The organism is Labrys sp. 22185 (genome assembly GCF_052045555.1).
GTDB classification, from domain to species: Bacteria; Pseudomonadota; Alphaproteobacteria; order Rhizobiales; family Labraceae; genus Labrys; species Labrys neptuniae.
This window is the reverse complement of the sequence record NZ_JBQEPH010000014.1, coordinates 1-55,833: the sequence shown is the minus strand read 5'-3', so window position 1 is coordinate 55,833 and position 55,833 is coordinate 1. Positions and strand designations below refer to the sequence as shown.

51 protein-coding genes, 1 tRNA gene and 2 pseudogenes (1 of these 54 only partly in view) are annotated in these 55,833 nt (G+C 64.2%); 33 read left to right on the top strand and 21 right to left on the bottom strand.

The window, feature by feature from the left end; translation table 11 throughout:
* The 7 genes and pseudogenes from ACTJKX_RS23810 to ACTJKX_RS23780 all read left to right on the top strand — a co-directional run.
* Positions 1–183, top strand: partial view of a TetR/AcrR family transcriptional regulator gene (locus ACTJKX_RS23810; RefSeq protein WP_440726727.1) — the 3' end only. It extends 357 nt beyond the left edge of the window; the window shows 183 of its 540 coding nt (coding positions 358–540); its start codon lies off the left edge, out of view; its stop codon occupies positions 181–183.
* A 246-nt stretch (positions 184–429) separates the two neighbouring features.
* Positions 430–747: an autoinducer binding domain-containing protein gene (locus tag ACTJKX_RS23805; protein ID WP_440726804.1), complete on the top strand. Its 318-nt coding sequence runs from the start codon at positions 430–432 to the stop codon at positions 745–747.
* Positions 744–824: pseudogene (locus ACTJKX_RS23800) on the top strand (helix-turn-helix transcriptional regulator); the annotation flags it as partial. The gene ACTJKX_RS23805 and the pseudogene ACTJKX_RS23800, both read left to right, overlap by 4 nt.
* Before the next feature lie 106 nt (positions 825–930).
* Positions 931–1,572 carry a methyltransferase gene (locus ACTJKX_RS23795; RefSeq protein WP_440726726.1) on the top strand — a complete coding sequence of 214 codons (642 nt, stop codon included), beginning with the start codon at positions 931–933 and terminating at the stop codon, positions 1,570–1,572.
* A gap of 284 nt (positions 1,573–1,856) precedes the next feature.
* Positions 1,857–2,327: a MucR family transcriptional regulator gene (locus ACTJKX_RS23790; protein ID WP_440726725.1), complete on the top strand. Its 471-nt coding sequence runs from the start codon at positions 1,857–1,859 to the stop codon at positions 2,325–2,327.
* 209 nt (positions 2,328–2,536) lie between these two features.
* The gene (locus tag ACTJKX_RS23785) at positions 2,537–2,788 is read left to right on the top strand and encodes a hypothetical protein (protein ID WP_440726724.1); all 252 of its coding nucleotides are present in this window, start codon (positions 2,537–2,539) and stop codon (positions 2,786–2,788) included.
* Positions 2,789–2,808: 20 nt separating this feature from the next.
* Positions 2,809–4,551 carry a recombinase family protein gene (locus ACTJKX_RS23780; RefSeq protein ID WP_440726723.1) on the top strand — a complete coding sequence of 581 codons (1,743 nt, stop codon included), beginning with the start codon at positions 2,809–2,811 and terminating at the stop codon, positions 4,549–4,551.
* Between the two features lie 23 nt (positions 4,552–4,574).
* Here the strand turns inward: ACTJKX_RS23780 and ACTJKX_RS23775 are convergent.
* A pseudogene (locus ACTJKX_RS23775) lies at positions 4,575–5,165 on the bottom strand (integrase core domain-containing protein); the annotation flags it as partial.
* Between the two features lie 425 nt (positions 5,166–5,590).
* Positions 5,591–5,680 (bottom strand) — tRNA-Ser (locus ACTJKX_RS23770).
* 255 nt (positions 5,681–5,935) lie between these two features.
* On the opposite strand from ACTJKX_RS23770, the gene ACTJKX_RS23765 reads away from it, so the two are divergent.
* From ACTJKX_RS23765 to ACTJKX_RS23755, 3 genes are all read left to right on the top strand, one after another.
* A complete protein-coding gene (locus ACTJKX_RS23765; protein ID WP_440726722.1) occupies positions 5,936–7,201 on the top strand; it encodes a sarcosine oxidase subunit beta family protein in 1,266 nt (421 codons plus the stop codon).
* A 213-nt stretch (positions 7,202–7,414) separates the two neighbouring features.
* On the top strand, positions 7,415–7,696 hold the full coding sequence (locus ACTJKX_RS23760; protein ID WP_371260382.1) for a sarcosine oxidase subunit delta: 282 nt from the start codon (positions 7,415–7,417) through the stop codon (positions 7,694–7,696).
* Positions 7,693–11,145: a 2Fe-2S iron-sulfur cluster-binding protein gene (locus ACTJKX_RS23755; RefSeq protein ID WP_440726721.1), complete on the top strand. Its 3,453-nt coding sequence runs from the start codon at positions 7,693–7,695 to the stop codon at positions 11,143–11,145. Before ACTJKX_RS23760 ends, ACTJKX_RS23755 begins: the two co-directional genes overlap by 4 nt.
* Positions 11,146–11,321: 176 nt before the next feature.
* Here ACTJKX_RS23755 and ACTJKX_RS23750 read toward each other — a convergent pair whose 3' ends face one another.
* On the bottom strand, positions 11,322–12,998 hold the full coding sequence (locus tag ACTJKX_RS23750) for a cation acetate symporter (protein ID WP_440726720.1): 1,677 nt from the start codon (positions 12,996–12,998) through the stop codon (positions 11,322–11,324).
* Positions 12,995–13,297, bottom strand: a complete 303-nt coding sequence (locus tag ACTJKX_RS23745) for a DUF485 domain-containing protein (protein ID WP_440726719.1) — start codon at positions 13,295–13,297, stop codon at positions 12,995–12,997. Before ACTJKX_RS23745 ends, ACTJKX_RS23750 begins: the two co-directional genes overlap by 4 nt.
* 325 nt (positions 13,298–13,622) lie before the next feature.
* Between ACTJKX_RS23745 and ACTJKX_RS23740 the strand changes: the two genes are divergently transcribed.
* From ACTJKX_RS23740 to ACTJKX_RS23730, 3 genes are all read left to right on the top strand, one after another.
* Complete coding sequence (locus ACTJKX_RS23740; protein ID WP_440726718.1) at positions 13,623–15,245, top strand: Na+/H+ antiporter; 1,623 nt, start codon at positions 13,623–13,625, stop codon at positions 15,243–15,245.
* 263 nt (positions 15,246–15,508) lie between these two features.
* A complete protein-coding gene (locus ACTJKX_RS23735; RefSeq protein WP_440726717.1) occupies positions 15,509–17,920 on the top strand; it encodes a GcvT family protein in 2,412 nt (803 codons plus the stop codon).
* Positions 17,917–19,458 carry a trimethylamine methyltransferase family protein gene (locus ACTJKX_RS23730; RefSeq protein WP_440726716.1) on the top strand — a complete coding sequence of 514 codons (1,542 nt, stop codon included), beginning with the start codon at positions 17,917–17,919 and terminating at the stop codon, positions 19,456–19,458. Before ACTJKX_RS23735 ends, ACTJKX_RS23730 begins: the two co-directional genes overlap by 4 nt.
* Positions 19,459–19,590: 132 nt before the next feature.
* Here the strand turns inward: ACTJKX_RS23730 and ACTJKX_RS23725 are convergent, their stop codons facing one another.
* The 4 genes from ACTJKX_RS23725 to ACTJKX_RS23710 form a co-directional block, all read right to left on the bottom strand.
* The gene (locus ACTJKX_RS23725) at positions 19,591–20,133 is read right to left on the bottom strand and encodes an AAA family ATPase (protein ID WP_440726715.1); all 543 of its coding nucleotides are present in this window, start codon (positions 20,131–20,133) and stop codon (positions 19,591–19,593) included.
* 111 nt (positions 20,134–20,244) lie between these two features.
* Positions 20,245–20,982: an MBL fold metallo-hydrolase gene (locus tag ACTJKX_RS23720; protein ID WP_440726714.1), complete on the bottom strand. Its 738-nt coding sequence runs from the start codon at positions 20,980–20,982 to the stop codon at positions 20,245–20,247.
* Positions 20,983–21,052: 70 nt separating this feature from the next.
* On the bottom strand, positions 21,053–21,730 hold the full coding sequence (locus ACTJKX_RS23715; protein WP_440726713.1) for an amino acid ABC transporter permease: 678 nt from the start codon (positions 21,728–21,730) through the stop codon (positions 21,053–21,055).
* Between the two features lie 9 nt (positions 21,731–21,739).
* The gene (locus ACTJKX_RS23710; protein WP_440726712.1) at positions 21,740–22,579 is read right to left on the bottom strand and encodes an ABC transporter substrate-binding protein; all 840 of its coding nucleotides are present in this window, start codon (positions 22,577–22,579) and stop codon (positions 21,740–21,742) included.
* Between the two features lie 133 nt (positions 22,580–22,712).
* Between ACTJKX_RS23710 and ACTJKX_RS23705 the strand changes: the two genes are divergently transcribed.
* The 6 genes from ACTJKX_RS23705 to ACTJKX_RS23680 all read left to right on the top strand — a co-directional run bounded on the left by ACTJKX_RS23705 (position 22,713) and on the right by ACTJKX_RS23680 (position 26,521).
* A complete protein-coding gene (locus ACTJKX_RS23705) occupies positions 22,713–23,624 on the top strand; it encodes a LysR substrate-binding domain-containing protein (protein WP_311932947.1) in 912 nt (303 codons plus the stop codon).
* 119 nt (positions 23,625–23,743) lie between these two features.
* Complete coding sequence (locus tag ACTJKX_RS23700; protein ID WP_311932948.1) at positions 23,744–24,349, top strand: YceI family protein; 606 nt, start codon at positions 23,744–23,746, stop codon at positions 24,347–24,349.
* Positions 24,350–24,363: 14 nt separating this feature from the next.
* On the top strand, positions 24,364–24,924 hold the full coding sequence (locus ACTJKX_RS23695; RefSeq protein ID WP_394314759.1) for a cytochrome b: 561 nt from the start codon (positions 24,364–24,366) through the stop codon (positions 24,922–24,924).
* 76 nt (positions 24,925–25,000) lie between these two features.
* Positions 25,001–25,660: a nitrile hydratase subunit beta gene (gene nthB, locus ACTJKX_RS23690; protein ID WP_440726711.1), complete on the top strand. Its 660-nt coding sequence runs from the start codon at positions 25,001–25,003 to the stop codon at positions 25,658–25,660.
* Positions 25,647–25,895: a nitrile hydratase accessory protein gene (locus ACTJKX_RS23685; protein ID WP_376717605.1), complete on the top strand. Its 249-nt coding sequence runs from the start codon at positions 25,647–25,649 to the stop codon at positions 25,893–25,895. Before nthB ends, ACTJKX_RS23685 begins: the two co-directional genes overlap by 14 nt.
* Complete coding sequence (locus tag ACTJKX_RS23680) at positions 25,892–26,521, top strand: DUF1287 domain-containing protein (RefSeq protein ID WP_367625338.1); 630 nt, start codon at positions 25,892–25,894, stop codon at positions 26,519–26,521. The genes ACTJKX_RS23685 and ACTJKX_RS23680 overlap by 4 nt, the downstream gene beginning before the upstream one ends.
* Positions 26,522–26,593: 72 nt before the next feature.
* Here ACTJKX_RS23680 and ACTJKX_RS23675 read toward each other — a convergent pair whose 3' ends face one another.
* The 5 genes from ACTJKX_RS23675 to ACTJKX_RS23655 all read right to left on the bottom strand — a co-directional run bounded on the left by ACTJKX_RS23675 (position 26,594) and on the right by ACTJKX_RS23655 (position 31,780).
* On the bottom strand, positions 26,594–26,935 hold the full coding sequence (locus tag ACTJKX_RS23675; RefSeq protein WP_440726710.1) for an endonuclease domain-containing protein: 342 nt from the start codon (positions 26,933–26,935) through the stop codon (positions 26,594–26,596).
* 105 nt (positions 26,936–27,040) lie between these two features.
* Complete coding sequence (locus tag ACTJKX_RS23670) at positions 27,041–28,477, bottom strand: homospermidine synthase (RefSeq protein ID WP_440726709.1); 1,437 nt, start codon at positions 28,475–28,477, stop codon at positions 27,041–27,043.
* Between the two features lie 134 nt (positions 28,478–28,611).
* Positions 28,612–29,178 (bottom strand): GNAT family N-acetyltransferase, encoded by a 567-nt coding sequence (locus tag ACTJKX_RS23665; protein WP_440726708.1) that lies wholly within the window; start codon positions 29,176–29,178, stop codon positions 28,612–28,614.
* Positions 29,179–29,346: 168 nt separating this feature from the next.
* The gene (locus ACTJKX_RS23660) at positions 29,347–30,477 is read right to left on the bottom strand and encodes a type III PLP-dependent enzyme (protein WP_440726707.1); all 1,131 of its coding nucleotides are present in this window, start codon (positions 30,475–30,477) and stop codon (positions 29,347–29,349) included.
* A gap of 670 nt (positions 30,478–31,147) precedes the next feature.
* On the bottom strand, positions 31,148–31,780 hold the full coding sequence (locus ACTJKX_RS23655) for a DUF2239 family protein (RefSeq protein WP_440726706.1): 633 nt from the start codon (positions 31,778–31,780) through the stop codon (positions 31,148–31,150).
* A gap of 187 nt (positions 31,781–31,967) precedes the next feature.
* On the opposite strand from ACTJKX_RS23655, the gene ACTJKX_RS23650 reads away from it, so the two are divergent.
* From ACTJKX_RS23650 to ACTJKX_RS23630, 5 genes are all read left to right on the top strand, one after another.
* Positions 31,968–32,456 carry a DUF305 domain-containing protein gene (locus tag ACTJKX_RS23650; protein WP_440726705.1) on the top strand — a complete coding sequence of 163 codons (489 nt, stop codon included), beginning with the start codon at positions 31,968–31,970 and terminating at the stop codon, positions 32,454–32,456.
* A gap of 11 nt (positions 32,457–32,467) precedes the next feature.
* The gene (locus tag ACTJKX_RS23645) at positions 32,468–33,922 is read left to right on the top strand and encodes a YncE family protein (protein WP_440726704.1); all 1,455 of its coding nucleotides are present in this window, start codon (positions 32,468–32,470) and stop codon (positions 33,920–33,922) included.
* A 66-nt stretch (positions 33,923–33,988) separates the two neighbouring features.
* Positions 33,989–34,516: an RNA polymerase sigma factor gene (locus ACTJKX_RS23640; protein WP_440726703.1), complete on the top strand. Its 528-nt coding sequence runs from the start codon at positions 33,989–33,991 to the stop codon at positions 34,514–34,516.
* The gene (locus tag ACTJKX_RS23635; RefSeq protein WP_440726702.1) at positions 34,513–35,289 is read left to right on the top strand and encodes an anti-sigma factor family protein; all 777 of its coding nucleotides are present in this window, start codon (positions 34,513–34,515) and stop codon (positions 35,287–35,289) included. Before ACTJKX_RS23640 ends, ACTJKX_RS23635 begins: the two co-directional genes overlap by 4 nt.
* A 188-nt stretch (positions 35,290–35,477) precedes the next feature.
* The gene (locus ACTJKX_RS23630) at positions 35,478–36,065 is read left to right on the top strand and encodes a GNAT family N-acetyltransferase (protein WP_311932968.1); all 588 of its coding nucleotides are present in this window, start codon (positions 35,478–35,480) and stop codon (positions 36,063–36,065) included.
* Positions 36,066–36,106: 41 nt separating this feature from the next.
* On the opposite strand, the gene ACTJKX_RS23625 is transcribed toward ACTJKX_RS23630, so the two are convergent.
* The 5 genes from ACTJKX_RS23625 to ACTJKX_RS23605 form a co-directional block, all read right to left on the bottom strand.
* Positions 36,107–36,793 carry a DUF1523 family protein gene (locus ACTJKX_RS23625; RefSeq protein ID WP_311932969.1) on the bottom strand — a complete coding sequence of 229 codons (687 nt, stop codon included), beginning with the start codon at positions 36,791–36,793 and terminating at the stop codon, positions 36,107–36,109.
* Between the two features lie 119 nt (positions 36,794–36,912).
* Complete coding sequence (locus tag ACTJKX_RS23620) at positions 36,913–38,247, bottom strand: DUF6638 family protein (RefSeq protein ID WP_440726701.1); 1,335 nt, start codon at positions 38,245–38,247, stop codon at positions 36,913–36,915.
* The gene (locus ACTJKX_RS23615; protein WP_440726700.1) at positions 38,244–40,196 is read right to left on the bottom strand and encodes an ATP-binding protein; all 1,953 of its coding nucleotides are present in this window, start codon (positions 40,194–40,196) and stop codon (positions 38,244–38,246) included. The genes ACTJKX_RS23620 and ACTJKX_RS23615 overlap by 4 nt, the downstream gene beginning before the upstream one ends.
* Before the next feature lie 216 nt (positions 40,197–40,412).
* The gene (locus ACTJKX_RS23610) at positions 40,413–41,573 is read right to left on the bottom strand and encodes a hypothetical protein (RefSeq protein WP_440726699.1); all 1,161 of its coding nucleotides are present in this window, start codon (positions 41,571–41,573) and stop codon (positions 40,413–40,415) included.
* A 148-nt stretch (positions 41,574–41,721) separates the two neighbouring features.
* Positions 41,722–42,801 (bottom strand): hypothetical protein, encoded by a 1,080-nt coding sequence (locus tag ACTJKX_RS23605; protein ID WP_367625347.1) that lies wholly within the window; start codon positions 42,799–42,801, stop codon positions 41,722–41,724.
* 674 nt (positions 42,802–43,475) lie between these two features.
* On the opposite strand from ACTJKX_RS23605, the gene ACTJKX_RS23600 reads away from it, so the two are divergent.
* Both ACTJKX_RS23600 and ACTJKX_RS23595 read left to right on the top strand, forming a co-directional pair.
* The gene (locus ACTJKX_RS23600; protein WP_394314773.1) at positions 43,476–44,528 is read left to right on the top strand and encodes a catalase family peroxidase; all 1,053 of its coding nucleotides are present in this window, start codon (positions 43,476–43,478) and stop codon (positions 44,526–44,528) included.
* Positions 44,525–45,064: a cytochrome b gene (locus ACTJKX_RS23595; RefSeq protein WP_440726698.1), complete on the top strand. Its 540-nt coding sequence runs from the start codon at positions 44,525–44,527 to the stop codon at positions 45,062–45,064. The genes ACTJKX_RS23600 and ACTJKX_RS23595 overlap by 4 nt, the downstream gene beginning before the upstream one ends.
* Positions 45,065–45,116: 52 nt before the next feature.
* Here the strand turns inward: ACTJKX_RS23595 and ACTJKX_RS23590 are convergent, their stop codons facing one another.
* The 3 genes from ACTJKX_RS23590 to ACTJKX_RS23580 all read right to left on the bottom strand — a co-directional run bounded on the left by ACTJKX_RS23590 (position 45,117) and on the right by ACTJKX_RS23580 (position 48,273).
* Complete coding sequence (locus ACTJKX_RS23590; protein ID WP_440726697.1) at positions 45,117–46,400, bottom strand: HlyC/CorC family transporter; 1,284 nt, start codon at positions 46,398–46,400, stop codon at positions 45,117–45,119.
* A 125-nt stretch (positions 46,401–46,525) separates the two neighbouring features.
* Positions 46,526–47,659: a 3-dehydroquinate synthase gene (gene aroB / locus ACTJKX_RS23585; RefSeq protein WP_440726696.1), complete on the bottom strand. Its 1,134-nt coding sequence runs from the start codon at positions 47,657–47,659 to the stop codon at positions 46,526–46,528.
* A complete protein-coding gene (locus ACTJKX_RS23580) occupies positions 47,656–48,273 on the bottom strand; it encodes a shikimate kinase (protein WP_311932983.1) in 618 nt (205 codons plus the stop codon). The genes aroB and ACTJKX_RS23580 overlap by 4 nt, the downstream gene beginning before the upstream one ends.
* Positions 48,274–48,406: 133 nt before the next feature.
* Here ACTJKX_RS23580 and ACTJKX_RS23575 point away from each other — a divergent pair, with 133 nt between their 5' ends.
* The 7 genes from ACTJKX_RS23575 (at position 48,407) to rfbB (ending at position 55,804) form a co-directional block, all read left to right on the top strand.
* Positions 48,407–48,571, top strand: a complete 165-nt coding sequence (locus ACTJKX_RS23575) for a histidine kinase (RefSeq protein WP_311932986.1) — start codon at positions 48,407–48,409, stop codon at positions 48,569–48,571.
* A gap of 120 nt (positions 48,572–48,691) precedes the next feature.
* Complete coding sequence (locus ACTJKX_RS23570; protein WP_440726695.1) at positions 48,692–49,363, top strand: methyltransferase family protein; 672 nt, start codon at positions 48,692–48,694, stop codon at positions 49,361–49,363.
* 136 nt (positions 49,364–49,499) lie between these two features.
* On the top strand, positions 49,500–51,557 hold the full coding sequence (locus ACTJKX_RS23565) for an FUSC family protein (protein ID WP_394314777.1): 2,058 nt from the start codon (positions 49,500–49,502) through the stop codon (positions 51,555–51,557).
* A gap of 77 nt (positions 51,558–51,634) precedes the next feature.
* Positions 51,635–52,330, top strand: coding sequence for an acid phosphatase (locus ACTJKX_RS23560; protein WP_440726694.1), 696 nt, complete (start codon positions 51,635–51,637; stop codon positions 52,328–52,330).
* Positions 52,331–52,389: 59 nt separating this feature from the next.
* Positions 52,390–53,328, top strand: a complete 939-nt coding sequence (locus ACTJKX_RS23555; protein WP_394314778.1) for a site-specific tyrosine recombinase XerD — start codon at positions 52,390–52,392, stop codon at positions 53,326–53,328.
* Between the two features lie 842 nt (positions 53,329–54,170).
* Positions 54,171–54,752, top strand: coding sequence for a dTDP-4-dehydrorhamnose 3,5-epimerase (rfbC, locus tag ACTJKX_RS23550; protein WP_440726799.1), 582 nt, complete (start codon positions 54,171–54,173; stop codon positions 54,750–54,752).
* Positions 54,752–55,804: a dTDP-glucose 4,6-dehydratase gene (gene rfbB / locus ACTJKX_RS23545; protein ID WP_440726798.1), complete on the top strand. Its 1,053-nt coding sequence runs from the start codon at positions 54,752–54,754 to the stop codon at positions 55,802–55,804. The genes rfbC and rfbB overlap by 1 nt, the downstream gene beginning before the upstream one ends.
* Positions 55,805–55,833: the final 29 nt, after the last annotated feature.

Below are 55,833 nucleotides of genomic sequence, written 5' to 3'. Positions count from 1 at the left end.
TTCCGTCGCTGTATCGAGGATCTTGCGCGCCGCGTCGGCGGCCCTGACGCGACCGCGCAAGCTCACCACATCATCGCCACACTCGAAGGCGCGATGATCCTCGCCCGCGCCTACGGCGACATCGGTGCGTTCGACCAGGCCACGTCCGCATTAATCTCGTCGGCAACGAAGCAGACGTCATAAACGCACGAACCTGTGCCCTCCTCCGATCAACGCTTAGTTGCGGGTTGACAGAGGTGCTTACGAATCTACCTATCTATCGATGGGTAGATCAGCGCATCCCTCCTACGACCGAGTCCTTCTGGAATAGCCTGTCGTTACGAGCCGAGGGTCCGCTTCTCGCTCTGTCAACGAGAAACTGCGGCGTCATCGACGGCCATTTCCAAACTCTTCTCGAGGCTTGTCGCAGGGGGAGGGACGACGCAAAAGATGACAGAGCACCTCGCCAAGACGTGGGATTTCATCGAACGCATGGAACAGGCGCAAGACGCGGCGGGCGTCCAGGAATGCCTTCTCGAGCTCGCACACTTGTTCGGCTTTACCGCGGTTTTCGGCGGCGTCGTTCCTGGGCCGCAAACGGCGCCAGCCGAGATCTCATCAAGTATCTTGGTCCAGCGGCTGCTGAACGAATGGAAGCGGCGCTACAACGGCAGGGGTTATGTTTTCCGCGACCCGATCGTTCAGCAGCTCCAATCGGCGCTACACCGTTCAGCTGGGATGACGCCTACGCCCGCTCCTCCGATTTGAGTGCCGTACGGCTGATCCGAGGTGAGGCGGCTGAGTTTGGCCTCGTGCACGGCCACGTCGTACCTGTTCCGACGCTTGACGGGAAGGTGACTGCGATCTCGTTTGGCGGCCAGGACCCCAAGTGCAGCAAGGAGGCACGGGACGCGCTCACATGTCGCGGCTGTAGGCGCGTTCTTCACGCCGATGGATCTGGCGGCCGATTTTGCTCGGGAGCCAGGGTGTGGTCGGGTCATCGATCTGTGCGCCGGGATCGGCGGCCTGGCCTATTGGGTTCAACAGCGCTCCAAATGTCGGGGCGAGGTGGAACTGACCTGCGTCGAGATCAATCCGCGCTTCGTCGAGATCGGGCGCAAGCTGTTGCCGGAAGCGCGATGGATTTGTGCCGACGTGCCCGATTGGCGAAACTGGTGGAAGGACGAGCTTGAGGGAGCCATGTTCGACTGGGCGATTGCCAATCCGCCCTTTGGCAAGTTGGCAACATCGGGCAATCGTCGCGGCCTCAAATCCTTCGAGTTCGCCGTGATCGATGTCGCCTCTCAGATTGCGGACAACGGCGTATTCCTCCTGCCGCAAGGCTCGTCGTCGTTCCGCTATTCCGGGCGTCCCTGCTTCGAGCGTCTGACCTCAGGAGCAGGCGTCGAGTTTGAGCAGCGAACGGGCCTGTTCATGGACTGTGGCATCGGCATCGACACCAGCATCTATCGCGATCAATGGCGTGGCGTCGCGCCCTTGTGCGAGATCGTCATCATGGAATTCGCAGAGTGGCGGGAACGTCGCCAGACGCGAGCCTTGGCTGACGGACACGGACAACTTGTCTTGCTCTAAGAGCACAGGCCGGCGTTCGGGACAGGTGAATGTAAATCGAATGTTCTCTATTCACCTGTTTTTGTCGTAATTTACGCAGAGGGCGTGAGCGATCGCGACATCACCTGCAAAGGCTCTAAATAATGCACAGGCAGCCATGATCATTCTTGAAGATGATCTTTACAGTTGCTGGAATTTGCCTGAGAATCTGAGCCAACGCAGCGAACGGGTCCACAATGCTGCGTTCATAACAAAAGACAGCACTCACTTCGACATCACCATGAAAAACAAAAAGGTGACTGAACATGCCTGAGGAAGACGCAAGTCTGGTCGACCTGACGGTCGACATCGTCTCGGCCTATGTTGCCAACAACCAGGTCGCCACTGCTTCCCTTGCGGATCTGATCCGCGCCGTGCATGGAAGCCTGACCGGTCTGAACAATCCCAAAGCGGTCGAGGCGGATGCCCCGCCCAAACCCGCCGTTCCGATCAAGAAATCCATCACCCCGGATTATCTGATCAGTCTGGAAGACGGGCGCAAACTCAAATCGCTGACCCGGTATCTTCGAACGGCTCATGGCCTGACGCCAGAGCAGTATCGGGAGAAGTGGGGGCTGCCTTCGGACTATCCCATGGTTGCGCCGAACTATTCGGCCACACGCTCGCGTCTGGCCAAGGAACTCGGCCTCGGCCAACAAGGCCGGAAGGCCAAAAGCGCTCCGCCCCCGCCGCCCCCTCCCGCACCCAGCAAGGGCAGGAAGAAAAAGGCCGCCTAGCAACCTCGACGCCGGACATCTCGATTTGCGAAGGGCTGGATGACCGAGATCAAGGTTCTCCAGCCTCGTTTCCGGCAGGTCTGGCGTAGGAGGCAAAACCGCAATTCTCAAGTGATTGCACGCCATGGCCCTACGCCATGAACTTCGTGCTTTCCTTCCTCGGTTGGAGGCATCTGATGGCAGGTCGATCCATTCTCGGGAGCGACCTGATGGCAGAAGAAACCAAGACAGGGCCGACACCATCGGCCCCGTCCAACGACAACACCGAACTCGCCGGCTCCAGCTATGCCGGCGAGGATGCCGATCCCGCAAAGCTGGATCACATCGTGCTTGATATCGCGCGGGTGATCGGCCGGCAACTGGCCCGGGAAGCGTTCGAGAAGCACCGGGCGGCCAATGACAATCGGCCTGGTCGCCGAGAGGAAAAGGGCAGGGGGAAGAAGGATGAGCCCCCACTATGAAAGAGAGAGGTTGATCCACCATGACCCGTGTCGCGCTCTATTCCCGCTATTCTTCCGACAGCCAGCGGGACGCCTCCATCGAAGACCAGGTTCGGTTATGCCGTGAGCAGGCCACGCGCGAGGGCTGGAACGTGACCGGGACCTATCAGGACGCGGCGATCTCCGGTTCCAGCACCATCTTGCGGCATGGCATCCAGCAATTGGTGCGCGATGCCCAGCGCGGCCAGTTCGAGATCGTGCTGGCCGAAGCGCTCGATCGCATCAGTCGCGACCAGGCCGATGTCGCCACTTTGTTCAAGCATCTCAAATTTGCTGGCGTCACCATCGTCACTCTGGCCGAGGGGGAGATCAGCGAGCTGCATGTCGGCCTCAAGGGCACCATGAATGCCTTGTTCCTGAAAGACCTTGCCCTCAAAACCCACCGCGGTCTGCGGGGCAGGGTGGAGAAGGGCAAGGCCGGGGGAGGGCTGTGCTACGGCTACAGGGTGGTGAAGAAGCTCGATGCCGAGGGCGAGCCCATTCGCGGTGACCGCGAGATCGTGCCGGAGGAAGCCAAGATCATCCGTCGTATTTTCCAGGAATTCGCGACGGGCAAGAGCCCGAAGGCCATTGCCGTCGATCTCAACAAGGAAGGCATTTCCGGCCCCCTCGGCCGGCACTGGGGTGACACCAGCGTAAGAGGGCATGTGATCCGGGGTACCGGCATCATCAACAATGAGCTCTATACTGGCGTACTGGTGTGGAACCGCCTGCGCTTCATTAAGGATCCAACAAGCGGCAAGCGCGTGTCGCGGATCAATCCGCCAGCCAAGTGGATCCGCACCGAGGTGCCACATCTGAGAATTGTCGACGACAAGCTCTGGCAGGCCGTGAAGGACAGACAGAAGGTCATCGCCAGCAAGTTCGAAGCCGTGACCATCGGCGTCCGAAGCGCCAGGGCCAAGAGGCTGCACACCATGAAGCGGCCGGTTTCTCTCCTTTCCGGCCTGCTCACCTGCGGCTGCTGTGGTGGACGCTATGGGCTGTTCACGAAAGAGCGCTATGCCTGCCTCAACCACCAGCGCCGGGGTACCTGCGACAATGGCAGGACCATCATGCAGGAGAAAATCGAGCAGCGCGTTCTCTCAGGCTTGAAGGAAAGGCTGGTCTCGGCCGATGCCGTAGCCGAGGCGGTCAAGGCCTATGCCCAGGAGACCAACCGGCTCAACCAGGAGCGCCGGGCGCAGAGTGAGCAGGACCGCAAGGCACTCGACAAGATCGAGCGTGCCATCGCCGGTATCATGGCGGCGATCGAGGATGGACTCTATCAGCCGACCATGAAGGCGAGGATGGAGGATCTGGAGCGGCAGAAGGCCGAGATCGCCCAACGCCTGGCGCAGGCACCGACCGACGTCCCCGACCTTCATCCCAACATCGCCAATCTCTACCGCAAGCGCGTCGAGCACTTCAGCCAAGCGCTCGCCGATGACGAGGGCGGGCGACAGGCGGCGGAGGCTCTTCGTTCGCTGATCGGCCAGATCGTGCTCACGCCGGGCGAGAAGCGCGGCGAGATCCATGCCGAGCTACGCGGCGAGCTGTTTGGCATACTCGAATTCGCCAATCCTGAACGAAATCAAAGGGTTGGTGATGTTATGATGAAAGCCGTTGCGGGCCCCCGCAACCAACGTTCTCGAATAAGCCCTGTCGCTAACCGCGCAGGGCTTTTTTGCGTTTGCGGCCCCCAGTGTCATGTTTGCGGCCCCCAGTGTCATGATGGCCGCTGACCTGCTCCCCTATTTGTCCGCGTCTATAGGTTAGCTCTGTTCATGTTGTGGTCCGTTGCGGACCGGGTTGCAAACTCGTTTGGGGTGAGCCCGCCGAGGCTCGTGTGTGGTCGGCCCAGATTGTAGTCAGTCCTCCCGTCCCCGATGATCTGACGAGCGTGGCGATAGCTGTTGAGGCATTCGTCCCACAGGCGCCCCTTGAAGGACTCCACGAAGCCATTCCGCATCGGCTTGCCCGGCACGATGTACCGCCATTCGACACCATTCTCCTGCTGCCATTCGAGCATGGGGTTCGAAGTGAGTTCGGTTCCGTTGTCGCTGATCACTATCGGCGGATAGCCGCAACGCTCGGCGATCGCATCCAACGCCCGCGCCATGCGCTCGCCGGAGATCGAGCCATCGACCTCGGTCGTCAGATATTCCCGGCTGAAGTCGTCGATGTCACACAGTATGCGGAAGCGGCGGCCATCGACCAATGTGCCAGAGACAAGGTCGAGGCTCCAGCGCTGGTCGACGGTCGCCACGCTTCCTCACCGTCGCCCGTTCCTCGCGTGGCGATGGAGCTTCCTCCAGCTAACCTCGACGCCCTCGCGCTTCAGACTAACCTCAAAGCGGTGACTTTCCAGGGGCAGCTTAATCTCATCGCCATGGCCTTTGCCCGACTCAAAGCCCGTCCGAGGGCGGCTGCCGCTCGAACTTTCGAACAACTCTGGAATGCAATCGGCGATATCTGCGATCACCGCAGCCCCAAAAATGCTGGAACTATCTCAACGCCGCCGGCTATGCGTCCGACTAAATGTCCGATGCGCTAGTAAGAAGCCCCCCAATCGCCCGTTCTCGAGAGGCGGACGTTGCATGCCAAGCGAACCACGACACGTAGCTCGGTAGAAAGTCGCATGAAAGGCAGTTGAGATCGACGGCGCACCGACTTCTCCGGCTTCGCCGCAGCCGGAGGTGCCTTACTGTAACGATTTGATTAAAAACATTTTCACACGGCCTGGATGACCTGCCGCGCTTGCCAAGTGCCATGAAGAAGGAATGGCGGAGAGGGAGGGATTTGAACCCCCGATGGAGTTGCCCCCATGCCGCATTTCGAGTGCGGTGCATTCAACCACTCTGCCACCTCTCCGCAGCTGGTCGGGGGCTTCATATAGATATGCGCCGCGCGGGGCAAGACCGGAATGGCGGAAAAATTGGGAGAAAGTTACGGATGGTGCTGCGGGAGACCGGGGCGGGATGGTCGGCCATCTCAACTTGGGCCCGGAGGGGCGGCAACAAAATCGCAGCCCATCTCGGTGTTTCGATTGCCAGCGGCAAGCGAGGTGCTTAAGTCGGGAGGGCGCCTGCGTCGGGCAGGCGCCCTCGCGGCATCACAGCGGAGCCCATGTCCGTCCTCTCTTCCGCCTATTCGGGATTTCGTCTCGCGTTCGAGGCGTTGCGCGGACATCGCGGCTGGGGGCCAGCCTGGCGCAAGGCGGCGCCCAAACCGGCCTATGACGTGGTGATCGTCGGCGGCGGCGGGCATGGCCTGGCCACGGCTTACTATCTCGCCAAGAATCACGGCATCACCAACGTCGCGGTGCTGGAGCGCGGCGGCATCGGGCTCGGCAATGTCGGGCGCAACACCACCATCATCCGCTCCAATTATTTCTCGCCCGAGAACATCCGCTTCTACGATTTCTCACTTCGGTTGTGGGAAGGGCTCGAGGCTGAGCTCAACTACAATGCCATGGTCTCCCAGCGCGGTGCGCTCAATCTCGTGCATGCGGACGGCCAGCGCGATCTGCTGGCCCGGCGCGCCAACCAGATGCTGCTCGAAGGCGTCGATGCCGAGCTGCTCGACAAGGAAGGCGTCAAGCGCTTGGTGCCGCTCATTGACGTCGACAATGGCCGCTTTCCCGTACTCGGCGGTTTCCTGCAGAGGCGGGGCGGCACGGTACGCCATGACGCTGTGGCCTGGGGCTATGCCCGTGCCGCCGACCGGCGCGGCGTCGACATCGTCGAGAATTGCGAGGTCACCGGCATCACGCGCGAGGGCGAGGCGATCAGCGGCGTCGAGACCAGCCGCGGCGGCATTCGCGCCGGCAAGGTGCTGTTCGCGGTGGCCGGGCATTCCTCGCTGCTGGCCGGCATGGCCGGTTTCCGCCTGCCGCTGGAGACCCATGTGCTGCAGGCCTTCGTCTCCGAGGCAGTCAAGCCGCTGATCGACTGCGTCGTCACCTATGGCGCCGGGCATTTCTATGTCAGCCAGTCGGACAAGGGCGGTCTGGTCTTCGGCGGCGCGCTCGACGGCTACAATTCCTATGCCAGGCGCGGTAGCCTGCCGATGGTGGAAGACGTGCTGGCGGCAGGCCTGACGCTGATGCCGGCCCTCGGGCGCCTGCGCGTGCTGCGCCAATGGGGCGGGGCGATGGACATGACCGCCGACGGCAATCCGATCATCTCGACGACGCCGGTGCCCAATCTCTACCTCAATGGCGGCTGGTGCTATGGCGGCTTCAAGGCGATCCCGGCCGGCGGCTTCACCACGGCCCATCTGGTGGCGACCGGCGCGCCGCACCCCCTGATCGCGCATTTCGGGCTGGAGCGCTTCCGGGAAGGGCGGGTGATCGACGAACGAGGCATCGGCCCCTATGCCTGGATGCATTGAGATGAGAAGCATCACCATGACGCCATGCTCGGGGAAGCATCGAGGAGTGACCGGCTCCGTCATCCCCGGCGCCACCGCAGGTGGCGGGAAGGGGATCCAAGGGCTGAGAAACACAATCCATGGCCCCTGGATCCCCTTCCCCTCGCTTCGCTCGGCCGGGGATGACGGGGCACGCATTTTCGCGTGTCTCCTAACCGCAAAGACCTTTCCGTCATGCTGAGAATTGCCTGTCCCCATTGCGGCCTGCGTGACGAGGTCGAATTCCGCTATCGCGGCGATGCCTCGGTGCGCCGGCCGGGCGAAGAGGCCGAGGCGCAAGCCTATTACGATTATGTCTATGAGCGCGCCAATCCGGCGGGCTGGCATCTGGAATGGTGGCAGCATGTGCATGGCTGCCGGCAGGTGCTGAAGGTGCTGCGCGATACGGTCAGCCACGAGATCCAGGCCGTGGTCAGCAGACATGACGAGATCCCCCTGCCGGAGCGTTCGGCATGAGCGGTCCCCATCGCCTCGCCGAGGGCGGGCAGGTCGATCGCAGCAAGCCGCTGTCCTTCCGCTTCGACGGCAAGATCCTGCATGGCTATCGCGGCGATACGCTCGCCTCGGCGCTCCTGGCCAATGGCGTGCGCATCGTCGGGCGCTCGTTCAAATATCACCGGCCGCGCGGCATCTTCACGGCCGGGCCCGAGGAGCCCTCGGCCCTGGTGGAACTGCGTCGGGGCGCCCGGCGCGAGCCCAATGTCGCCGCCACCACCATCGAGCTCTTCGAGGGGCTGGAGGCGGTGAGCCAGAACCGCTGGCCCTCGCTCGGCTTCGATCTCGGCGCGGTGAATGGCTGGCTTTCGCCCTTTCTGCCGGCAGGTTTCTACTACAAGACCTTCATGTGGCCGGCAGCCTGGTGGGAGAAGGTCTATGAACCGCTGATCCGCCGGGCGGCGGGGCTGGGGCGGGCGGCGCGCGAGCCCGATCCCGACAGCTACGACACCATGCATGCCCATTGCGACCTGCTGGTCGTCGGCTCGGGGCCGTCTGGGCTCGACAGCGCCCTGGCGGCGGGGCGGGCCGGCAAACGCGTGATCGTGCTGGAGCAGGATTTCGCCTTTGGCGGCTCGGCACTGCTCGACCCCGCTGCGCGTGAAGGCCTGACCGACAAGCTCGCCGAACTGGCGGCGCTTCCCGAGGTAATGCTGCTCAACCGCACCGGCGCCTACGGCCTCTATGACGGGCTTGTCGTCGGCGCCGTCGAGCGGGTAGCCGATCACCGCATCACGCCCGGGCAGCGCGAGGTGCGCCAGCGCCAGTGGATCATCCGCCCGGACAGGATCGTGCTCGCCACCGGCGCGCAGGAACGCCTGATCGCCTTTCCCGGCAATGATAGGCCGGGCGTGATGCTGGCTTCGGCGGCCGCCGCGTATGTCGCGCGGTTCGGCGTGGCGCCCGGCCGGCGGGCGGCCTTCTTCGTCAACAATGATCGCGCCTATGATGCGGTGAGGCAGCTTGCCCAGGCCTGCGTCGAGATCGCCGGCATCATCGACGTCAGACCTGATTCTGCCGCGGGCCGCGAGGCGGAACGAGCTGGCATCCCCGTCTGGTTTGGATCGCAGGTCTCCGCCACCGAGGGCGCGCCCCTGCATGTCCTGACCATCACGCCTGTCGCAGCCAGGCTGCGGCCGCAAATGCTGCTGGCCGATCTGCTCTGCGTCTCCGGTGGGCACGATCCCCGCCTGCAACTCGCCGGCCAGGCCCGACTGCCCTTCGAGTGGGACGACAAGGCCGTGGCCTTCTGCGCCAGGGGCAATGAGCGGATCGAGCTCGTGGGCGACGCCGCGGGAGCGGCGGGCGAGGGTACGCCGCCCCAGCCCTTCTGGGAGGCCAAGGTTTCGCGCGGCTCCGGCAAGGCCTTCGTCGATCTGCAGCATGACGTCACCGCCGACGACCTGCGGCTGGCGGTACGCGAAGGCTATGCGCATGTCGAGCATGCCAAGCGCTACACTGCGCTCGGCATGGCGACCGACCAGGGCAAGACCGGCGGCCTCGTCGGCAGTGCCATCCTGGCCGAAGCGAAGGGCGAGAGCATCGCCGAAACGGGCCTGCCGACCTTCCGGCCCTATGCCTCGCCGGTTTCCTTCGGTGCGCTTGCCGGCGCCGAGACGGGCGAGCATTTCCGCCCCAAGCGCCGGCTCGCTCTGCATGATTGGCATTCGCGGCAGGGGGCCGTCTTCGTCAAGCTCGGCCTCTGGCTGCGGCCCCTGGTCTATTCCCCCTCGCGCGATACCAGCTGGGCGCCGGTGCTGGCCGAAGCCAGGGCCGTGCGCGAAGCCGTCGGCGTCACCGATGCCTCCTCGCTCGGCAAGATCGACGTCCAGGGCCGCGATGCCGGCGCCTTTCTCGACCGTATCTATGCCAACACCTTCTCGTCCCTGCCGGTGGGACGGGCCCGTTACGGCCTGATGCTGCGCGAGGACGGCATCGTTCTCGACGACGGCACCACTTCGAGATTGGCCGAGGATCATTATTTCGTCACCACCACCACGGCCAATGCCGGGCCGGTGTTGGAGCATCTCGAATTCCATCACCAGGCCGTATGGCCCGATCTCGACGTCCAGATCACCAATGTCGCCGATCAATGGGCGACTTTCGCGGTAGCCGGCCCTAAGGCCCGGGCGGTGCTCGCCCGCATCACCGGCCAGGACCTCGACGATGCGGCCTTCCCCTTCATGGCCGTTGTCGAGGCGATGATTGCCGGGGTTTCCGGCCGGCTCTTCCGCATCTCCTTTTCGGGCGAACTCGCCTATGAGGTCAGCGTGCCCTCAGGCCATGCCGAGCCGGTGTGGGAAGCCATCCTCGCGGCCGGCAAGCCCTTCGGCATCAAGCCCTATGGGCTCGATGCCCTCAACCTGCTTCGGATCGAGAAGGGGCATGTCGCCGGCAGCGAGCTCAACGGCCAGACCACGGCCGCCGATCTCGGCCTTGGCCGCATGCTCAAGAAAAAGGGCGATTATGTCGGCCGCGTCCTGGCCGGCCGTCCCGGCCTGACCGAGGCTGGGCGCCTTGTGCTGATTGGCGTGAAGGTGGACGATCCCGGGCAGAAGCTGCGGGCCGGCGCCCATCTTACCGCCTCCGCCGAAGCCAAGAAGAGCCTGGGTTTCGTTACCGCCGCCTGCCCAACCACGCAGGGGAAGGGCTTCATCGGCCTTGCCCTGCTGCGCGGCGGCAAGGAACGGATCGGCCAGAGGCTGCATGCTGCCGATCCCGTGCGCGGTGAAGCCTGTGAGGTCACCATCGTCTCCCCGCATTTCGTCGATCCGGACAATCTCAGGGTGAAGGATGCCTCGCCGGTCGGGGTCGTCGAGCCGCTGGTCCTGCCGCGCTCCGTACCAGGTCATCACGCCTTGATCCCGGACCGCCCCTCCGATCGCGTCGCTGAGGTGCAACTGGCCGAGCGCAGCCCCGACATCGCCGAGATCAAGCTGCGGCGGGATGGCGAGGCGGGCTTGCGCCGGGCCCTCCAGGCGGAGTTCGAGCTGGATCTGCCGGAGCCCAGCCGATCGGCGGTCTCGGGGGCGCTGAAGGTGCTTTCGCTCGGCCCTGGCGACTGGCTGGTGCTGGACAAGCAGGGACGGCCGGGCAGCCTTGCCGTGAGCCTCAAACATGCTCTCGGCGAGAACGCCTCGGTGGTGGATCTTTCCTCGGCCTTCGGCGTGCTGCGCCTGTCGGGGCCTAAGGCGCGCAGCGCGCTGATGAAACTATGCCGGATCGACCTGCATCCGCGCGTGTTCGGGCCCGGCCATGTCGCACGCACCCTGATGGCGCAGATCCCGATCCTGCTGCACCAGGTCTCCGACGAGCCGGCCTATGACCTCTTCGCCCCCTCGACCCTGGCCCAGGCCTTCGCCGAGGTGCTGGTCGAGAGCGCGGCCGAATATGGCCTGAAGCTGGATTGAGAAAATACCCCTCATCCCCCCGCCGGGACCCAAGGCACTTCCATAGGAAGTGCCAGGTCCCGCAAGGGGAGAAGGAGCTTGGATAGCATAGCCGAGCCGAATGAAATCCCTTCTCCCCTTGCGGGAGAAGGTGGCGGCAGCCGGATGAGGGGTGCCTCAACCGGCCCAGTCCTGCCTCAATGCTTGCTCGCCGCCGTGGCGCCGATGCCGGTCTGCGACCGGACATACTGGTCGTCGAAGCCGGCCCGGTCCTCGGCGGCGCGCTGGCTGTTGTCGAGCTTGGAGAACAGCCAGATGCCGGCAAAGGCCAGCGCCATCGAGAACAGCGCCGGATTCTCGTAGGGGAACGGCGCCGAGCCCTTGGGATGGCCGAGCACGGCTTCCCACACGCCGGGCGAGAAGATGACGCCGAGCAAGGCGGAGATCAGGCCGAGATAGCCGCCTATCACCGCCCCGCGCGTGGTCATGCCGCGCCACATCATCGACATCAGCAGCACCGGGAAGTTGCAGGAAGCCGCGATGGCGAAGGCCAGGCCCACCATGAAGGCGACGTTGACGTTCTCGAAGGTGATGCCGAGCCCCATGGCGATCACGCCGAGCACGATGGTGGTGATCTTGGAGACGCGGATCTCGTCCTGCTCCTTGGCCTTGCCGCCCTTGATCACCGTGGCATAGAGGTCGTGGCTGATGGCCGAGGCGCCGGCGAGCGTCAGCCCCGACACCACCGCCAAGATGGTGGCGAAGGCGACGGCGGCGATGAAGCCGAGGAAGATGTCGCCGCCGACGGCGTCGGCCAGATGGATGGCGGGCATGTTGATGCCGCCCCGGATCGCCTCCAGGCCCTTGGCCGGATCGGTCAGGAAGGCCGGGTTGGTCGACACCAGAGTGATGGCACCGAAGCCGATGATGAAGGTGAGGATATAGAAATAACCGATGAAGCCGGTGGCGTAGAACACCGACTTGCGGGCTTCCTTGGCGTCGGCGACGGTGAAGAAGCGCATCAGGATATGCGGCAGGCCGGCCGTGCCGAACATCAAAGCGAGGCCGAGCGAGATGGCCGAGAGCGGGTTGGCGAGCGTGCCCGGCTGCATGATCGCCGCCCCCTTGGGATGGACCTCCACCGCCTTGGCGAACAGGGCCTCGGGGCTGAAATTGAAGGTGAGCAGCACCATCAGGGCCATGAAGGTGGCGCCGCCCAGCAGCAGGCAGGCCTTGATCAGCTGCACCCAGGTGGTGGCGACCATGCCGCCGAAGGTGACGTAGAGCATCATCAGGACGCCGACGATGATGACGGCGTAGCTGTATTGCAGGCCGAACAGGAGCTGGATCAGCTTGCCCGCGCCGACCATCTGCGCGATCAGGTAGAAGGCCACCGTCACCAGCGTGCCGAAGGCAGCGAGCACGCGGATCGGCGTCTGCTTGAAGCGGAAGGAGGCGACGTCGGCGAAGGTAAACTTGCCGAGATTGCGCAGGGGCTCGGCGATCAGGAAGGTGACGATAGGCCAGCCGACCAGCCAGCCGATCGAATAGATCAGGCCGTCATAGCCCTTCATGTAGACCAGGCCGGAAATGCCGAGGAAGGAGGCCGCCGACATGAAGTCGCCGGCGATGGCGAGGCCATTCTGGAAGCCGGTGATGCCGCCGCCCGCCGTGTAGAATTGCGAGGCCGATTTGGTGCGGTTGGCAGCCCAGGCCGTGATTCCCAGCGTAAGGAGCACGAACAGGCCGAACATGATGATGGCGTGCCAGTTGGTCGCCTGCTGCTGGACCGGTCCGGAGACGGCGTCGGCGAGGGCCTGGGTGGCGCAGAGCGCCGGCAGGAAGGCTGCGAGGATGAGAGTGCTGCGCTTCATCCGCGTGCCTCCTTGACGATTTCCTGGGTCAGCGTGTCGAATTCGGCATTGGCCTTACGGACATAGATGCCGGTGAGGATGAAGGCGGCGACGATGACGAGGACGCCAATCGGGATGCCGATGGTGGTGACGCCGGTGCCCAGATGCTGCCCGAGCACGCCCGGCAGATAGGCGACAACCAGGATGAAGCCGAAATAGATGACCATCATGATGGCCGAAAGCGTGAGGCTGAGCGTTCTTCGGCGCCGCACCAGCTCCTGATATTTCGGATTTTGCTCAATGGATTTGTAAGAAGACATTGTGTTTCCCCCGACGCCGCTCGACCGGCAAGGCAGCCCAAATGTTTTGCAGGTCCACCGTCGGGTTCAACCTAGGATTAAGCCAACATGTCGCGCAATGGACAATTGCGCCTATTCCCAATCCATTGAACGTCATGTGCTCGTTGTTGTGAGCTATTCCGACGATCGGGTTTCGGCCGCGCCGGATTCCTTAGGAAAGGCTCGCCCGGCCGGCGTGAATGCCGGATCCGACACGCCCTTGAGAACTGGTGAAAACTCGGACTGGTCAACAATATCTTAACAGGCGCTTCCTAGCTTGGCCGCGTCACGAGCGGATAAGGTGGGCATGGAGACGATCTCGGTCATTCTACTTTTATTGCTGGCGGTCGTCCTCAGCGGCGCGCTCGCGAGGATGCTGCCGATCGTCCTGCCTTTGCCTCTGGTCCAGATCGGCTTCGGCGCACTGATCGCGTCCTTCGCCAGTTTCAGGGTCGAACTCGACCCGCAGGTCTTCTTCCTGCTGTTCCTGCCGCCGCTGCTGTTCCTGGATGGCTGGCGCATTCCCAAGGACGGCCTGTTCCGCGACAAGGGCACGATCATCGAACTCGCCTTCGGCCTGGTGGTGTTCACCGTGATCGGCGTCGGCTTCTTCATTCACTGGATCATCCCGTCCGTGCCCCTAGCGGTGGCGTTCGCGCTCGCCGCCGTGCTGTCGCCGACCGATCCGATCGCGGTATCGGCTATCGCGGCCAGGGTGCCCATTCCCAAGCGGCTGATGCATGTGCTGGAAGGCGAGTCGCTGCTGAACGACGCTTCCGGCCTGGTCTGCATGCGTTTTGCTGTTGCCGCGGCCTTGACCGGCACCTTCTCCTTCACCAGTGCCCTCGGCACCTTCCTCTGGGTGGCGAGCGGCGGCATCGCCATCGGCATTGCCGTCACCTGGGGCGCGTCCCTCGCCAATCGCTGGGTGGCTCGCCGCTTCGGCGACGAGGCGGGCTCCCAGGTGCTGGTCAGCCTGCTCATCCCCTTCGCCGCCTATCTCCTCGCCGAAGAACTGCATTGCTCGGGCATCCTGGCGGCGGTCGCCGCCGGCATGACCATGAGCTATGTCGAGCGCCTCGGCCAGTCGCTGGTCGCTGCCCGCATGCGTGGCGGTGCCGTCTGGGACATGGTGCAGTTCGCGGCCAACGGCATCATCTTCGTGCTGCTGGGCGAGCAGATTCCGCAGATCGTCGCCGCCGCTGCCAGGAGCCATGGTGCGATCTGGATGATCGTCTATGTCCTCGCCATCACGCTGGCGCTGGCGATCCTGCGCTTTCTGTGGGTGTGGACCTCGCTGCGCTTCACCCTGTTTCGCGCCGCGCGCAAGGGCAAGGCGATCATGCTGCCAAGCTGGCGGCTGATTGCCGCCGCCTCGCTCGCCGGCGTACGCGGCGCCATCACCCTGGCCGGCGTGCTGACGCTGCCTTTGGCCCTCAGCGACGGCACGCCCTTCCCGGCGCGCGACCTCGCCATCTTCCTGGCAGCCGGGGTGATCGTGATGTCCCTGGTGGCGGCGAGTGTCGGCCTTCCCCGCCTGCTCAAGGGGCTGGAGCTGCCGCCCGAGCCTTCGCACCAGGAGGAGGAGGACGAGGCCCGCATCGCCGCGGCGGAGGCGGCGATCAAGGCGATCGAGCGGACCCAGCACGAATTGGGATTGGGGCGCAGCGATGCCGATCTCTATGTCGATGCCAGCGTGCGCATCATGGAGCTCTATCGCCAGCGCATCGACGGACATCTGCAGACCGGAGAGGAAGCCGAGCTGATGCGCCGCATCGACGAAATCGAGCGCCAGTTGCGCCTGGCAGGGCTCAGGGCCGAGCGCGACCAGATCTTCCAATATGCCCGGACCCGGCGGTTATCGGACGAGGTGGCCCGCAGATTGGTGCGCGAGCTCGATCTGCTCGAGGCCCGCTTTGCGACGGGCTGAATCCCTGGGATCGCAGGCTTCCAGCCTGCATCTTGGAGACGCTACGCCAGGGGCAGGGGAAGATGCAGGCTGGAAGCCTGCGATCCCAGGATGAATGTGTTTCCTTAGCCATCATTTGTTTTCTATTCTCACTTTTGGCCTGAAAAATCTGACAGGTTGACTCCCGTCATGTTTGTTTTGTCATCGATGCGTTTTCCCTACCATCGTCGCGAAGCGGGCTGATGTCGTGTATCAGGGACTCATGCTTTGAAAGGGTCCCGAGAATGAAGAGCGAAGTGCGTGCCGTGGTGATCGGCGGTGGCGTGGTGGGATGTTCCATCCTCTATCACCTGGCCAAGATCGGCTGGACGGACGTCGCCCTCATCGAGAAGAACGAGCTGACCTCGGGCTCGACCTGGCACGCCGCCGGCGGCATGCACACCTTCAATGGCGACGCCAACGTCTCCAAGCTGCAGAAATACACCATCGACCTCTATCGCGAGCTGGAGGCGCTGACGGGCCAGTCCTGCGGTATCCATGCCAATGGCGGCCTGATGCTCGCCGCCAATGAGGGCGAGATGGACTATCTGCGCCTGGTGGCCAGCCGGGCCCGCTATCTCGACATGGAAACCGAGATCATCCCGGTGGCCGAGGCCAAGCGCCGCAACGTGCTGATCGAGGAGAAATATTTCACCGGCGCGCTCTGGCGTTCGGATGGTGGCCATGTCGATCCCTGGGGCACCACCCACGCCTATGCCGCCGCGGCCCGCAAGCTCGGCGCCGAGATCCACCGCTTCACCCGTGTCACCGGCCTCAGCCAGCGCCCCGACGGTTCCTGGGACGTCGCCACCGACAAGGGCTCGATCCATGCCGAGCATGTGGTGAATGCCGGCGGCCTGTGGGCCCGTGAGGTCGGGCGCATGGTCGGTATCGAGTTGCCGGTGCTGGCGATGGAGCATCATTACATCGTCACCGAGGCCATCCCCGAGCTGGAAGGGTTGGACAAGGAGATCATCAACACCACCGATTTCTCCGGCGAGATCTATGTGCGCCAGGAGGGCAAGGGCGCACTGCTCGGCACCTATGAGCACAACTGCACGCCCTGGTCGGTCGACAAGACGCCCGACGACTTCGCCACCCAGTTGTTGCCCGATAATTTCGATCGCATTGCCCCCGAGCTCGAGGTCGGCTTCGAGCATTTCCCTGCCGTTGGGCGCGCCGGCATCAAGAAGTCGATCAACGGCCCCTTCACCTTCGCCCCCGACGGCAACCCGCTGGTCGGCCCGGTCAAGGGCCTGCCGAATTTCTGGGTCGCCTGCGCCGTGATGGCGGGCTTCAGCCAGGGCGGCGGCATCGGCCTCACCTTGTCACGCTGGATGGCCGAGGGCGATCCGGGCGCCGACATCATGGCCATGGACGTCGCGCGCTTCGGCGTATTCGCCACGCCCCGCTACACCAAGGCCAAGGTGATCGAGAATTATCGCCGCCGCTTCCGCCTCGCCTTTCCCAACGAGGAATTGCCGGATGCGCGCCCGCTGCGCCGCACCCCGATCTATGGCCGGCTGAAGAAGGCCGGCGCCGTGTTCGGCGCCAATTTCGGCCTGGAACACGCGCTCTGGTTCGCGCCCCCGGGCGTCGAGCCCACGGAGAATCCGACCTATCGCCGCTCCAACGCCTTCCCCCATGTCAAGGCTGAATGCCTGGCGGTGCGCGAGGCCGTCGGCCTCTACGAGACCTCCAACTACGGCAAATACGAGATCACCGGCGCCGGCGCACGCGCCTGGCTCGACAAGCTGCTCGCCTGCAAGCTGCCCCGGCCCGGCCGCATGGCGATCGCGCCGATGCTCAACCCGCAGGGACGCATCGTTGGCGACCTCTCCATCGCCTGCCTCGCCCAAGACCGCTACCTGCTGATCGGCTCGGGCTTCGCCGAGGCCTATCACATGCGCTGGTTCTGGCAGCAAAAGCCGCCCGAAAACGTGCATGTCCGCTCGGCCGCCTCGACCTTGACCGGTTTTTCCATCGCAGGGCCCAACGCCCGCACGCTGATGCAGCGCCTCGTGCGCGAGGATCTTTCGCCCGACGCCTTCAAGCTATTTGCGGTCAAGGAGACCGCCGTCGGCATGTCTCCGGTGATCTTCTCGCGCGCCGGTTTTACCGGCGAGCTCGGCTATGAAATCTGGACCACGCCCGATTTCCAGGCCACGCTCTATGACGAGATCGTCGAGGCGGGCGCGGATCTCGGGCTCAAGCTGTTCGGGGGCAGGGCGCTCTCTTCCCTGCGCCTCGAAAAGGGCTATGGCTCTTTCAACAAGGATTTCCGTCCCGACTACACGCCGGCCGAAACTGGGCTGGACCTCTTCATCGATTTCAGGAAGGAAGGCTTCACCGGCCGCGACGCCGCTTTGGCGGAACGCGAGCGCGGCCCCAGGCGCCGCCTCGCCGTCCTGGAGGTCGACACGGATACGGAAGTGATCGGCTACGAGCCGATCCTCAAGGACGGCAAGGTCGTCGGCCACGTCACTTCGGGCGGCTATGGCCACTATGTCGGCAAGAGCCTAGCCATCGGCTACGTCAAGAGTGAGTACCACGAGGACGGTGCCGCTTTCGCCATCGACATTTTCGGTGAGGACCGTCCGGCCATCCTGCGGGCGGCGCCCCTGCACGATCCCAATGGCGGGAGGTTGCGCGGATGAGCCGGGAAAACACCGGGTCCGAGCACGGCCGTGCTGGCCGCCGCGAGCGTGGGGCCCGCAACACCGGGGCGGCCACACCGCCGATGCCGCGGCTGACCAATCGCTTCGCGCCGGTCGACATCCTCTCGCCCGAGCAGGTCGAGCGCATCCTCGATGCCGCCTATGCCCTGCTCGAAACCGATGGCATGAAGATCCTCAGCCCGCGGGCGCGCCAGGCCTATGCCGCCCATGGTGCCCTGGTGGATGAGGCGACGCAGATGGTGCGCTTGGGGCGCGACCTCGTCGAGGCGATGCTGGCCAAGGCGCCCAGCCGCTTCGTGCTGCATGCGCGCAATCCCGAGCGGGACCTGCATGTCGGCGGCAATGTTGTCAATTTCGGCCCGGTCAACGGCGCACCCAACATTCGTGATCTCGAGCGCGGCCGGCGCTATGGTGATCTCGAGGCCTTTCGCGACATCCTCAAGATCACCAGCGGCCTCGGCCTCCTGCACTGGCAGGGCGGCGTGGTGGTGGAGCCGGTCGACATCGCCGTCCCCGTGCGGCATCTGGAGATGTACCGCGCCCATATCGAACTCTCGGACCTGGTCTGGGCGGCGCGCGGCGTCGGCGGCGTGCAGGCGCGCGATGCCCTGGCGCTTTCGGCGATCGAGCATGGCTGCAGCATCGAGGCCCTGGCCGAACGTCCGACCCTGATGACGGTGACCAACGTCAATTCGCCCCGCGTGGTCGACGAGGACATCCTCGACAGCATCATGATCATGGCCGAGCACGGCCAATGCGTGGTGATCACCCCCTTCACGCTGATGGGGGCGATGGCGCCGGTGACCCTGGCCGGTGCTTTGGTGCAGCAGACGGCCGAGGCCCTCTCGATCATAGCGCTCTGCCAGATGCTGAGGCCCGGCGCGCCCTGTGTGATGGGCGGCTTCACCTCCAATGTCGACATGAAGACGGGGTCTCCCGCCTTCGGCACGCCCGAATATGTCAACGCGGCCCTGGCGACCGCCCAGCTCGGCCGTCGCCTTGGCGTGCCGGTGCGCACCAGTGCCGTCAATGCCAGTCCGGCGCCGGATGCGCAGGCGACCTGGGAGACCAGCTTCTCGCTCTGGGCAGCGATCATGAGCCACAGCCACCTCATCAACCATGCGGCCGGCTGGCTCGAGGGCGGGCTGTCGGCTAGCCTGGAAAAGATCGTGATCGACGCCGAATTGCTGCGCGGCTGGGCCGAGATCCTCAAGCCCATCGAGTTCGGCGACGACGAGATCGCCCTCGACGCCATCCGCGGCGTGGCACCGGGCGGACATTTCTTCGGCTCGCCCCACACGCTCGCCCGCTACGAGAACGCCTTCTATCGCCCGGTGCTTTCCGACTGGTCCAATTTCGAAAACTGGCGCGATGCCGGCGAGCGCACCGCGACGGACCGGGCACTGGATGTCTGGAAGAAGACGCGCGATGCCCATGTCCCTCCGCCCCTCGATCCGGCCGTGCGTGAGGCAGTGGATGCTTATATCGCCAAGCGCAAGGAGGAGATCGGGGGGTGAGTCCAACGGTATCAAGACCGAACAAGCGATAGGTGCAGCACCGGTTTTCTGGGACCGCTGGCTTCCAGCCGGCTCTTCTTTCTTGACGAGTACAGTGGTTGCAAGAGCCGGCGGTCCCAGGAAGGGCGGCCCCTACAGATTCCAGGCTCGATAGAGCTCGTTGAGCGCCTTCGCTGTATGGCATTCGACGGCGGGCAGGCCGGATTTGCCGATGATTGCTGCATACTTGCCGCTGCTGTCACGAGTCTTGACCAGGATCCAGTGGATCATCTCCCATTTGAGGCTGTCCTGGGCGCCTTCCAGGTGGCCGGCCCGGCTGGAGCGATTCACCAGCGTGCGCTTGAGATAGCGATAGAAGCGCAGCCAGTGATGGGAGGTGATCAGGATCGCGCCCGTGGCCCGGGCGAAGCGCTGCGGCATCAGGCGCGAATAATTGCCCTCCATCACCCAGCGCTCTCCCATGATGGCAGTATCGTGCAGGGCCTTGAACTCGGCTTCCGGCCGGGGTTGCCAGTCGGTATGGGGCCGATGGTGGAGCTGGTCGAGATGCACGGCGGGAACCGCGAGTTTTCTGGAGAGGGCGACGGCGAGCGTCGACTTGCCGGCATTGGAAGGGCCGAGGACGACGATGCGCTCGCCGAGGCAGGCCAAATCTTTCACGGTCGTGGGCAGCATGGTGGCACCGATCATGAAAATTGAGGGCGAGCCCAATGCGCCAGGCGGGCTGGCTTGTCAATGCCGGATCGATCAAGGCAGCTTGCCGCGGCTTAATCGCATCTTTCTCGATCACCTCTCTCCATCGCCGTCCCGCAAATAGCCCCGGGCGATCGCCTGCATGGTGGCACGGTCCATGCTGGCGCCGTGGCCGCCATGGGCCACGGCGACGTCGAGTTGGGCGAGGCGCTCCATCGTCTGGCGATAGACTGTCCTGTCGGCGCCCGGCACGTCGTCGACGAGGCCGCCGCGATAGATCGCATCGCCGCTGAAGAACAGGCCGTCGTGCTCGTCCAGCAGGCCGATCGATCCGGGGGAATGGCCGGGCAGATGCAGCACGTGCAGCCGGGCATTGCCGAGATCGAGGCTGTCGCCTTCGGTCAGGAGCGTCGTCAGGGGAGCGGGAGTGAGGCTGAAATCGGCGGCCCGCCAAGCCGGCGCCGGCAGCTGCGTGACGGCTTCGTCGATGTCCCGGAACAACGCAGCAAGCGTCTCGCCGTCGCGCATCTCGGCGAAGGCAGCCTGTTCGGCGGCGTGACCGAAACGCCGCTCGAATTCATGAAAGGAGCCGACATGATCGACATGGCCGTGGCTCGCCACCGCCAGGACGGGCTTGCCCGGGGTAACATCGAGGGCGTCTCGCAATGAGGCCAGGCCCATGCCGAAGTCGAGCACCAGGTCGGCGTCGCGGCCCCTGAGATGGAAGATGTTGGCCTGGAAGAAGGAATGGACGAAAGGCTCCCACAGTCGGGTCAGGTCGGGCGCGAGGCGTTCCCTGGCAAACCAGGTGTCGGAAAGGGCCACGGTCATGCCGTTCCTCCAGGATGCGGGCGCGATGTCTTCGCACGGGGCAGTGCGATGGTAGCGGAAGGCAGGGCCATCAGCGACGGCCTCTTGCGAAGAGTGCCTCGGTTCGCATCTGGATGGCGGTCAGGATCGAGACCATGACGAGATAGTAGACCAGCGCCGCGCCATGCCACTCCATGAAGCGGAAGCTGGTGGCGATCGCATATTGGGTGACGGTCATCAGTTCCTTGAGCGAGATCACCGTGGCGAGCGAGGTCGTCTTCAGGAGCGTGATGAACTCGCTCATCAGGGCGGGCAGGGCGATGCGCATGGCCTGGGGCAGCGTGATCAGGACGAAGATCTGGCCGCGATGCAGGCCGAGCGCCGCCCCGGCTTCGCGCTGCCCCGGACCCACCGCCGCGAAGGCGCTGCGCAGGATCTCGGTGAGATAGGCGACCTGGATCAGGGTGAGTGCGATGAAGGCGGCCAGGAAGGGCGAGAACCAGCCCGCCCGAAATAGCGGAGAGAGCTGGGGCAGCCCGTTCCAGATGAACAGCAGCACCAGCAAAGCCGGCGTACCGCGCAGCAGCCAGACATAGCCGATGACGCTCCAGCGCAGCAGGCGTCGCGGCGAGGTGGCCAGGGAGGCCGTGCCCATGGCCGTCACCATCGAAACGGCCATCACGGCAAGCGACAGGGCGACGGTCAAAAGGGCGCCTTCGGCCAGGGGCCAGCCGAAGACGGCGTCGAGGAAAAGCTGGAAGTCGAACATTGCGCCGCTTCATCGAGCCGCAGCGCCATCGACCTCGACGGCCTCGGGCGACAGGTTCCACTTCTTCAGCATGTCCTGCATGCGGCCTTCGGCCTTCAAGGCTTCGAGGCCGGCGCGGACGGCCTTGCGGTCGCCGGCATCCTTGCGCAGGTAGATCGCGTAATATTCCTTATCCGGATAGGTGTAGGGCACCTGCAACCGGCCGGGCGTCTGGGCCATGCGATAGGCTGCCGTGGTGTCCAGCGTGATGGTGCCGGCGGCCCGGCCAACGAGGATCTGCTGGATGACGGCCGAGGCTGAAGGATAGGGCTGCAGCACGGCCTCGGGCCGGCCAGCCTTGGCGAAGGTGGCATTGAGGGCGGCAAGCGTCGGTTCGAAGGTGGTGCCCGCCTCGACGGCGACGGTCTTGCCGCTGAAATCCTCGGGCACCTTGGTCCCGCTGTCGCCGGCGGCCGTCACCATCACGGTGGAGGTCGTGAAATAACCGATGCCGTCATATTTCTGCAGCCGCTCGGGCCTGAGCGTGATGCCGCTCATGACGGCATCGCAACGCTGGGAATCGAGCGAGGGCAGGAGGCCCTTGAAGTCGCCGACGACATAGTCGGTCTTGGCGCCCCATTGCTGGGCCAGCGCCTCAGCGACGTCGATCTCGAAACCGACAAGGGCCTTGTCGCCGGGCTTTTCGTAGAATTCCATTGGCGGGAACTCGCCGGAGGTACAGACCTTGAAGGTGCCGTTCCTAGCGAAGGAGGGCACATCCGCCGCCCAGGCCGCCTCCGTGGAAACGCTGAGGAGGGCAGCAAACCCGCAGAAAGCGGTGCATGCAAAATGGGTCTTCGTCGAGCGCATGGATGCGTTCCCTTCGTGCCGTGGTTTCGGCTGTTCTGCTCTGGATCACCCGACTGTCCGGCACGCGATGCATGGAAACAAGCTAAATGTTCTGCTAGTTTTAGCGTGATTGAAACTAAACAATTAGGGGCGCATGCTTCCGCCACTTCATGCTTTCAAGGTCTTCGAGGTCGTGGCCCGGCTCGGTCATGTCGGGGCCGCTGCCGCCGAGTTGCATGTCACGCCGGGTGCCGTGAGCCAGCAGTTACGCTCGCTGCAACTCCATCTCGGCATGGATCTCTTCGCGAAGGTGGGGCGCCGGCTCGTGTTGACGGAGGCCGGCCTGACGCTGCAGCAATCCGTCGGGGTCGCCATGGCCGAGATCGGCGAGGGTGTGCGCAATCTTTCGGCGCAGCGGATCGACCGCCGGGCCGAGGTCGTGGTGAATCTCTGCATTCCACCCGTGCTGGGGACGACCTGGCTCGCGCCCCGTCTGTTCGCCTTCATGGCCGACCACCGCCACCTCAGGCTGAATGTTGCCACCGGCGTCGAATTCCATGCCATCGACTGGCGCAGGAGCGATGTCGCCATCGTCTATGGCAACCCGCCCTGGCCGGGCTTCTGGTGGCGCATGCTGCACGGCGTCTATCTGATGCCGGTCTGCAGCCCGCAATTGCTGCGTGGGCCTCATGCCATCCGCCACCCCGCCGACGTGCTGCATCACCGGCTGCTGCACGAGGACGATGGATCGGAGTGGCGCCGCTGGTTGGCGCAGGCCCGGGTAAAATATCCGGGCGCGGCCGACATCTATTTCGGCGACTTCGCTCTCATTCTCCAGGCGGCCCGGGACGGCCATGGCGTCGCCCTGGTCGACGACGTGATCTCGGCCCGCGATCTCGACGAAGGCCGGCTGGTCCAGCCGCTGACGCAGCGCGTGCCGGCGGCCAAGAATTATCATTGCATCTGCAGCGAGGAGACCCTCGCCAGGCCCGAGATCGGCGCTTTGGTCGACTGGTTGATCGATCAGGCCTCGCGCACGCCGGTGCCGCGGATCGGCCTGGGCTAGCAGCAAGTACTCGTTCACCCCGTTGTGATCGGCCCATCGTCCAGGATACGAATAAAATCCAGCACGGTGTGTTTTCCAGACGAACCCTTCTTCGCGACGGATCGAGACGGAACTGAGCCATGACCACCGCAAGTATGACCACAGCAAGACTGAAGAGGCTCTCCCTGGGAGCCATACCCCTGATCGCCTGCTTGCTCGGCGCCAGCCAGGCCGATTCCGCCCAGGCGCGCAACTGGCGCATCAATCCGGCCAGGACGTCCGTCGGCTTCGTCGTCGACGGCATCGGCTGGCCGCGTACCAAGGGGCGTTTCCACGATTTCGACGGCAGGATCTCGATCAATTTCGACAATCCGGCCGCCAGCCGCGTCAGCTTCAAGGTTGCGGCAAAATCGGTCGATGTCGGCTCGCCCTCCTTCAACGATTACCTGCGCACCGATGCCTTCTTCAACGTGGCGCAGTATCCGACCATCACCTTCACCTCCACCAGGGTCGAGAAGGTCGATGGCAGCCATGCCCGGGTCACAGGCGACCTCACCATCCGCGGGATCACCCGCCCGCTCACCATTGATGTCGCCCTGGACAAGCCGGCCGACAAGGCAAGCTCGCAGATCGGCTTCCGGGCGACGGGCGTGATCAAGCGGCTCGCCTTCAACATGAGTGCGGGCTTTCCGGCGATCAGCAACGATGTCGACCTGATCGTCACCACCGAGGCGCAGGCTCAGTGACGGGAGGCGTGGTGATGAAGGCGAGGCCTTCCCTCCGCCATCGCTGGAGCGCCACCGGGCAATTGCTGCACTGGTCCTGCGCTGCCCTCATCCTGTTCATGCTGGGGCTCGGCCTTGCCATGGTGGAATGGGTGGAGGACCAGGGCCAGCGCTTCGATCTCTATCAGCTGCATAAGAGCCTTGGCGCCCTGGTCTTCCTGTTGATGGCGCTGCGCGCCGCCTGGCGCCTCCTGGCCCGGGCGCCGGTCTTGCCGGAGAGCATGCCGCGTCATGAGCGCGTGCTGAGCAAGGTGGTGCATGTCGCCCTCTACGGGCTGATCTTCGCCATGCTCGTCACCGGCTATGTGATGATCTCAGCCTCGCCGCTGCCGCTGCCGATCCAGCTGCCGGGGGGAGGGCATGTTCCCAATCTCGTTGCTCCCGATTTCGAGCTTTCCGAGCAGATGAAGGCGCTGCACCATCGCTTCGCTTTCGTGCTGATCGCCCTTGTCCTCCTGCATGTGGCGGCGGCCCTCAAGCACTGGCTGTGGGATCGCGACGGCGTGCTGCAGAGCATGCTGCCGGGGCGGGGCTGAGGCTTCATTACTTTTGCAAAACAGGGCCGACTCCGCGTAAGACAAGCCCCTGTTCTTGCCTTGCCCGGAGTTATCAATGAACGGTGCGCAGGACCTTGGCGGCATGATGGGCTTCGGGCCGATCGCGCCGGAAAAGGACGAGCCTTTCTTCCATGCCGCCTGGGAGAAGCGGGCGATGGCGGTGACGCTGGCGATGGGCGCGACCGGCTCCTGGCCGCTCGATGCCGGGCGCTATGCGCGCGAGAGCCTGCCGCCGGCGGATTATATGTCCTCCTCCTATTACGAGATCTGGATCAAGGCCCTGATCAAGCTGATGCTGGCGAAAGCGCTGGTCAGCGAGGCCGAGCTTGCCGAGGGCCGGGCGATCGAACCGGCCAAGCCGCTCAAGCGCGTGATCAAGGCCGCCGAGGTGCCGGCTGCGCTCGCTGCCGGCACGCGCTGCGACCGCCCGGCGAGCCAGCCCGCGCGGTTTTCCGCCGGCGAGGCGGTACGGGCGCGCAACGAGCACAAGCTCACTCATACCAGGCTGCCGCGCTATGCGCGCGGGCATCTCGGTACCATTGTCGAAGCCCACGGCGTGTTCGTGCTGCCCGACAGCAACGCCCATGGCGAAGGCGAGAACCCCCAATGGCTCTACACGGTGCGCTTCGCCGGCACCGAACTCTGGGGCCCGCAGGCCGACCCGACGCTGACAGTGATGCTGGATCTGTGGGAGAGCTACCTTGACCCCGCTTGACGCCATTCCTTCCATTCCGCGCGATCGCGGTGAGCCCGTGTTCCGCGAACCCTGGGAGGCCCGCGCCTTCGCCCTCGCCGTTTCCCTCCATGAAAAAGGCGTGTTCACCTGGCCGGAATGGGCTGAGGCGCTGGGCCGCGAGATTGCCGCTGCGCCCGCCGACGACGGCTCGCATTATTACGAGCACTGGCTGTCGGCGCTTGAAAAACTGGTGGGAAGCAAGGGCCTGACATGAATGGAATAACGCGCCGAGGGATCCTGCAGCTTGGTTTCCTAGCCCTGGCTGCGGGTGCCGGCGGTGCGGCGAAGGCGCAGCCATCCGGTGCTGGGGAAGACTGGCGCAAGGCCCTGGTGGATGCGGCGCGCAGCCAGATCGGCGTCACCACCCTCTATGATCCTGCCTATAGGCGCATCGCCTATCCCGGCGGCGACGTGGCGCCCGAGCGGGGCGTGTGCACCGACGTGGTGGTGCGCGCCTATCGCAAGGCCTTCGCCCTCGATCTCCAGCGCCTCGTGCACGAGGACATGAAGGCCGGTTTCGCCGCCTACCCGAGAAACTGGGGCATGCGGGCGCCGGATCCCAATATCGACCACCGCCGCGTGCCCAACCTGATCGCCTTCTTCAAGCGCAAGGGCACAGTGCTGCCGGTGACCGCCGATCCGGCGGACTATTTGCCTGGCGACCTGGTCACCCAGATGCTGCCGGGCAATCTGCCGCATATCCTGATCGTCTCTTCGCAGGTCGCGGCGCCGACGCCGGGGCGCCGGCTGGCGATCCACAATATCGGGCAGGGGGCGCGGGAAGAGGACACGCTGTTCGCCTTCCCGCAGACCGGCCATTTTCGCTTCGCGCCGGCGTAGTGCACACTTTCCTTCTCCCCTTGCGGGAGAAGGTGCCCCGAAGGGGCGGATGAGGGGTGGACGTGCCCCATCCTAACAAGGCATTCCGGCTCGAGCGAGAATGGTATCCTGAATCACTGCGGGAGATTGCAGGATTTCGGCGTTCCAGAACCGGACGATGGTGTAACCCTGCGCTGCGAACCAAGCATCGCGGACCTGGTCGTGTGTGCTTTTGGCGTGCTGGGAGCCATCAGCCTCGACAATGAGGCGATACCGAAAGCAGGCGAAGTCGACGACATAGCGGCCGATCGGCACCTGGCGGCGGAACTTCAGATGAGCGAGCCGACGGCCGCGTAACAGACGCCAAAGCACGGTCTCGGCGTCGGTTTGATCGCCGCGCATTTTGCGGGCGAAGTCGCGTTGCTCAGGCTTCATGGTTTCGGCATCCAGAGGCCTGAGCAGTTTAGTGCTGGGAGGGGTTTCGTCCACCCCTCATCCGCCCTTCGGGCACCTTCTCCCTCAAGGGGAGAAGGTTTTTCGTCACCGCACCAGGATGTTGCGGAACTGCCAGGGATCGGAAGTGTCGATGTCCTCGGGGAAGAAGCCCGGGCGGCCGTCGAGCGGGGTCCAGTCGGTATAGTAGCCCTTGACCGGGCCGAGATAGGGCTTCTGCACTTCCAGGCAGCGGCGGAAGTCCATTTCGTCGGCTTCGACGATGCCGGCTTCCGGATTCTCCAGCGCCCAGACCATGCCGGCCAGCACGGCCGAGGTGACCTGCATGCCGGTGGCGTTCTGGTAGGGCGCGAGCTTGCGGGTCTCCTCGACCGTGAGCTGGGAGCCGTACCAGTAGGCATTCTTGCCGTGGCCGTAGAGCAGCACGCCGAGTTCGTCGGCACCGTCCTCGATTTCCTTTTCGTCGAGGATGACGAACTTGTCCTGCGCCTTGCCGGCGGCGCCGAACATCTCGTGCAGCGAGAGTACGGCATCGTTGGCCGGGTGATAGGCGTAGTGGCATGTCGGGCGGTAGACCGCCTCGCCATTCTCGCGCACCGTCAGATAGTCGGCGATCGAGATCGCCTCGTTATGGGTAACGAGGAAGCCATATTGCGGGCCCGGCGTCGGGCACCAGCTCATCACGCGGGTGTTGGCGCCGGGCTGCAGCAGGTAGATCGCCGCGCCACAGCCTTCCTTGTGGGTGCGGCCGGTCTCGGGCATCCAGGTCTCGTGCGTGCCCCAGCCCAGCTCGGCCGGCTGCAGGCCTTCGGAGATGAAGCCTTCCACCGACCAGGTGTTGACGAACACGCCGCGGGGCTTGGGATGCTTGGCGCGCTGGGTGTCGCGCTCGGCGATGTGGATGCCCTTAACACCGACCTTGTGGGCGAGCGCCGCCCATTCCTCGCGGGTCTTGGGATCGGCCGAACCATGGCCGGTCGCCTCGGCGACGTCAAGCAGGGCCTGCTTGACGAACCAGGAGACCATGCCGGGGTTGGCGCCGCAGCAGGAAACGGCCGTGGGGCCGCCGGGCGTGCGGCGCTTGGCAGCCAGCATGCTCTCGCGCAGGGCGTAGTTGGTGCGCGCTTCCGGGCCGGCGTTCTTGTCGAAATAGAAGCCGAGCCAGGGCTCGACCACCGTATCGATATAGAGCGCGCCGAGGGTGCGGGCGAATTCCATCAGGTCGACCGAACCGGTGTCGACCGAGAGATTGACGCAGAAGCCCTGGCCGCCGCCGGCGGTGAGCAAAGGCTGCAGCAGGCTCTTGTAGTTGTCCTTGGTAACGGCCTCCTGCACGAAACGAATGCCGTGCTCCTCGATGATCTTGCGGTCGGCATCGAGCGGATGCGGGTCGATGATGACCATGCGCTCCTTGTCATATTCGAAATGACGCTCGATCAGCGGCAGCACGCCGCGACCGATCGAACCGAAACCAATGATCACGACGGGGCCGGAAATCTTACCGTAGACAGGCCATTGAGCCATTCAATCCTCCAAAATGTGCAAGCCCCAGCGTTTAGGCGCTGGGACCCGCGGGTGCAAGTTTTGTCGCGTGAATGTGAAGCAGGGATGACACGATCCCTGGGACCGCCGGCTTCCAGCCGGCTCTTTTCATCGGCTTAGGCCGCGAAACGCAGGCCGGTGTCGTTGGCTGCCTGGGCGACGAGCGCCGCGAAGTCGGGTGCGGTTTCGAGCTCGCCGGTGGCGTTCACAAGGCCGGCCGCCCCCACCAGCCCGTCGGGCACCAGCTCCAGGCCGAGCAAGCGGTTGCGCTCCACCGGGCCGGGCAGCCAGAGGCGCTCGGTGAGGTCAGTCGAAAAGCCGAAGCGGCTATAATAGGGCGCATCGCCCACCAAGAGGATGGCTTTGTGGCCATATTCCTGGGCATAACCGATGCCGTGCCACATCAGGCGCGCGCCGAGGCCTTCGCTGCGATAGCGGGTATCGACCGCAAGCGGGCCCAGCAGCAGGGCCGCCCGGCCGGGGCCGGCGGAGACGTTCCACAGGCGCAGCGTGCCGATCAGGCTGCCATCATCGACGGCCGAGAAGGCCAGGCCCTTGGCCGGCAGGCGGCCTTCGCGCAGGCGCTCGCTGGTCTTGGCGAAACGGGACGGACCGAAGCAGGCGTCGAGCAGGGTCTCGCGCGCTTCGAGATGGGACGAGGATTCTTGGACAATACGGATCATGGCCGTGGCTCCTGGCAAAAGGAGAGCGACAGCCCTCGCACCGATGAAACGGCCGTACGGGACGATGAATGGAGCGCGGACATCACAGCGACATGCCTGCATGTCGCGATGTCCGCTCTTGGAAACGGGAGGCTTGAGAGAAGAGCGGACAGGATGTCCGCGCTCCGATCAAATCACCACGGAGGCCAGCGGCGGGAAGCCGTTGAAGCCGATGGTGGAATAGGTGGTGGTGTAGGCCCCGCAGGCCTCGATCAGCACCTTGTCGCCGATCGACAGGCTCACGGGAAGATCATAGGGGGTCTTCTCGTAGAGCACGTCGACGCTGTCGCAGGTCGGTCCGGCCAGGACGCAGGGCGCCTTGGCATCGCCGTCCCGCTCAGTGCGGATCGGGTAGCGGATGGCCTCGTCCATGGTCTCGGCGAGGCCATGGAACTTGCCGATGTCGAGATAGACCCAGCGGATCTCGTCCGTTTCGGCCTTCTTGGACACCAGCACCACCTCGGCCTCGATCATGCCGGCATCGCCGACCATGCCGCGGCCCGGCTCGATGATGGTCTCGGGCAACTGGTTGCCGAAATGGGTGCGCAGCGCGTTGAAGATCGCCTCGCCATAGGCCGGCACGCCCGGCATGGCGCGCAGATACTTGGCCGGGAAGCCGCCACCCATGTTCACCATCGACAGCGTGATGCCACGCTCGGCCATCTCGCGGAAGATGCCGGCAGCGGTGGCCAGGGCGCTGTCCCAGGCCTGCACATTGCCCTGCTGCGAGCCGACATGGAACGACACGCCATAGGCGGCGAGGCCGAGGACCTGGGCCTGCTCGAGCACGTCGGGCGCCATGGACGGCGCGCAGCCGAACTTCTTCGACAGCGGCCATTCGGCGCCGGCGCCGTCGCACAGGATGCGGCAGAACACGCGCGAACCGGGAGCGACGCGGGCGATCTTCTCGACCTCGGCCACGCAGTCGACGGCGAACAAGCGCACGCCGAGCTCGAAGGCGCGGGCGATGTCACGCTCCTTCTTGATGGTGTTGCCGAAGGAGACGCGATCGGCACCGGCGCCGGTGGCGAGCACCTGCTCGATCTCGACCACGGAAGCGCAGTCGAAGCTGGAGCCGAGGCCGGCCAGCAGGTTGAGGATCTCGGGGGCCGGGTTGGCCTTGACGGCGTAGAAGACGCGGGTGTCGGGGAGGGCATGCGCGAATGCCGAATAATTCCGCTCCACCACGTCGAGATCGACGACGAGCCGGGGGCCGTCGGCGGGGGTACGTCGGAGGTAGTCGAGGATGCGGTCGGTCATGGCGGGTCTCCCCAAAATCCAAAGGGTGTCACGGATCGGTGCGACGTCACCGCCGCCGCGGGGTGGAGCCGCGGACGTTCGATGCTGACGCGCCGCCCACCGCCGGAAAGGCCGGATGCCTCGCCGCGACGGGATGCAAATCGCCACGCAACGGATCAAGCCGCTGCATGGTTCGAAACTGCCTTGGATTGGATCGGGATACCCGGTCCGCACGCCTGGCAAAGAGAAACAAGCCTCTTCAGTCGCTGGATATGGAAACCAGCCGAGACCAAAAAAGCCCGCTTCGTCGTTGCTTCAAGCTGCGTCCCCCGCGGAGTACGGGGTTCACCGGTCGCCTCCGGCTGCCGATCGTTGTTCGGGATTCGATGATTTCGGCACGTCATGCCTGATCACCTCAAGGGACCACTGCCGCGATCCCTAGTCCATCCCTGGCGACCGTCCAGCCTCTTGTCTGGATGTCCACCGACCGACACGCGGCCACAGGCACGTGCGAAATTGGGCAAGCCGGGAAATAGGAAGAATGGACGTCATATGCAAGAAAAATTTTCGCCCGGGCCGAAATTTTTCTGCGCTGCAAAAACTGAAAATTCACGTGGCCGGCAAAGGAGTTATGCCGGGGCACCCGCTCACGCGCCAGCCAGGGGCGCTGAAGCGGGGCCATGGGCCGGTTTCAGGCGCGAAGACCGCCATTTGCGGACGGGTAACGGACATGCCCGTTGCCGCTGCCCTGCGCTGTGGCGGTGTTGGTCGTGAAGGCGGCTTCGGCCAGCTTGTGTGCATGCCTGCTGACGTCGTCAGGCCAGTCGGCGATCATGGCAGCGAATTTTTCGTCATCGCCGGCGAACAGGGCGCGAATCGCTTCCTCGTAATGCGGCTCGTTGCCGGCCATGGCGCTCATGAAGCGATAGGCGGCCTCGCGCGCCTCGCGCAGCCGGTCTGTCGCCTCGGAGGCATGGCGCGCTTCGTCCACCAGGCGGCGCAGGGCCACGGAGGCCCCACCCGGCTGCGAGGCCAGCCAATCCCAATGACGCGGCAGCAGGGTGATCTCACGGGCGACGACGCCGAGCTTCGGACGCCCCGGCCCGCGCGGCAGCGGCTCGATCAGGGCATAGCGATTGCGGATGTCCTCCGGGCTGCCGCGCAGGTCGAGATCGACAGGTCGGCCGGTGGTATCCTCGAACACCTGCACGGGCGAAGCCTCGCCGGCATCCTGGGCCTGGCGGATGGCCAGTGCAACGGTAATGGCATCGCCCTCGGCCAGACATCTGCGCCCGGCAAAGGCGATGAGGGCAAGATGGGTCATGATCCCTGATCCTGTTGGACGCGCAAGATAGGCCCGGGTGGAATTCATGTCAATATTATCCGGGTGAATATGGATCTCAGCTACTGGAAATGAGACTGCAGAGAAAATGTCTGCAAGCGGTGGAATAAACGCCGCCTCCGGTTGTCCACCCATCCGAAGGGGTTCGAAACATCACGGGACAGCAAAAATGATCGTTCAGCGCAGGGCCGCCCTCGTCGGGCTGGCCTGGATCCTGGCAGCCGGCTCCGTGCCGGCTGTCGCCGACGACACGGCGCATCACGGACACGAGGCCATGCCGGCCTCCGCCGAGACGCCGTTCCTCCAGGAAAACGATGCGGCCATGTCGAAGATGATGAGCGCGATGGCGGTCAAGCCGACCGGCAATGTCGATCGCGACTTCACCGAGATGATGATCCCCCATCACCAGGGGGCGATCGACATGGCGCAGACCTATCTGCGTTATGGCCGCAACGAGCAGCTCAGGCGCATCGCCCAGGAAATCATCGTCGAGCAGCAGCAGGAAATCGCCGCCATGCGGCTGGCGCTCGGGGACCCGCCGCCGGCTCCGGCTGCGGCGCCCACGCAGACCAGCCCCGCCGTTGACCTCTCCCTCAATCCACCCGCCGACGCCAGTTCCCCGCCTCCCCCCATGTCGATGACGGGAACGGACAAATGAAGGACTCATGCATGCATCGCATTCTCTTCGCTCTCGGCCTTCTTGCAGGCACCATGCTGGCACTGGCCGTCGCTTCCGCGGGACAGATACCCGGCCCTGCATCGGCGGCGGATATCCCGATCAGTCACAAGGATCGCCTTTATGCGGCCGAGCAGTTCTCGAACACCGTCTCGGTGAGCGATCCCGTCGACAACAGGCTGCTGGGCGTCATCCGGCTCGGTGATCCCCAGCCGGGCAATCTCAGCCCGCTCTACAAGGGCCAGGTGCTGGTCCATGGCATGGGGTTCTCGCCCGACCACAAGACACTGGCCGTGGTTTCGATCGGCTCCAATTCCGTGACCTTCATCGACACGGCGACCAATGCGGTCAAGCACACCACCTATGTCGGGCGTTCCCCGCATGAAGCCTTCTTCACGCCTGATGGGCGCGAAGTCTGGGTGACGGTGCGGGGCGAGGACTATGTCTCCGTCATCGATGCCGACAGCTTCGAGGAAAAGCTCCGGATCAAGGTTCCGGGTGGCCCCGGCATGCAGATCTTCTCGCCGGACGGCAAATACGGCTATGTCTGCTCCTCGTTCAATCCGCAGACCGTGGTCATTTCCCTCGCCGACCACAAGATCGTCGGAAGCGTCAAGCAGGCCAGCCCCTTCTGCCCGAACATCGCCGCTTCGGCCGATGGCAAGCAGGTGTGGTTCACCCTCAAGGACATCGGCAAGACGCAGGTCTTCAAGGCCGAACCTCCCTTCGATCTCGTCAAGACGCTGGATACCGGCCCGATCACCAATCACGTCAACCTCGTGGTCAACAAGAAAGGCAGCTTCGCCTATGTCACCGTCGGCGGGTCGAACGAGGTGAAGGTGTTCCGCACCGATGATTTCAAGGAGGTCGCGACCATTCCGGTCGGCAATCTGCCGCACGGCATCTGGCCCTCGGGCGATGGCAGCCGGGTCTATGTCGGGCTCGAGAATGCCGACCAGTTTGCCGTCATCGACACCTTGACCAACCAGGTGATCGCCACCATTCCGATCGGGCAGGCGCCCCAGGCCGTCGCCTATGTCCCCAATGCCGTGCCCGAGGGCGATGGCCTGCAGAACCTGATGCCGCTCGGCGCCGCCGGCGAGGCCGCCCATCTCAAGCTCGCGCCCAGAGGTGCCGGTAGCAAGACCGCTGCGACCAGCGTATCCTTGTTCGATCAGGGCCTGACCCAGATTCTCCAGGCGGCGGTCAGTGGCCTCGAACCGAAGAAGCCCTATGTCCTTGCGCTGTCGAGTCGGGCGGATGGGGGCGGGGCGCTGCAGCCGCTCTCGACCTTCACCACGAATCCGGCTGGTTCCGCCATCGTCAACGCCGTCGGACCGATACGCCAGATCGTCGAATCCAGGCATGAGGACGAAAGGCGTTTTCTCGTGGTTGCAACCTCCACCGAGGGAAAAGCCGGTGACGTGGTCCAGGTTCAGGTTCAATGAGTAGCGGGTGCGCTCGCCTCGGCCATGCCGGTGGGCGCGCCATCGAGCGGAAGCAGTGTCAAGGCCATGAGTGATCTGCAACGGCTCGTCGAGCCGATGATCCCCGCTCTGCGACGGTATGCCCGCGCCTTGCTGCGGGACACCGTCGCTGCCGATGACCTGGTTCAGGATTGCCTGGAACGGGTGGTCGCCCATTGGCAGCAGCGGCGCGGCAGGGATCCGCGCACCTGGGCTTTTGCCATCCTGCACAATCTCGCCGTCAACCGTATGCGGCAGAAGGCGCGGCGCGGCGACCATCTGCCGTTCGAGGCTGTCGAGGAGGGCGTCCTTGCCCGCCGGCCGGCCCAGGAAGACGCCTTGGTTCAGGCCGAACTCGTCTCGGCACTGGCGCAGCTTCCGGACGACCAGCGCAGCCTGCTCCTCCTGGTCAGCGTGGAGGATCTTTCCTATGCCCAGGTTTCCGAGATATTGGCGATCCCGATCGGAACCGTGATGTCGAGGCTCTCGCGTGCCCGCGAGCGCCTGCGGCAACTTCTTGAAAACTCTGATCGATCTGCCACCAGGCGCGGTGGCCATCTGCGGAGCGTGAAATGATCGACAAGCCGATTTCCGAGGATGATCTCCACGCCTATATCGATGGCGCTCTGGACGAGGCCCGCCGCGCGGAGATCGCCTCCTATCTCGAGGCACATCCCGAGATTGCGGCCCGCTTCGGATCCTATGCCGATGATCGCTCCGGCTTGCGATCCGCCTTCGCCGCGATCGCGGAAGAACCCATTCCGACCAGGCTCAACCTGGCCCATATGATCGATCGGCAGCGGCGGCCACGCATTTCCAGATTGTGGGCCGCGGCGGCGGCCGTTCTGCTTCTTGCCGTCGGCGGATCCGGGGGATGGCTGTTGCGCGAGATGACGTCCATACCCCAGGAGGGCGTGGGCGCCCTGGCCCGCGAGGCATCGGCGAATTTCAGCGCCTATGCTTCCGACAACGTCAGGCCGGTGGAAATCCGCGCCGACAAGGCCACGGAACTGGCCGATTGGGCGGCCGAACGGATGGGGCGCAAGCCTGCCTTGCCCGACCTGTCGAAGGCAGGTTACCGGCTGATGGGCGGGCGGGTGGTGTCCACGCCCCACGGCCCGGCGCTCATGCTGATGTATGACGACGACCGTGGCGGCCGCCTCGTGATGCTGACCAGGCCGATGGCCGTTGACCAGGACAAGGCGATGGCCGCCCATTCCGAAGGCAAGGTCGACGGCTGGAGCTGGGCAAGCCGCGGCATGGGCTACAGCCTCGTCGGAACGATGCCGGCCGAGGAACTGCATCCCCTGGCCGACGACATCCGCAGGCAGGTTTCGGGAGACATATAGGCGTTGCGCCCAACCCCGCCCGGGGCGCGGCAGGTCAGCATGGCCGAAAGGCCAAGCAGCAGGCATCACTTCCCGCATGGCAGCCTTGTGTGCAGTGCGACGGAGATCGCTTGCAATTTATGCTGCGGTGCACAATATTTCGGACATAGGGAGGTGACGACTCGGGGGTAAGCCACGAGGACTGCGAGATGAACCAGATCACCACCATGGCCCCCAGGGGCATTATCCGGCAGTTGAGACCGTCCGATCTGCCGAAGTTTCGCGATCACCTGCTGCGGCTGGACCGGGAAAGCCGGCATGATCGTTTCAACGGCGGCATCAGCGCCAGTTTCGTCGCCGACTATGCCGAGCGCAGCTTTCGCGGTGGTGCAACCGTCATCGGCTATGTCGAGGACGGCCAGGTTCTCGGCGCGGCTGAATTGCACGAACTACCCGAATTGGCGGAGCCGACGGCCCAGATCGCCTTCAGTGTCGAACGTCACCGCCAGCATCAGGGCATTGGCGGGCGGCTGTTCGCGCGCCTGCTGCTGCACGCGCTCGGCCTTGGCTACACCCGCCTCGAGGTCTCCACCCATGCCGACAATGCCAGCATGAAGGCGCTGGCCCGCCGCTTCAACGCCAAGCTCAGCTTCGCCCAGGGCGAGACCATGGGCGTGATCGAGCTCGATCCGGCGGTGACGCTGGAACATCCTGCCTTCGAGGCGATCGGCGAGATGCTGCCGGGGCCGCTGACCCTGACGATCGTAGGCGAGGGCATCGCCAGAGCGGCGGCCTGAGCCCTTCAAGTCTCCAGGTCAGATATCTTCCCGGCTTGATCCTATTTGTAGCGCCGCTGGTTCTTCGGCTTCCAGCTGTCCAGCCAGCGCCGGATCCGGGCCATGAAGCCGGTGGCCCTGCTCGAAACCGCGACGGCATGATCATCGACGGCATCGGCCGCCGCGCTGACATGGTTCTCGATGCGGGTCAGCATCGGATCGATCCGCTCGCGCTTGAAACGTCGCAGCCGGAAATAGAGCCAGATCAGTCCGATCGCCAGGCCGCCGAACACGAAGATCCGCATCCAGGGGATGACATATTCATCGGGCCCCGTCGCGGCCCGGATCGAGAGCGCGTTGGGGAACATGGTCAGATAGGTGACGCGCCAGCCATAGCTCTTGATCACCACCCATTTCGGAGTTTCCGAGCTGGACTGGAAGGACTGGGCGGCCGCCATCAGGTTGCCGGAGTCGAACTTGTAGTACCAGGGAAAGCCCCAGTCGGTATCCTCGTTGCGATATACGCGCAGTGCGCCGCCGGGATAGACGGTGTTGATGAAGCGCACGTCGCGCGTGTTGGTCGCCTGCACATTGGGCGCCTCGCTGTCGAAGAAGCCGGAACTGTCGAGGCGCTTGGTGTCGGTGCCGACGATGCGCACCACGTCATAGCGCGGCAGCACCTGGTCGAGCCAGCAATAGCCGACCACCAGCGCCAGGACGATCAGGAACCATTTGAACAGGCGCAGCATGAACTCTCCCGGGTGCGCGGGCGTCCCAACGACATGCCAGCATGTCGTGATGCCCGCTTCTTCCTATCCGACAGGTGGGGTGTTTCCAAGAGGCGGGCAAGATGCCCGCGCACCCGGAATCACCCTTTCGGGATTGCTCCCCAGGGGCCGGCCTGTGGTGCCGGCTCTTCCTCCGGCGTGCCGTCGCCGAACAGATCCTCCCAGGCATCGTCGTTCCTGAGTGCTTCGTCCCGGGACAGGAATTCAACCACATAGTCCTGCTTGCGCGCGGTCCAGCCCTGATAGGCCTTGTAGAAGGCCGGCTTGTTGCACAGGAAGAGCTGGCGGATGTCGAGGGGCGTGAACTCGCTCAGGAGCTGGTTGACGAGGTCGCGATCCGGCAATTGGGCGGCCCGGTAGAGATAGAAGCAGCCCGGTTCCGTCGGTCCGGGCAGGCGGGGCTCGAGACCCTGCTCGGCGGCGCGCAGGGCCGCCTCAACCACCTCGAATTCCGGCGGAAGGTCATCGGCGTGGCGCATGGCGAAGCGGCGCAGATCCTGCCGGTTGAGGCGGGCCAGTTCCGCCGGCGCATCGGCCTTGCCGGCAAGGACATTGGCCAGCATGAAGTCGAGCCGCTGGCGCAGCAGCGCCTTGGCATTCAGGTCGGCCGCCTCGAAGACCGAGGTGATCAGGCCGTTGAGCTGCAGGAAGTGCCAGACATCCACGGCGCTGTCGAGATTCTTGGTCTCCACGGCACCGATCTTGGGAAAGCCCGGCGCCACGCCGCGATAGAGCATGGCGGGGTAGGACATGTCCCGGAAGAGATAGAGGCCGTCGAAATAATTGGTGTAGAAATTGCCCTGGCTATAGTCGGTCTTGCGGAAACGCACCGGATTGCGGGTGATGTCGCCCACCCGGCCGGCAAGCTTTATCATGGTGTCGATATAGGCGTCGTCCTGCCACAAATCGTCCTTGGCGCGGAAATCCTCGATCAGGCGCGACAACTGCTCCGCCTCGCCGAGCCGGTCGGTCGGCGTATTGGCCTCGACGGTGACGGAGCGCAGCTCCAAGAGGTCCGCCGGACTCTTGATGCGCCACATCGAATGCACGAGTTCGCCCATCACGGCTTCGCGCACGCTGAGGGCCATCAGCTCCCTGGCATTGTCCTGCATGAAATTGCGCAGCACCGAGCGCATGGTCGAGAACTGCGCGTTGAGGAGCGGTGCCTTGAGCTGGTCGAGGCTGAGCAGGATGAACATCCGGTTGCAGCCCTCGGGATTGAGGTAGCGGATGTCGTCGAGCTCATCGCCAACCTCCGGCGAGAAGCCGGAGAGGTCGATATGGAACTCGGTGAGCGCGGTGCGCTTGCCGATGAGTTTCTCCAGCGCCGCGTTGTAGCGCGCCACCATGGTAGGGGAGGAGACCTCGATGAGGTTCCCGAACATCAGCCCTGCTTCGATCAGGCGCTCCATCATGCCCCGCGCTGCTCCAGATAGCGTTTCTTGGCTTCCTCCATGCGGCCCATGTCACGCACCGCATTGTCGATGGCGGCCTCGTCCGACTTGTCGGCATAGCGGAATTCACTGTCGGCGTAGCGGTTGATCTCCTGGATCACCATCTCGACCGTGATGGGCCTGGCTAGCTCGGAGATCATCGCAAGCTTGGTGGCATAGTCCTTGGTCAGGAACAGCTCGGGCTTTTCCATCCATTCGTCCGGCAGCTCGAAATCCATTGCCCTGACCTTGATGGCATCGGTGATGTTCTTGATGGCACGGCCGGTGAAACGCTCATCGGCCTCCTGGATCGCCTTGAGATAGGCGCCGAGCCTGGCGACGGTGTCGAGCGCCCCGATCTTGCCCTGCACGCTGTCGAACACCTTTTTCAGGGCTTCCTCCTGCGGGCGCGAATGCGCGTCATAGGAAGCGGCGACCGCCTTCTTGATCTCCTGGGCGGCGAAGAGATCGTGCTCTCCGAGCGGAATCTGGTGGCGCTTGCCGAGCAGCAGGGAGAGGAGGTCGATATAGTCCTCCTTGCTCTGCGGGCCGTCGACCAGGAAGCGGGCGCCGGCGCGTTGACGCAGGGCGTCGTCGACATTCTCCGGGAAGTTGGAGAACATGCCGAAGGTGCAGTTGCCGCGCACCACGGTGTTGGCGCCGGCAAAGCTCTCCATCAGCACGGCCGTGATCTCGAGCTGGCCCGAGGAGGATTGCCGGTCGCCGCGCTTGCCGGCGAGCTGGTCGATGTCGTCGATGGTGCCGAAGCCGATCACGGCCGGGTCGATGATCTCGCGGATGAAGGCCTTGGCGTTCTGGGCCGACTTGCCCTGGTAGGAATCGATGCTCTCGGTGGAGAGGTTGGCATAGCGGAAGGGATAGCCGGCAGTGGCGCAATAATCGTTGAGCAGGCCCGCCATCATCTGGATCAGCGTGGTCTTGCCGGTGCCGGGCTTGCCGTCGCCCATGAAGGTGAAGATGAAGCCGCCGAGTTCGGCGAAGGGGTTGAGCCGCTTGTCGAAATCATAGGCCATCAGCATCTTGGCCAGCTTCATCGACTGGTATTTGGCGATGTGGTTGCCCACCACCTCCGTCGGCTTCTTGAAGGCCATGGTCAGCGCGGTGGAGCGCTTGTGGGTGGCGGGCGTGAAACCATTGACCTGGAAGTCGTCGGCCTCGACACGGTAGGCGGCGCTGGTGAAGGCCTCCAGGCGCGGGGCGGTGCCGGCGCGCATCGCGACCGCTTCCATCAGCCGCTCGCACCAGGCCGTCAGCGTCGGCACCAGCTTGAGGCTGCCATCCAAGCGGCTGAGGATGGCATCGAGCTCCCACAGGGCGCCCTGCAGGGCGAGGGCGGGATTGTCGGTGAGAATCTCTTCCAGCTCGCCGACTTCCGCCTGGCCCTCGCTCGCCTGGGCGGCGAGCAGGAAGGAAAGCATGTTGGCGGTGACGTGCAGGCCGATCAGCGAAGCGGCGGCCAGCAGCTCGGCGAATTCGGTCCGCCTGGAAGGATCGAGGCGGCCTTCGCGATTGTCGCGCTTGAGCTGTCCGAGGGCAGTGCGATCCTCATAGAGCTCACCGACGGCCATGGCGGTGGCCAGCGCCCGGCGCAAAGCCTGCAGCACACTGGCCTGGGCCGGGCTCATCAAGGCTTCGCCGGGGTCGGCCTGGCTGATGCGTGCGATCAGGTGGACGCCGTCCTGCGCCGCGCTGGAACGCGCGGTCAGGCCCGGCGTGGTGGCGCGGAACAGCCGGCCAGTCGCGGTCGGGATGCCGGGGGAGCGTTCGGCCGGCGCGGTGCCCGTCGATGCGGGCCGTGCCTTGGCGATGCGCGGGGCATGGTCGAAGCCCTCCATCAGGGCCAGGGCCTGGGGATACTGCGCGCGGATCGCCGCCTCGCGGATTTCCATCAGGTTGAGGGAAGCGGTCATGGGGTCCTCGTGGTCAGGATGGGGCGCGGAATGCCTTCTCCACGTAGTGGGGAAGGTGGCGTTGCGAAGCAACGTCGGATGGCGTGCGGCCCGCTGACGGTACTCGATCCGGACAGGGCGCAGCTAGCGGCCCACACCCCATCCGACCCGACTTCGTCGGGCCACCTTCCCCGCTTCGCGGAGAAGGCCGGTCGCGCTTTATTCTGCGCACTCCCATCACAGCCCCGTCAGCAGCGACCCGTCCTCGCCCACCACATATTTGCGCACGTCCCGGAAGCCGGGGGGATCGCGGTCGACGAGAACCTGATAGGGCAGCACCGGCAGGACGAGAGAGCGCTCGAGCCGGGTAACGCCGGCCTCGGCGGCAGCGGGCTGGTACTGGTCGAGGTCGAAGATCTCGCGCTCCACCGTGGACAGCAGGCCCGCGGGCACCTTTTCGCTGCGGGCCGAGACCAGCGTCTCGATCGTCCAGGCCAGGGCCCAGTCGCTCTCCTCGGTGCGCGAGACTTCGGCGAGGATTTCCCGCAAGGGGCCGGTCTGCTCGGTGAAGGCATGCGAATACATCGGCCCGACATGGATGCGCCTCAGGAGCTTGGGGTGCAGATTGTCGAAATCGACGTCGAAGCCGCGGGCGATGGTGAGGAGCTTGAGGCTGGAGAGCGACTGCGCCATCAGGTGGGACTGCACCTGCGGCCAGCGCATCTGGTCCTCGTTGAGGATGACATGGCCGGTATCCTCGACCACCAGGAGATAGATCACCGGCAGGCTGAGGGCACTGTCATAGACGGCCCAATGCAGCAGGTAGCGCCGGCGCTGCGCCTTGGGGTCGGACAGCAGCACGAATTGCGGGTGGTTCTGGGCGAAGAACAGGCCGCGCGATTTCAGCGTCTCGTAATAGATACGCTGGCTCATCGCATATTGCAGGTTGGTCGGCCTTGCGCGTTCGGAGAGGATGGCCGCGATCATCTCCTCCTTCAGCCGGGCCTGGTCGGGCTGGTTGGCGAGGTGGCGGTCGACCTGTGCCAGGTCGTTCGCCATCGTCATGATCTCCTGGAACACCGGAAAGCCGCTCTCCGAGCGGTCGATCGCCAAAGTGAGCGGCAGGGAGGAGACCCGGCCCGACATCAGGTGCTTGAGGCTGAGGGCGGTGAAGGTCTTGGCGAGGCGCTGGAGATAATTCTCGATCAGGTCGAGCTGGTTGTTGGCGAACTCGCCGCCGCCATATTTGGCGTCATCGGCCAGACTCGCCTGGTTTCCCTGGCCGGTCTGGCCAGCGATCTCGCGCAAATGGCGGATGATGCGGGAGAATTTGCCGAAATAGCGCCGCATCGCCCGAGGGTCCGGCAGGGTGACGTGATCGTTACCGGGAGGGGTCAAGGGCGGCCTCGGAGAAGGTCATCCCGGACGCGATGCGGCACGCAGTGACGCTTCGCAGATCCGGGATCGCGGGTGGAGAGGGGCGTCGATGAGCGGTGCCGTGTCTGCATCGCATCATTTCATGCTGCAATGCGCACGGGATGACCCACTATGCCCCGCCATAGAGGTTCTTGTCGTGCTTCTCGACGATCTTGGCGAAGCGGCGGGCGAAGCGCTCGTCGGATTTGGCCTTTTCTTCCAGGATCTTGCGGGCGAAGACCATGTGGTCCTCGTGCTTTTCCATCATCTCGGCCATGCGCTGGTTGGTGGCCGAGCCGATGGCGGCCATGGCGGCCTGGGCTTCCTGGTCGGTCTTGACGCCGATCTCGTTGATGCGGTGGGCGACGTCCTGCTGCTGGGCCGTCTTGAGCGACTTGGTGAGCGCATCATAGAGCACCACGCGCTGCTTGGTGTCGGTCTGCAGCTTGTTGATCAGCACCATCTGGGTGGCGGCCTGGTTCTGCAGGCTGTCGACCCAGCTCTTGCCCTGCTCGATATAGCGCTCCAGCGTCTGCGACTGCGCGAGCTTGACCTGCTCTTCCTGCACGAGATTGTTGTAGGCCGCATTGGTCTGGGCAAGCTCGGTCTCCAGCCGCGTGCGGGCGGCGGCATCCTGCTCCATCGAGATCTTGTTTTCGAGATCGATGATCTTCGGATCCATGGCCAGGACCTGGGCGCGGATCTTCTCCAGGTCCGCCACGGTGCTCTCGCGATCGGACAGGGTGCCGGACAGGTTCTTCTCGACCCGGGTCTTGTGGTCGTTGAGCACGCCGAGCTGGCTCTGCAGCAGATTGACGATGATGTCGGACTTGGAGATCAGGTCTTGCAGCTTGTCGTCGATGGAGGCGGCGCGCAGGCGCTCCTCGCGCATGGAGTCCGACTTGGCGGAGGAGAAGATGCCCACGAAGCTCTCCCAGCCGGACTTCTCGCGCATGGCGTCGAATTCCTTGGAGAAGCCGGCGGTGACATCGTCCAGGCCCATGATCAGCTCGGCGATGTTGGCGTTCATCGCGTTGGAATGGGCGTGAACGTCGTCGAGCGTCGCGTTCTGGATATCGATGGAGATGTCCTCGCCCTTCTCCATCTTTGAATGGGCGAGCTCGATCTTCGAGCTGACCTCGGAAATCTTGGCCTGGGCCGCCTTGATTTCAGCTTCGGCGGACTTGATCGCGGCGTCGAACTCGGCCATGCGGCTCTCCCCTGGGTTGGCCACCCCGGAGCGTGCGGCGTTCATGCCGAACGCTAGTCTGCTCCGGGTTCGTTGTTGCCAAGCCAATCCAACGGATTGGCTTGGAGCGTCTTTGCAATTCTTGGCGATTGCGCCAATTCGGAAGACGCTTTGACTGTTGAGCAACCAAATAGGGGAAATCGAGCCAAGTTTAAAGGGCGCACTCCGGTGTCGGCAACTGGCGTGTGACGTAGGGCACAAAGGGGAGGGGAAGAGGGACGCGGACCCGCTTGATGTGGCCATGCCAGGCCGGGAAAGGAGAAATGTGCGGCCTCGGCATATCGGATCTCGGAAACAGATCGATAGCCTTCGGGATCCCCGCTGCGCATATCCGCGAGCTTGATCGTTCACGCGAATTTCAGACGCACGGATGACCTCACTGCGTGTTTCCGGCGTGGAGGAATGCTATCAAGTCAACTCGATGTCGAAAGAGGGGCGCCAAGCGTGCGTCATCACTGACGTGCGTCATCATGAATGTGCCGCCGTCGCCTGTGGCGCGGGATGCGGCGAGTATTGGTCGCCATGTCTGCTTGACTTGCCTCCATTCTCGGATGAAGAATAAGAAATTCTTCCGCAGTTGAGGAAGAAATTATCTTTTCTTTTTATCGTGTCGGAATTCGGCTTAAGGAGTTGTGATGTCATCAAGTCCGGCGTCCTCCTATTCTACCTGGTTATCTTTTGCGATTATTGGGGTGGTCGTCGCAGGTGGAGGCGCTGCTTTTGCCTACACTGCCGGGTGGCTTTCACCCCAGGCCCTCACCTCGCAGAAACTCGTCGATGCCCTGGCGCCCGCCACCGGGCCGGCGCTCGGCCACCGGCGCAATCATGCCAAGGGCATCTGTTTCACGGGGCAGTTCGAGGCGAATGGGTCAGGTGCCAGCCTGTCGAAGGCCAGCATGCTGGCGGCCGGCAGCTATGCGGTCGTCGGGCGCCTCAATCTCGGCACGCCGGACCCGAAGGCCAACGATGCCACGGTCCGGGTGAGGGGACTTGGCATCCAGATCACCGGAGCCGACGGCCAGCAATGGCGCAGCGCCATGATCGACCCGCCCTTCTTCCCGGTTTCCACGCCGCAGGCGTTCTACGAGCTCCTCATCGCCTCGGCGAGCAAGGATCCGGAGGCGATGAAGCGTTTTGCCGGTGCCCATCCCGAAATCGCGGCGTTCGGCGGCTGGGCCAAGGCTACGCCATGGACGGCAAGCTATGCCGAGGACCGTTTCAACAGCCTGAACAGCTTCATCTTCACGAATGCAGCGGGCGCGGAGCAGGCGGTGCGCTGGTCATTGGTTCCCACGGTCGCCGCCAGTGCACTTGCGCCGGACGATCTGGCCAAGCGCAACGCCGATTTCCTCGAGCAGGAAATCGCGGAACGGGTGAAGGCGGGACCCGTGCAATGGAAGATGGTCGTCACCCTGGCCAATCCGGGCGATCCCACCGCGGATCCGAGCAAGGCCTGGCCGGATGATCGAAAGACGGTGGAGGTGGGAACGCTATCCGCCACGCAGATCCTCGCCGAGGATCATGGGCCGTGCCGGGATATCAACTTCGATCCGACCGTGCTTCCCGACGGCATCCGCACCTCGGACGATCCATTCCCGGCCGCCCGTTCGGCGGCCTATGCCGTTTCGTTCGACCGGCGAACGGCCGAATCCGGCAGTTATCCCAGCCAGCAGGGAGCACAGCAATGACAGCGGCCAGCGGCTCCTTCTCGCTCCTGCAGCGACTGTTGCACTGGGTGATGGCGATCTGCATTCTCGCCATGCTGTTCATCGGCGTGGCGATGGTGCGGACGATCGGGCCGGACTATCTCTCCCTGATTTCAATTCACAAGAGCCTCGGCGTCGCCATTCTGGTGCTGGCGCTCCTCAGGCTGGCGGTCCGATTGAGAAAAGGCGCGCCTGCCTTGCCCTATGATCTGCCGGCGCCCGTGAAGCTGGCGGCCCATCTGTCGCATCTGGCCTTCTATCTGCTGATGATCGGGATGCCGCTGATCGGATGGGCGATGATGTCCGCGGCGGGTTACCCGATCGTCCTGGCGGGCGGCCTGCGCCTGCCTGCGATCCTGCCGGCCAGCCGCGAAATGCATGCCCTGCTCTGGGATGCTCATTTCTATCTGGCAATGGCCTTCTTTGCGCTGGTCCTGGTTCACATCGCGGCAGCTCTCTTCCACCTGCTGGTAAGGCGGGATGAGGTCTTCAAGCAAATGACGGTTGGGACCGAGTAAAGACGTATGGATCAGGCTCAGTGACGAGGCGGATGCCTCTCGGGGCCCACTCTCACGCGTCCGGCTCCTCCGGCACGATCGGCGTGATCCTGAGCGAGGCGATGCGGTTCTTCTGCTTCCTCAGCACCTGGAAGCGGTAGCCGTGGAAGGTGAAGGTCTGGCCGGCCTCGGGGATGGTGCGGGCCTCGTGGATGACGAGGCCGGCAATGGTGGTGGCCTCTTCGTCCGGCAGGGTCCAGTCCATGGCGCGGTTGAGGTCGCGGATCGGCACCGAGCCGTCGACATTGACGGCGCCGTCGGCCTGCGGGCGCACGCCCGTCACCACCAGATCATGCTCGTCGGAGATGTCGCCGACGATTTCCTCGATGATGTCCTCCAGCGTGACGATGCCGAGCACCGAGCCATATTCGTCGACCACGAAGGCAAAATGCTGCTTGCGGCGGCGGAAGGAGCGCAGCTGGTCGACCAGCGAGGTGGTGTCGGGCACGAACCAGGCCGGCAGGGCAATCTCCTCGATGTCGAGCTTGAGGGGATCGTTGCCGGCGGCGTCGAGGGCGCGCAGGAGATCCTTGGCATGCAGCACGCCGATGATGTTCTCGGGGCTCTCCTTCCATACCGGGATGCGGGTATAGGGTGCGGCGAGCACGCTCTGCACGATCTGGGCCGGCCCCTCTTCGAGGTCGACGGAGAACATCTTGGTGCGGTGGACCATGACGTCGTCGACGGTGAGCTCCTGCAAATCGAGCAGGCCGCCGAACATGTCGCGGTCGGTCTTCTCCACCGAGCCTTCCTTGTGCAGGAGGTCGACGGTGCCGCGCAATTCGTCGGTGGCCGAGAGCAAGGAGGGGTGCTTGCCGACTTCCAGGCCGACGAGGCGTAGGATGGCGCGCACCAGCCAGCCGAGCAGGCCCGTCACCGGCGAGAAGATCAGCACCACCAGCCGGACCGGCCACCCGACCGCCAGGGAGAAGCTCTCGGGATAGTTGATGGCGATGGTCTTGGGCAGGATCTCGACGAAGATGATAGTCAGGACCGAGATGACGATGGTGGCGTAGAAGATGCCGACATCGCCGAAAATGTCGAGCAGGATGCCAGTCGTCAAAGCCGCAGCGGCGGTGTTGACGATGCTGGTGCCGACCAGAAGCGAGCCGATCATCGCCTCGCGGATGTCGAGCAGCTTGTTGACGATCTTGGCGCGCTGGCTGCCATTCTTCTCCAGCGACAGCAGCCTGGCCCGCGAGGCGGCGGTGAGCGCGGTTTCCGAGCCCGCGAAGAAAAAGCCCGCCAGCAGGAGCAGGAAGACGATGAAGAGCGAGTACCAGGCCTCGGGATGCATGGGTTACTTCCGGCTCGGCCCAAGGAAAGAGATCGTCGTGGCGGGCGCGGCGAAGCAATCCGGATCTTCATGGCGGGCCAAATCCAGATCGCTTCGCTGCGCTCGCAATGACGGTTCAGACATCATCACGCTCCCAGCTTGCCGGCGTCGGCGAGCTTCTCTTCCAGGAAGCCCGTCACGGCACTGGGGTCGACATCGTTGGCGATGAAGCTCTCGCCGATGCCGCGGGTGAGAATGAAGGTAAGCTTGCCGCGCTTGACCTTCTTGTCCTGCAGGATGGCGTTCATCAACTCGTCCGCGGTGCCGGCACCGCCCGGCACCTGGTCGATGCGGGTCGGCAGGCCGGCCGTGGCAAGATGGGCGGCGACGCGCGAGGGCGTTTCCTGCGAGCACAGGCCGAGCCGGGCCGAGAATTCATGGGCCAGAACCATGCCGATCGAAACGCCTTCGCCATGCACCAGGCGGGCGGAATTGTAGCCGGTGACCGCTTCCAGCGCATGGCCGAAGGTGTGGCCGAGATTGAGCAGGGCCCGCTCGCCGGTCTCGGTCTCGTCGCGGGCGACGATGCCGGCCTTGGAGCGGCAGGAGGTGGCGATCGCCTCGACGCGCGCCGGCCCGCCCGCCATCACGTCCTGCCAATTCGTCTCGAGCCAATGGAAGAAGGGAGCGTCGTTGATGAGGCCGTATTTGGCGACCTCGGCATAGCCGGCGCGGAATTCGCGCCTGGAGAGGGTATCGAGCACCTGCGTATCGGCCAGCACCAGGCTGGGCTGGTGGAAGGCGCCCACCAGGTTCTTGCCGTAGCGGGAATTGATGCCGGTCTTGCCGCCCACCGAGGAATCGACCTGCGCCAGCAGGCTGGTGGGGATCTGCACGAAGCGCATGCCGCGCCGGACCGCCGCCGCCGCGAAGCCGGCCAAGTCCCCGATCACGCCGCCGCCGAAGGCGACGACGAGATCGCCGCGCTCGACCCGGGTGGCGATCAGGCCCTCGCAGACCTCGGCGAAGGTGGCGAAGCTCTTGGAGGCCTCGCCGGGCGCGACCGTGATGGTCTGGTGCTCGATACCGGCCGCATCGAGGCTCGCCGCCAATGTCGCCAGATGCAGGGCCGCGACATTGGCGTCGGTGACGATGGCGAGGCGCGCCTTGGGCGCGAGGGCGGAAATGCGTTGGCCAGCTTCCGCGAGGAGGCCCGGGCCGATGGCGATCTCGTAGGAGCGCGCGCCCAGCGCGACGGGAACGACGATGGGCTGGCTCATGCCGGTTTGTCCGATCTTTCTGTCGATAGATGATGTTCGAGGGCGGTGACGACGTCCTCGAGCACTGTCTCCTGGGCGACGTCGCGCGACAGCACGGTGACATCGGCGCCGGCATAGATGGGATAGCGGACTTCGATCAGCTTGCGCAGCGTGCCTTCCGGATCGGGTGTCTGCAGGAGAGGGCGGGTCGGCTTGCGGCGAACGCGGCGCATCAGCACGTCGAGTTCCGCCTTCAGCCAGATCGAGATACCGCAGCGGGCGATGAGGGTACGGGTCTCCTCGTTCATATAGGCGCCGCCCCCGGTCGCCAGCACGATCGGCTTGTCGCAGGCAAGCAGCCTTGCGATGACGCGGCGTTCCTTGTCGCGGAAGAAGGCTTCCCCATCCGAGGCGAAGATTTCCGAAATGGTCTTCTGGGCGGCTTCCTCGATCTCGGTATCGGCGTCGCGGAATTCGAGGCCGAGCCGGCCCGCCAGGCGCCGGCCGACGGCGCTCTTGCCCGCACCCATCATGCCCACCAGCACGACCGACCGCCCCGCGAGGGCTTCCGCCATTTTCTTCTCGCGCTCGGCCGGGACAGGGGGTGTCGCAAAGCCGCTCATATCGTCCTGCATCAACAAGTCCATCGTTCTAATGAACCGGAGAGGGGCCTCGATGCAAGAGCCTCACGGGTAAGCGGAGGGCACAACGCCATGGTGCTGCCCTCAATCGCGCACTATCCTGGCACCGTTGCGTTTCAGGATCCTCATGCCCAGCCTCTTCCGTTTCCTTGTCATTCTCCTGCTGCTGGGCCTGGCCGGGTTCGGCCTTGTCTATGCCCTGGGCACATTCGTGAAGCCGGCGACGCGGCCGATGAGCCAGGATATTCCGCTCAGGAACCTGGAGCCGCCGAAGGAGCCGGCCAAGCCCTAGCCTGCTCGCATGCTGGCGGTCCGGGGCGGGAGCGGCCCTGTTTCCCGTTCGGGGTTCCGAGAACTGCATTTTCGCCCAATACCTGCGGGATGACGCCGTTGCCGCATGGGGACAATGGCCATGATCGTCAAACTGGTCCTGCAAAACCTGGTGTTCGTCGGCATCATGGGCCTGGTGCTGTTCCTCTCCGCGGGCACTCTGGCTTGGACTGCGGCCTGGTTTTACCTGGTTGTTTCCCTGGCCGTCGGCCTCGCCGCCGGCTTGTGGCTTGCCTGGACCGATCCGGGCCTGCTGGCCGAACGCATGAGGCTGAAAGCTCCCGAGCAACCCAGCGCGGATAAATGGTTCATGCTGGTCTTCCTCGTGGTCGCCGTGGTCTGGTTCGTGGTGATCGGGCTCGAACGGCGCCTACGGGCCCCCACCATGCCCCTCCCGCTCGAGGCCGTCGGGCTCGTGCTCTATCTGGCTTCCACGCTCTTCGTCATGTGGGTGTTTCGCGAAAACTCCTTCGCCGCGCCGGTGGTCAAGGTGCAGGCCGAGCGTCACCATCATGTGGTCTCGACGGGCCCCTATGCCTTTGTCCGCCATCCCATGTATGCCGGCGTCATGCTCTATTTCATCGGCACGCCGCTGTTGATCGGCTCCTGGTGGGGGCTTGCGATGATGCCGGTGTTCTTCCTGGCGTTCGCGCTCCGCTCGCGCATCGAGGAACGCACCCTGATGACAGGCCTGCCAGGCTATGCCGATTACGCCCGGAGCGTGCGCTATCGCATGCTGCCCGGGATCTGGTGAGGCCGGAACAGGTTCGGAAACGATCGTTTCCTATTCTCATGACAGCAGCTTGCGCCTCGCAGCGGCAGCATGCTCTTCATCATCGCGCGCCATGATCGGGTACCAAATCAGCGACAAACCCTGTATGGCCGGTGTGATGCCTCGCTCGAATTTCCTGCCTGCCCGTCCATCGTTCAGCCTGCCGCATCTGGCCATGCCGCCGCGGGCCGACTGGATCTTCGCATTCCGCACCACCGCAGTCGGGCTCGTTGCCCTGGCGATCGCCTACGCGCTCGGGCTTGAACAGCCGCAATGGGCGATGATGACCGTCTATATCGTCAGCCAGCCCGTCGCCGGCATGGTGCTCGCCAAGGGGCTGTTCCGGCTGGCCGGCACGCTGATCGGCGCCCTTGCCTCGGTGGCGATGGTCAAGCTCACGGGCAGCGAGCACCTGTTCTTCCTGGGGCTGCTGGCCGCCTGGATCGGCCTGTGCACCTTCGTGGCCTCGACCCTGCGCAACCCCGAAGCCTATGGGGCGGTACTGGCCGGCTATACGGCCGCCATCATCGGCCTGCCGGCTTTCGACAATCCTCATCTCGTCAACGAACTGGCGGTGGCGCGCTGCATCGAAATCATGCTCGGCATCGTCTGCGCCGGCCTGGCCAGCCGCTTCCTGCTGCCGCAACTCGCCCGCGACGTACTGGTGGAACGGGCCGGCGCCAGCCTCAGGGACATTGCCCGCTATGGGGCCGGCGCGATCGGCGGCACGGCGAAGGCCGAGCTCGACACGCGCTACCAGCGCCTGATCGTCGATATCGAGGCGCTGGCGGGCATGCGCGCCTATGCCCGCCTGGAAGCGCCCAGCCTGGTCACGCATGGGCGCATGGCCCGGCACACGATCGGCCACATGCTCTCGGCCATCTCGGCCGTGCACACGCTGCTTGCCCATGCCAGCGCGCCCGATTCGAGCTGGCGCCCGCTGCTCAACCGCATCAGGACCATGCTGGACGGCATCGCCCAGGGCGACTGGCTCACCCAGGATGTCCGCCCCTGGCTGAGGCAGATCGAGGAATTCTGCCGTGAGTCCGAGGCGATGCGCGGCGCACCGCTGCAGCCCCACGAGGACCGCGCCGCGGCGGCGGCTCGCATCACTTTGCTGATCGAGTTCCTTACCGCCATCCGCCAGGTGCTGGAGGGACTGGCCGCCCTGCGGCTGCGGGCGCCCGACCCACCCGGCCAATGGAAGCTGCCGGCCCTCACCATCGATCGCGACTATGAGGTGGCGGCCGTCAACGCCATCAGGGCGGCGATCGCCACCACCATCGTCACCGCCTATTGGATCGCCACGCGCTGGGCCGACCTCGCAGGTGCGGCGGTGATGGTGGCGGTGATGTCGAGCCTGTTCGCCACCATGCCCAATCCGCTGCGGTCGGCCTGGGACTTCCTCAAGGGCACGGCCTATTCGGTGCCGTTCGCCTTCCTGGTCGGCCAGCTCATGCTGCCCCATCTGCCGGGGCTCCCCTGGCTGCTGGCGCTGATCGGGCTGGTGCTGCTGCCGGCGGCGCTGGGTATGGCCAATCCGCGCTTCACGCCGATCGCCACGGCCTTCGCCATCAACTTCCTGCTCTTTCTCAACCCGCGCCAGCCCATGGTGGCCGAGCCCTGGTTGTTCATGAATGCGGCGATCGCGGTGCTTGGCGGTGGGTTGCTCAGCCTTGCCGTGTTCGCCGTGGTGCTGCCCCGCCGGCCGCAAAGCGTGGTCGAGCGCGTGGTCGAGGCTTTCCGGGCCGATCTCACCCGGCTTTGCCTGCATGAGCGCCTGCCCAAGCCTTCGGCTTTCGAGAGCCTTGCCTATGATCGCATCAACCAGCTGATGGCACCGCTGGAGCGCGTGGGCAGCAAGGGCCAATATGTGCTGGACGGGAGCCTGGCCGCGGTGACCATGGGGCTGGAGATCCTGCGCCTGCGCCGCTTCCTGCGCGAAGGCCTGATCGAGCCCGACCATGCCGCCGCCGTCTCGGAGATGCTGGTGCGTGTCGCCGGTCTCCTCGCCATCCGCATTCCGCATGCCAAGCTGTTGCGCGACATGATCGTGTCCCTGAGGGGATTGGCGGCCGAGATCGTCAAGGAAACCAGTCCCAACGCGCATCTGCAGGCGGCTGCTTCGCTCAGGGTGATCGCCTTGGCCCTGGAGGATCATCCGCTTTATTTCTGAGCTGCGGCCCGGCAACGTCACGGCGTTGTCATCGACCGCTGCCAATCGGACGGCGCCCCCACCCACAGGAGCGCCCCATGCGCACGATTCTCGCCGCTGCCGCCTTGCTGGCTCTTGCTGCCTTCGCCCCCGCGAAGGCCGAGGATGCCAAGCCCTTCACCGATGCGAAGATCATCGATCTCGTCACCATCCTGCCGCCGCCGCCGGCCAAGGACTCCGACAAGACCAAGGCCGAACTGGCCGAGATCCTCACCCTTCAGATCGAGCGTACGCCGGAGATGGTCGCCCATGCCAAGGCCGACGACGAGGAGACGGTCTGGCGCTTCGCCGGCGAGCTGTTCGGTCCCAAATTCGACAAGGACAAGCTACCCAAATTCTCGGCTTTCTTCGACCGCGTGGTCGAGACGGAGGCGGCCGTCGTCGATCCTGCCAAGAAGATCCTCAACCGGCCGCGCCCGCACATGGTGAGCGATATCGTCAAGCCGGTGGTGAAGCTGTCGAACTCGGGCGCCTATCCCTCCGGCCATACCACGCTGGGCACCTTGATGGGGATCGTCCTCGCCGACATGGTGCCGGAGAAGCGCGCCGAGATCATGGCGCGGGCCTGGGACTATGGCCATAGCCGTCTGGTCGCCGGCATCCACTATCCTTCCGACATCGAGATGGGCCGCATCTCCGGTTCGGTGATCGCCGCAACCATCTTGCGCCAGGATGATTTCAAGGCAGAGTTCGCTCCGGCCAAGACGGAGCTGCGCGCGGCGCTCGGCTATTGAGCCGGTCCCATACGGCGCGGTTTTCCGGCTGTTAACCTCGGCGGGCTTAGGCTGGTGCCATGTCCAAGCCCGCCAGCGACGCTCGCCTGATCAATGCCTTTCTCGACATGGTGTCCGCCGAGCGCGGCGGCGCCGACAACACGCTGCAGGCCTATCGCCGCGATCTCACCGACTACAGTGATTTTCTGAAGGGGCGGGGCGCTGCGATCGCAACGGCGGGCGCCGATGAGGCGCGGGCCCATCTCGCCGCCCTCAGCGATCTCGGCTTCAAGGCGACCACCCTGGCGCGCCATCTGTCAGCGATCCGGCAACTGCACAAATTTCTTTACGCCGAAGGCTTTCGCAACGACGACCCGACCGGTGTGCTCGACGGACCGAAGCGTGGGCGTGCCCTCCCCAAGGTGCTGGATGTGGCCGAGGTCGATCGCATGCTGGCGGCGGCGGCCGAGGGGATCGAGGATGCTGCCCGTCCCTTGACGGAACGCCTGAGGGCGGCACGGATGAGCGCCCTGCTCGAGACGCTCTATGCCTCGGGGTTGCGTGTCTCGGAACTCGTCAGCCTCAAGCGCACCGCGGCCCGGCCAGGGCTTGCCATGCTGAATGTGGTCGGCAAGGGCGCCAAGGAAAGGCTGGTGCCGCTCACCGAAGCGGCCCAGCGAGCCATGCAGGCCTATCTCGGCCTGCTCGGGCAGACGGGCAGGGACGGGGCCTCGCCCTGGCTGTTCCCGTCCTTCGGCGAGAGCGGCCATCTCACGCGCCAGCATTTCGCGCGGGAACTGAAGATGCTGGCGGCCAGCGTCGGTATTCGTGCCGACCGCATCAGCCCGCACGTGCTGCGTCATGCCTTTGCCAGTCATCTCCTGCAGAACGGCGCGGATCTGCGTTCCGTGCAGATGATGCTCGGCCATGCCGACATCGCGACGACGCAGATCTACACGCATGTGCTGGACGAGCGCGTGAAGTCGATGGTGCGCGATCTGCATCCCCTTGCGGATTGAGACTGCGGCCGGGGGCATTGCGCGTCACCATGGCACCGCCATCCGCGCGGCCGGCCTTGCTGCCTGGTTTCCCGTTCTGCCCCTGATCTTTCGAGCCAGGCGGTAGTATCGGGGCCGCCCACTCGTCGTATGCCGTTGTTTCGTATGCCATTGTTCTTGCGTCTGTGTCCGGAAAGTACTCGGGGGCTGCCGGCTGGAATGCACAACCGATACTACTTCAATTGTTTTGAGCGGGTGGTGGCGCATCTGATTGCGATCAGGTAAACCTTTCAAGTGAAATGAGCGCACCCAAAACACCCGGATAAATCAATAAACTTAAGCAAATGGTGAAATTTTATTATGAAATTTCGAGCATAGTGACAAATTTAAATTATATGATCTGTTGTCATAGAAGAGCGAATTCGATTGATTTTGTCATATCCGCTTAAATATTATTATAATTTAGATTAAATTTATTTTCAGACTTCATCCGATATTTCGAAATGAACCCCTATTTGGAGTATTATTCCCTGGCGTAAATGAACTTACTTGTACAACTTCTGTAGTGAAGCGAGTGAGTTTTCTGCAAACTTTCGGGATTTTTTCGGTGTAATTGTATTTTATGTCTGTATATTTTGTATTTGAAAGCAGTATTTTACCTCCCAAAAACTTCTATTTTATGTGTTATATACTAAAATTTAATGACAGTTTTACTTGATTTGAATTCTTGTCGTTTGATTCATGACGTAGATTAATGTAAATCGATTTTTATACTATATTGTTCATTTTGGCTTAAAATATAGACTTGACATGAATGTCTTGCATCAAATACATCATTTAAAGTTCTGGTGAGTGCTAGTATGATGATTGTCGAGCGCCTGGCCATCCCTGAAGTCGTGCGAGTTCGCCCTCGACGTTTTGGTGATGCCCGCGGCTACTTCTCGGAAGTGTTCAGTGCGCGCGGGTTTTGCCAGCAGGTTGCCGACGTAGAATTCGTTCAGGACAACGAGGCCTTGTCCGGCGCCGCGGGTACGCTGCGAGGCTTGCATTTTCAGCGTTCGCCGATGGCGCAGGGCAAGCTGATTCGTGTCATCCGCGGTGCGATACTCGACGTGGCGGTCGATATCCGCCAGGGCTCGCCGACCTTCGGCAGATATGTCTCGGCCCGCCTGGACGGGGTCGATGGCGACCAGCTGTGGGTGCCTGTCGGCTTCGCCCATGGCTATTGCACGTTGGAGCCGGACACGCTGGTTGCCTACAAGGTCACCAATTACTACAGCCCCGACGACGATGGCGGCATTCTGTGGAATGACCCTGCGATCGGCATCGAATGGCCCGTGCTGCCACAGGGTCCCGTGCTTTCGGCGAAGGACCAGGGGTTGCCGCTCCTGAAAGACTTGCCGGCTCAGTTTCATTACAACTCCGAACAGGAAGGTGTCGCATGATGCGTGTTCTGGTGACAGGCGGTGCAGGCTTCATCGGTTCGGCCGTGGTGCGCCTGCTGGTGGGGGAGGGGGATGTCGAGGTGCTCAACTTCGACAAGCTTACCTATGCGGGCAATCCTCATTCTCTGCGCTCGATAGCTGGCTCACGAAATTATCGCTTCATGCGCGGCGACATCACCGACAGGCTGAAGCTGGATGCCGTCATGGCATCTTTTCGCCCGAACGCGGTGATGCATCTGGCCGCCGAAAGCCATGTCGACCGCTCGATCGCCGGAGCCGATGACTTCATCCAGACCAATATCGTGGGGACCTACACCCTGCTGGAAGCGTCGCGCGCCTATTGGCGTACGCTTTCGGGCCGGGAGCGTGACGCGTTCCGTTTCCTGCATGTCTCCACGGACGAGGTCTATGGTTCGCTCGGCAGCGACGGCCTCTTCACCGAGACCACGCGCTATGATCCGAGCTCGCCTTATTCGGCCAGCAAGGCGGCTTCCGACCATCTTGCCCGAGCCTGGATGCGCACCTATGGCCTGCCGGTGCTGATCTCCAACTGCTCGAACAATTACGGCCCGTATCATTTTCCCGAAAAGCTTATCCCGCTCGTCATCCTCAACGCATTGGAGGGACGCACATTGCCGGTCTATGGCGATGGCAGCAATGTGCGTGACTGGCTTTTCGTCGGGGACCACGCCCGTGCCCTGTGGACAATCGTGCGGACGGGCCGGCCGGGAGAGACCTATAATGTCGGTGGGCGCAGCGAGCGCAGCAATCTGAGCGTGGTCGAGACCATTTGCGACGTTCTGGACGGGCTCGTCGCCGGTTCGCGTCCGCGGCGGGATTTGATCGCCTTCGTGCCGGACCGCCCCGGCCATGACCAGCGCTATGCGATCGATGCCGGCAAACTCGAGGCGGACCTGGGCTGGCGCGCCCTCGAGACCTTCGAATCCGGCATCCGGCATACGGTGCAGTGGTATCTCGACAATGATTGGTGGTGGCGCCCGATCCGCTCGGGGGTCTATGCCGGCGAACGGCTGGGGCTCGTCAGCGCCTGAGCCTGCCGGCAGTCCGGATCCAGGAGGTT

Bases quoted from the DNA above. Each gene is read 5' to 3' on its own strand.
- ACTJKX_RS23595 (WP_440726698.1), top strand. From the start codon at position 44,525: ATGACAGCGGCCAGCGGCTCCTTCTCGCTCCTGCAGCGACTGTTGCAC.
- ACTJKX_RS23670 (WP_440726709.1), bottom strand. From the start codon at position 28,477: ATGGCTCAATGGCCTGTCTACGGTAAGATTTCCGGCCCCGTCGTGATC.
- ACTJKX_RS23745 (WP_440726719.1), bottom strand. From the start codon at position 13,297: ATGTCTTCTTACAAATCCATTGAGCAAAATCCGAAATATCAGGAGCTG.
- ACTJKX_RS23795 (WP_440726726.1), top strand. From the start codon at position 931: ATGGATCTGGCGGCCGATTTTGCTCGGGAGCCAGGGTGTGGTCGGGTC.
- ACTJKX_RS23735 (WP_440726717.1), top strand. From the start codon at position 15,509: ATGAAGAGCGAAGTGCGTGCCGTGGTGATCGGCGGTGGCGTGGTGGGA.
- ACTJKX_RS23645 (WP_440726704.1), top strand. From the start codon at position 32,468: ATGCATCGCATTCTCTTCGCTCTCGGCCTTCTTGCAGGCACCATGCTG.
- ACTJKX_RS23575 (WP_311932986.1), top strand. From the start codon at position 48,407: ATGCCCAGCCTCTTCCGTTTCCTTGTCATTCTCCTGCTGCTGGGCCTG.
- ACTJKX_RS23680 (WP_367625338.1), top strand. From the start codon at position 25,892: ATGAATGGAATAACGCGCCGAGGGATCCTGCAGCTTGGTTTCCTAGCC.
- ACTJKX_RS23730 (WP_440726716.1), top strand. From the start codon at position 17,917: ATGAGCCGGGAAAACACCGGGTCCGAGCACGGCCGTGCTGGCCGCCGC.
- rfbC (WP_440726799.1), top strand. From the start codon at position 54,171: ATGATTGTCGAGCGCCTGGCCATCCCTGAAGTCGTGCGAGTTCGCCCT.
- ACTJKX_RS23565 (WP_394314777.1), top strand. From the start codon at position 49,500: ATGCCTCGCTCGAATTTCCTGCCTGCCCGTCCATCGTTCAGCCTGCCG.
- ACTJKX_RS23695 (WP_394314759.1), top strand. From the start codon at position 24,364: ATGAAGGCGAGGCCTTCCCTCCGCCATCGCTGGAGCGCCACCGGGCAA.
- ACTJKX_RS23640 (WP_440726703.1), top strand. From the start codon at position 33,989: ATGAGTGATCTGCAACGGCTCGTCGAGCCGATGATCCCCGCTCTGCGA.
- ACTJKX_RS23715 (WP_440726713.1), bottom strand. From the start codon at position 21,730: ATGTTCGACTTCCAGCTTTTCCTCGACGCCGTCTTCGGCTGGCCCCTG.
- ACTJKX_RS23620 (WP_440726701.1), bottom strand. From the start codon at position 38,247: ATGATGGAGCGCCTGATCGAAGCAGGGCTGATGTTCGGGAACCTCATC.
- ACTJKX_RS23675 (WP_440726710.1), bottom strand. From the start codon at position 26,935: ATGAAGCCTGAGCAACGCGACTTCGCCCGCAAAATGCGCGGCGATCAA.
- ACTJKX_RS23630 (WP_311932968.1), top strand. From the start codon at position 35,478: ATGAACCAGATCACCACCATGGCCCCCAGGGGCATTATCCGGCAGTTG.
- ACTJKX_RS23700 (WP_311932948.1), top strand. From the start codon at position 23,744: ATGACCACCGCAAGTATGACCACAGCAAGACTGAAGAGGCTCTCCCTG.
- nthB (WP_440726711.1), top strand. From the start codon at position 25,001: ATGAACGGTGCGCAGGACCTTGGCGGCATGATGGGCTTCGGGCCGATC.
- ACTJKX_RS23660 (WP_440726707.1), bottom strand. From the start codon at position 30,477: ATGACCGACCGCATCCTCGACTACCTCCGACGTACCCCCGCCGACGGC.
- ACTJKX_RS23650 (WP_440726705.1), top strand. From the start codon at position 31,968: ATGATCGTTCAGCGCAGGGCCGCCCTCGTCGGGCTGGCCTGGATCCTG.
- ACTJKX_RS23790 (WP_440726725.1), top strand. From the start codon at position 1,857: ATGCCTGAGGAAGACGCAAGTCTGGTCGACCTGACGGTCGACATCGTC.
- ACTJKX_RS23750 (WP_440726720.1), bottom strand. From the start codon at position 12,998: ATGAAGCGCAGCACTCTCATCCTCGCAGCCTTCCTGCCGGCGCTCTGC.
- ACTJKX_RS23605 (WP_367625347.1), bottom strand. From the start codon at position 42,801: ATGGCCGAGTTCGACGCCGCGATCAAGTCCGCCGAAGCTGAAATCAAG.
- ACTJKX_RS23560 (WP_440726694.1), top strand. From the start codon at position 51,635: ATGCGCACGATTCTCGCCGCTGCCGCCTTGCTGGCTCTTGCTGCCTTC.
- rfbB (WP_440726798.1), top strand. From the start codon at position 54,752: ATGCGTGTTCTGGTGACAGGCGGTGCAGGCTTCATCGGTTCGGCCGTG.
- ACTJKX_RS23765 (WP_440726722.1), top strand. From the start codon at position 5,936: ATGTCCGTCCTCTCTTCCGCCTATTCGGGATTTCGTCTCGCGTTCGAG.
- ACTJKX_RS23590 (WP_440726697.1), bottom strand. From the start codon at position 46,400: ATGCATCCCGAGGCCTGGTACTCGCTCTTCATCGTCTTCCTGCTCCTG.
- ACTJKX_RS23580 (WP_311932983.1), bottom strand. From the start codon at position 48,273: ATGCAGGACGATATGAGCGGCTTTGCGACACCCCCTGTCCCGGCCGAG.
- ACTJKX_RS23625 (WP_311932969.1), bottom strand. From the start codon at position 36,793: ATGCTGCGCCTGTTCAAATGGTTCCTGATCGTCCTGGCGCTGGTGGTC.
- ACTJKX_RS23615 (WP_440726700.1), bottom strand. From the start codon at position 40,196: ATGACCGCTTCCCTCAACCTGATGGAAATCCGCGAGGCGGCGATCCGC.
- ACTJKX_RS23720 (WP_440726714.1), bottom strand. From the start codon at position 20,982: ATGACCGTGGCCCTTTCCGACACCTGGTTTGCCAGGGAACGCCTCGCG.
- ACTJKX_RS23635 (WP_440726702.1), top strand. From the start codon at position 34,513: ATGATCGACAAGCCGATTTCCGAGGATGATCTCCACGCCTATATCGAT.
- ACTJKX_RS23555 (WP_394314778.1), top strand. From the start codon at position 52,390: ATGTCCAAGCCCGCCAGCGACGCTCGCCTGATCAATGCCTTTCTCGAC.
- ACTJKX_RS23665 (WP_440726708.1), bottom strand. From the start codon at position 29,178: ATGATCCGTATTGTCCAAGAATCCTCGTCCCATCTCGAAGCGCGCGAG.
- aroB (WP_440726696.1), bottom strand. From the start codon at position 47,659: ATGAGCCAGCCCATCGTCGTTCCCGTCGCGCTGGGCGCGCGCTCCTAC.
- ACTJKX_RS23805 (WP_440726804.1), top strand. From the start codon at position 430: ATGACAGAGCACCTCGCCAAGACGTGGGATTTCATCGAACGCATGGAA.
- ACTJKX_RS23780 (WP_440726723.1), top strand. From the start codon at position 2,809: ATGACCCGTGTCGCGCTCTATTCCCGCTATTCTTCCGACAGCCAGCGG.
- ACTJKX_RS23755 (WP_440726721.1), top strand. From the start codon at position 7,693: ATGAGCGGTCCCCATCGCCTCGCCGAGGGCGGGCAGGTCGATCGCAGC.
- ACTJKX_RS23760 (WP_371260382.1), top strand. From the start codon at position 7,415: ATGCTGAGAATTGCCTGTCCCCATTGCGGCCTGCGTGACGAGGTCGAA.
- ACTJKX_RS23655 (WP_440726706.1), bottom strand. From the start codon at position 31,780: ATGACCCATCTTGCCCTCATCGCCTTTGCCGGGCGCAGATGTCTGGCC.
- ACTJKX_RS23740 (WP_440726718.1), top strand. From the start codon at position 13,623: ATGGAGACGATCTCGGTCATTCTACTTTTATTGCTGGCGGTCGTCCTC.
- ACTJKX_RS23705 (WP_311932947.1), top strand. From the start codon at position 22,713: ATGCTTCCGCCACTTCATGCTTTCAAGGTCTTCGAGGTCGTGGCCCGG.
- ACTJKX_RS23600 (WP_394314773.1), top strand. From the start codon at position 43,476: ATGTCATCAAGTCCGGCGTCCTCCTATTCTACCTGGTTATCTTTTGCG.
- ACTJKX_RS23710 (WP_440726712.1), bottom strand. From the start codon at position 22,579: ATGCGCTCGACGAAGACCCATTTTGCATGCACCGCTTTCTGCGGGTTT.
- ACTJKX_RS23570 (WP_440726695.1), top strand. From the start codon at position 48,692: ATGATCGTCAAACTGGTCCTGCAAAACCTGGTGTTCGTCGGCATCATG.
- ACTJKX_RS23725 (WP_440726715.1), bottom strand. From the start codon at position 20,133: ATGCTGCCCACGACCGTGAAAGATTTGGCCTGCCTCGGCGAGCGCATC.
- ACTJKX_RS23785 (WP_440726724.1), top strand. From the start codon at position 2,537: ATGGCAGAAGAAACCAAGACAGGGCCGACACCATCGGCCCCGTCCAAC.